Raw genomic sequence first — 57146 nt, 5'->3', positions numbered from 1 at the left:
TGTCGTTGTTCGTGCAGATGACACGATTTGGTTTACTGATCCGCTGTTCGGCATCAATGGTGAATGGGAGGGCAGCCGCGCGAAGCCGGATCAGCCGACGACCAACGTGTATCGGATCGATCGTAACGGGACATTGAGTGCCGTGATCACCGACTTGGTCAATCCCAATGGCCTCGCCTTCTCCCCTGATGAAAGCAAACTCTACGTAGTTGAGTGGCGGGGCACGCCCAACCGCAGCATCTGGAGCTTCGATGTCAGTCCGGATGGAAGCCTTAGCAACAAAACAAAGCTCATCGATGCTGCAGACCAAGGCGCGTTAGACGGGTTCAAGGTCGACCGGGACGGCAACCTCTGGTGCGGATGGGGCAGCAATGGGGCATTGGAGCCAGAGCCTGCTGTGGTTGGCGGGCGGCAGGTCTTTGGCCTGCGCGGCAAACCGGAGGATCTGGACGGTGTCATGGTCTTCAATCCTCAGGGCAAGCCTATCGGCTTCATCCGCCTGCCGGAGCGCTGCGCCAACCTGACCTTTGGTGGACCGAAGAACAACCGTCTTTACATGACGTCGAGTCACTCTCTCTACGCACTGTATGTCGAGTCACACGGCGCAGTATGAGGACTATCGTCCATCCGAGCAGGTCCGTGCAGTCGCTGGGACGGATGGGGCGCGCGCGGCTGAGCGTGATGGTAGCTGAAGCAGGGTGGCGTCTTTTGGCAGGACACCACCGTGTTGCCATGGGCATGCGTCAGAAGCCCACGCAGCCGGTAGCCCAGCGGGGATCGCGGTGGAAACGTCGACATACCCGCTGCTGCGCCTGGGTCCCGGTCCGTAATCCCTTATGATATCGCATTGAGCTTTACCGCGGAGGATGAGGCCATTCGTGGTCCGCACTCCTTCGCGGTTTCAGTCTCCGGTGACACGCCAGATGCTGTCGCCGACATCATCGGCCATCAGCAGCGCGCCATCCGGGCCTATGTGAACACCGACAGGGCGCCCATAAGACTCTTTCTCATCCGGCGACAGGAAGCCTGAGAGGATGTCGCGCGGTGGTCCGTCCGGATGTCCGTTGGCGAAGGGAATGAAGACCAGCTTGTAGCCGCTGAGGATGCTGCGGTTCCACGAACCGTGCTGCCCGATCGCCATCCCTTCGGGGAAGCCCGGCAGCGTGCCGGCCGGCAGCCAGCACAGGCCTAGCGAGGCGGTGTGACCGCCCAGCGCATAATCCGGGGTGATGGCGCGGGCGACCCGCGCCGCATCCTGCGGCACCCGATGGTCGATGACACGGTCCCAGTAGCAGTAAGGCCAGCCGTAGAAGCCGCCATCCCGCACCGAGGTCAGGTAATCCGGCGGCGTCTCGTCTCCCAGTCCGTCACGTTCATTGACCACGGTCCAGAGGGCGCCCGTGTGAGGCTCCCAGGCCATGCCCACCGCATTGCGCAGGCCGGTCGCAAAAATGCGGCGATGCCCGGTGGCCAGATCAACCTCATGGATGGCCGCCCGGCCTTCCTCCTCCTCCAGGCCGTTGTCAGCGATGTTGGTCATCGAGCCGACACCGACATAGAGCTTCGTCTGGTCGGGACTGACCAGCAGGCTGCGGGTCCAGTGGCCGCCGGGCTTGAAGTCGCAGATCTGGCGCCCCGGCGCCTGGATGCTGGTGGCGCCAGCCTCATAGGGAAAGGCGACCAGGCCGTCGGTATTGCCGACATAGAAGGTGTTGCCCACCAGCGCCATGCCGAAGGGTTGGTTGAGGTTCTCCAGGAAGGTCTCGCGGATCTCGGCTACGCCGTCGCCATCGGCATCCCGCAGCAGGGTGATGCGGTTAGCGCTGACACCCATGGCGGCCGCACGCTTCATGGTGCTGATCTGCGCATAGTCCCAGATGGACCTGGCCGGCCGGGCGACACTGCTGGACTCGGCGACCAGGACATCGCCGTTGGGCAGTACGCAGAGCCAGCGTGGATGGTCCAACCCCGTGGCGAAGGCATTCACCCTGAGCCCCGGTGCTGCGATCGGCGCCCGGCCGTCGTGCCATCCCCTGGCAGTCGGCATCTTGAGGGTGGGGATGGCGCCTTGTGGCTTCGCTGCCGGAATGGCCGGCGTCTTGCCCCAGGCCGGGATGGGTGTGCCATCGGTCATGCGCCGTATGGCCACTGTCCCGCTGCCGACCAGGGCCACGGGGACTGTCAGGAATTTCGTGTGCGGCGGAGCGGTTGAACATGCTCAGGCCATGGCGCGAGTGAAGCGCTCGCCGAACAGAACGGCGAACTGCGCCTTAGCCATGGACCATTCCCGCGGCGGCATGGTCCACTCCTTCTCCGCCCGGTGCAAGACCAGAAACAGCAGCTTCAGGGCGGCCTCATCCGTGGGGAAGTGCCCTCGGCTTCGAACTGCACGGCGCAGCTTCGCGTTCAGCGCCTCAATGGCATTGGTGGTGTAGAGGAACCGTCTGATTTCGACGCTGAATGCGTAGAACGGCACGACCTCGGTCCAGGCGCGGCGCCAGCTCTGGCCAATGGCGGGATATTTCTGGCCCCAGAATTCTGCTTCAAAGGCAGTCAGGGCCGCTTCGGCGGCGGCGGCATCCACGGCCTGGTAGATCGCCTTCAGCGCCGCGGCCACGGGCTTGCGGTCCTTGTAGGCGACGAAGTCCAGGCTCTGGCGCAGGAGGTGAACAATGCAAGTCTGCACCACGGCCTCCGGGAACACTGCCAGGATGGCCTCAGGGAAGCCCTTCAGCCCGTCTACCACCGCCAGCAGCAGGTCCTCGACACCGCGGCCGCGCAGCTCGTTCATCACCCGCAGCCAGAACTTCGCACCCTCATTCTGCTCCAGCCACAGGCCCAGGATCTCCTTGCCACCGTCGGCCCGGACGCCCAGCGCGATGTGCACCGCCTTGTTGCGGACAAGGCCCTCATCCCGGATCTTCACCCGCAGGGCATCGAAGAACACCACCGGGTAGACGGGCTCCAGCGGCCGGTTCTGCCAGGCGCTGATCTCGTCGAGCACGGCATCCGTGACAGCGCTGATCAGGTCGGGCGAGACCTCGATGCCGTAGAGTTCGCGCAGGTGGCCCACGATCTCCCGCGCGCTCATGCCGCGGGCGTACATCGAGATGACCTTGTCATCGAAGCCAGGGAAGCGCCGCTGGTACTTGGCGATCAGCTGCGGATCGAAGCTCGCCTGCCGGTCGCGTGGGATCTCCAGCGCCAGCTTGCCACTGTCAGTGACCACCGACTTCCGGCCATAGCCGTTGCGGCTGTTGCCTTCACCACCCTCTCCGGCCAAGTGGTGGTCCATCTCGGCGTTCAGCGCCCGCTCGGTGAACGCCTTCTTCAGCTCATCCAGCAGGCCGCCCTGCTCGAAGGCCGTTCTGGCGTCCGCACCGGCCAGCAACTGGTCCAGGATCGCATCCGGGATCCGCGGCTCTTTCCGTCGGGCCATAGGGGGTCTCCTTCTTCCCTACTATGCCCCGCCACACACGAAATTCCTGACAGTCCCGGGCCACGAGTTGTGCGAAGAAACCCGAAACGCTCAACAGGCTGCTCCTTGCGCGGACGTCCAGGTCAGCAGACCAGCCAGGATCCTGCAGATCAAGGCATCTCCTGAGCTGCTGAGCTCCTGGTGACAGAGCAGGACGCCAGTGCGCGCGAGATGCGGACGTGATCAACCGCTTTGGAGCGTCGGGGTCGGAGCGGGCCCCTCCCCTGCCCTGCACATCCTGTCCACCCGGTGATCCACAGCTCTGTCCCCGCAATCTGGGGACAAGTCCGTGGCTGGTCCGGCGGGCAGCAGGCTGTCAGCGCAGCGCCAGATCCTCCAGGTCATCGTCGAGCGGGTAGAAGCGGCTGGCCACGGCCTGCAGCTCACGGCTGGCATGGGACCAGTAGAGCAGCGTTACCTCGAAGCCGTCCTGCACCAGTTGCCGTACCATCGGTTCGTAGTCGCCGTCGCCGGCCACCAGGGTGATGCGGTCCCTGCCCGGCTGCCCCAGCCGGTAGGCGTCACGGCAGATGCGGGTGACCAGGCCGGTGTCGACCCGCTTTTCCTTACCACTGATGCTCCGCTCCACCACCTGCACCGCAAAGCCGGCCGCCCCGGCATGGCGCCACAGCCCCTCATTACCGTCAGTGATCGATCCGAACACGGCGGCCTGCACCGGATCCTCCAGCTCGCGCAGCAGCGCCATCAGGCGATGGAAGTCGATGCGATAGCTGAAGTGAGGTCGGCTCTGCTGGTTTACCTCGGCCAGGCTGCGGGCCCAGCCTCGCGCCACCGCGCTGACCTTCTGCGCCTCGATGAACAGGTTGCTGCAGTCGACATAGGCCAGATGCACCGCGTTACCTTTACTGGGCTGGTTTGGAGCACCCACTCCGGCGAGACTAGCCCGGCGAATGGGCGGCGAGAACGGGCGTGGGCTCTTGGCACCCAGGAGCAGGAGGGTTGTGGGCGTCGATGTCCTGGGACTGGTATGAGGCCCATGCCGCCGCGGTGGTGCCGCAATATAAAGCCGCCGATGCGGCCACCCATGCATGCATGATCAGCAAGTGCCAGAGTGGACAGCGGAGCGGTGAGCCTCCACGGCGTGGATCTAAGGTGCGCCCTGACGCGCACGCGGTGCAACGGAAGCAGAGACAGAATGCGCGTACCGCAGCATGCCGGACCCTCGGGGTACGCTCTGCTTTACTAAACCGTCAGACGGCCGGAAGGGCGAATGCCGACAGACCGGTTTCCCGACATATTGGATATCCGGAATATCGGCCATCCGACTATTCGGCTTTAGCATGGCGTTAACGTTTTAGATACGGCTCGGCCCGGCGCGAAGATCCGCAAATAAGGTGCAAAAACAGTCGGGAGGCCGGAAAGTCGGAGTGCCGAAATGTCGGTTATCCGACATGTCGGCACTCCGGAATATCGGTCTACCGATTATACGGCCTTCCGGGGCACCTTCCGGAGGTCCACGAAGTCAGCCGGCACAACCGGATAACCAGCGTCACGCAAGATCTCCAGCAGTATAGTAGTGGCGGAGGTATTCCTCCGCGCGGCCCTGGTCTTAAGCTCCAGAGCAACCGCTTCCGGCAGCGCGAATTCCATCCCCTGCCGCTTCGGCTTCGTAGCCCGTGCAGGCGGCACCGTTGGCACACTCGGCAGGACGCGGTCAGCGAGAGGCTGTAGGCGCTGCCGCAGTTCATCATCGTTCAGGTCAGGAATGGGTGTCGAGGGACGCTTAGCCATTATCAGTCCATCCCAGCAGCGCTGCCACTTCATCACCCAGCGCAGTTACATTGCCGGCCGCACCACCTTCCGGGTCGTCTTCCCATGGAGGAGTGCCTGTATAGGTCATCAATCGGAAGGCGGTCCGCTCCATCAGCTCCGTGGACAGCATCGGCAGCCCCCGCTCGGCGAATTGCTTCCGGCTATGTTCGACCACTCGCTGCCGCAGCACGGGCGTGCGGGAGAGAACAACCCGAGTGGTGATCTCCCGCCGTGTCAGGTCTGCCGCCTGCTCCACTACGGCGTGGGTCTTCATCGCCTCAACCACATCGAAGAGCGATGGCTGGGCCGGAATCAGGACTAGGTTTGCCTTGCCGCAAGCATAGAGCATGGCTTGGTTGGCGGTGCCCTCCAAGTCGATCACGATCAATCCGGCTCGCTTACTGGCCTCACCGACAGCCGCCAGCAGAGTCTCGCCGTTAGCCACCTCTGCACGAACACCTTTCGCCTTACCCCGACGAATCGCTTGGTAAAGTGTTTGGTTCGGGTCGGCGTCGATACACTCAACCAGCCGACCATCCGGCATGTCGGGATTCCGACTATCCGACATGTCGGCCAACCGCCGTGCCAATTCTGTTGCGAGGCAAAAGGCGAGCGTGGTCTTGCCTACGCCGCCCTTTGTGCTGGCTAAAGCCAGGATTTGAGGTGCCATAGGTCAAAGGTCGGATATTCCGGCTTGCCGGTCAACCGATATGTCGGATTACCGACATTCCGATAATTCGGGAGGTCGGAACTAATGAACTTCAATGGTTTAGGCGGGAAGGCTGTTGCGGGAGATGTTGATCTTAACCGCGCCTGAAGCCATGCTGAAACGTGGCCTCGAATCCCCGGGGCCAAAATGAGAAAGGGGCCGCCCCAGCAGAACCGCCAGAACAACCCCTCTTCGTGAAAACGGCCTGTCCCGCCTTGCCGGGCGGAACTGGAGTGTAGTGCTACTCCGAAGATAGGCCCCTGCGCTTTCAACCGCAAGATTCGCGGAACGGGAAACTGCGTCCTGTTGGCGGCCCAGGAGCATGGGCATGCCTATCTCACCACGCCCAGCGCGTACCGGGTCCGTGCGCGTTGCCGCCTGGCAACGCCAGCGCCTGGGTGATGCCGACCGGCGCCGCATCATGGAGGCCGCGCGTCGCCTGGAGCGGCACAGCCACCAGCCCGGGATGCACGGCGGCGCGCTGCGCCGCACCGGTATCCTCGTCCTCTGGACGCTGCTCTACCGCGGCCCCTCCCGCCATGGCGTCTGTGACCCCTCCCTAGCCCAGCTCGCCGCCTGGTCCGGCTGCGCCCGCTCCACCGTCCAGCTCGCCCTGCAGCGGATCGAGGCCGCCGGCATCATGGGCCATGTCCGCCGCGGCATCACGGTCGCCGGCCGCTGGTGCCAGTGGACCAGCGCCTACCTCTTCGCCAGCCCGGCGCAGTGGGCTCTCAGCGATACCGAAGCCCGGTCAGCCGAAGTCTCTTCAGTGAAAAAGAAAGCTCAGGAAGGGAGATGGGGAGGGGAGGGCAGCGCCCTGACGGCAGCCGAGCGGCAGGCGCTGGCGGCCAAATGGGGGCTGCTGGCGCCAGCCGAGGCCGCTCACAGCGCATGATGACCAGATCTGCAGGGCAGCGGCCAGCCCAGTGATGCTGGCAGAGTGGATCTCCGTGCCGCGCAAGCGCCAGCTGGCCAGCTATCTGGAGCTGCAGGGCCGGGTGAGGGGAGGCCATCGCCTGACGGTTCTGGCCTGCAGACAGGATCACACCATGCGACAGTGGCGCGGCGCGGCGACCTGGCAGCCGTCAGGTCACCGCCCGTCGTTATTGCCCGAGGAGCCAGCCAATCGCCTCGATGGGACTCTGCTGGGCGCCTTCGCGGTAGCCATCGGCGCGGCCCTGTTCATAGGCCCGGTGGCGCTCCGAAGCGGCGCGGCGTTCGCGCTGCTCCTGCCGCCAGGCGCGTTCCGCCCGCCGTTCCCGCTCGCGCCAACGGCGTTCCTCCTGGCGTTCCCAGCGCCGCTCATGCTTCCAGGGATCGGCCATAGCCGCGGAGAGCGGGGCAGACAGGAAGGCTCCGGTGAGGGCCAGCAGCAGCAGTCGGGGGGCTGTCATGAGAGGTCTCCCGGTCGGTCAGCGTTCTTGAGAACGCGGGGATCCGGGCGGGAAGGCGGCGCCGATAGGGCAGCTTTGCCCCAGCTGTGGCGAGGCGCCACTGCGGGAGGAAAGACACGATAAGGGCGGATGAGGGTACCTGTGGTCTTTGAAGTACAGAGTTACCGCAATTAGCTGATCGTCAGGCGCATAGCCGCACGTGTCGGCCAAATTTACGCCCGTCACTAATCAGCTCTGCCGATGATGCGGCAGCCTGGCCGGCCAGATCTGCGAACTGCCTGCCAGCCATGTTGGAGCGGTGCTGAAGCCCAAGCGTTCAGCAAAGTTTGCTCGGGGTGCGCGGGGCGTGGTGCTAAACCATTCCTGCAGCAACGACTGCAAAGGGAGAAACGTGGATGCTAGGCAGAGGAATCTTCGGCAGCCGCGAGGTGGCGCTGCCCAACGAGGTCGCCGTCTATATCACCGAGGATGACAGCGGCACCCTGGTGGGTGTGGTGCTGCCGCCCGGGGCCAAGGCCAATCCCGCAACGCCGGGCGACCTGCCAAGCAGCGCCGGTACGGTGCAGCGCAGCGCCGCGCTTGCGATCAATGATGGAATCCGGAAATCTCAGGCGCTGATGGCGCCGCTGGTCATCATTGACCCCTTTGGAGTTTGGGACGCCGATTGGGGGGAGTTGCGCCCACACTAAGGGCGGCCTTTCTTTGCAAGCAACGCCTCAGCCACCCCCGAGTGGGCGTGCGGCAGTCCCGTGCCAATACCCTCCATCACTTGTACCCACCCGGCCACACCGTCAGTCGATAAAGAGCTGGCCTCCTATCGGGAGAGCTATCGGGAAAGCCGGTTTTTCCGCGTCTAGCCATGCGACATGCGGCAAACGTCGCAATCAGTTGCTCAGGAACGATAATGATTCGGAATGGCGGAAGCTCTCCACACCATGCCAGTAGCGGCCCAGGCGCAGCCTCAGCATCACCCCGCGTCAGTCTGCCGCGAAGCAGTAGAACAGCCCGGCACCACCGGTGCTGCGTAGTCCCGGCAGATTGCAGCCGCGGGTCGCGTGGGAGGAATTCCAGGACTTCGCCGGCGCATCGTCCTGCAGTCCCAGCCGGTCATGGTGCCCGACGATGGCCGAACCCTCCGCCCCGCCGAGCGTCCAATTGCCGCAGGTCCGGTCCTGCTCCCCGGCGAAGGCGTTGCCATCAGGTTGAGACCCCGTGAGGATATCGTGGTTGTTCGGATTGTCGCCGCGGCCATTGACCACCTCGCCCTTCTCCGTCAGCGCCGTCTGCTTCGACAGGCGGTTGCCGTCGCTGTGCAGCGAGGCCACGTCCTGCGCGATCACCTCGCCCTTCGCGTTGCGCCAGGGGCCGCGCCCGATGCGGTCCCGTGCATTCACGGCCGGAGCACCACCGGCAGCGGAGGTGCTGAGATAGGCGTGCCAGGTGTGGTTGCCAGCGCCGGCCGCCTGCGCGAGTGACCGGCAATACGCGTCCGCCCCGGCGAGGCCACCCAGGTTGGCGCCCTGCCCCGGATTGCTGGAAGTGACAAAGAAGGTCATCTCGCTCGCCTGCTGACCATGGGCGGCTGGAGCGGCGAGAAGCACGGCGGCGGCAAACGCGATCGCGGTGGTCGGGTGCATGGCGCCTTCCTCATGTTCGGGAACCCGAGCAGGACGAGGCCGTGGTCGGTCCCGTGCAGGGCTCCGATTGGCCGGTGGCGCCGACCAGCGGCGGCACGGGTGTGCAGGACGCTATAGAGGTCCGGCCTGCCCTGCCATCATTTTCACCAGACCTCCTGGCGGATGACGCGCACTGGGTGCGAGGCAAAGAACCCGCGGGCCAAACTGACCCGCAAGTCGCCATGGGCGGCTTAGCGGCCGAGCAGCTGGCCGAGGACCGCAAGCGGGTTCTGCTGGGCACCTGGCTGATAGCCATCGGTGGGGCCCTGCTTATAAGCTTGGCACCGACCCCGTGGGGCGGCCAGAAAGGCGCTGGTGACAGCCAGCAGAAGAAGCCTGGTGGGCCGCATGGTGGGTCTGCCAGTCGGTTAGCGTTCCCTTTAGAGCCCGTTTGAGAATGCTGCGGGTGAGGTGTTCAGGCGTCCTCGCGTGCCCAGATGGGCTGGATGTGGACCAAGGAACATCGCGCACGGCAGGCTGGCTTTGAGCGGCGCCGCTACCCGACCGATCTGACGGATCAGGAATGGCGGGTTATTCGGCCTCTGCTGCCGCCCAGCAGCACCCGCGGCAGGCGGCCAGGCGTTGACCTGCGCGAGGTGCTGAACGCGATCCGCTACCTGGCACGGGCCGGGTGTGGCTGGCGCATGCTGCCGGTCCATTTCGGACCATGGCAGACGATCTATTGGTGGTTCCGGCGGCTCGCACGACGGTTCCTGTTCGCCACTCTGCACAACATCGCGCTGATGCTGGATCGTGAGCGGGTGGGGCGCGAGGCCAGCCCTTCCGCCGGGGTTCTGGACAGCCAGACGGTCAAGTCGCCCCAAGCACTGGGCGGCGGCGGCTTTGATGCCGCCAAGCGCCTCAAGGGCCGCAAGCGCCACATTGCGGTCGACACTGATGGCCGCCTGCTGATGGTCAACCTAACGACGGCCGACGTGCAGGATGCTTCCGGGGCGGAGCAGATCGTCAAGGCGATCCGCAAGCGCTGGCCCTGGTTGAAGCACCTCTTTGCCGACGGCGCCTATGACCGCGGCAAGCTGATGAGCGCTGCCGCCTTCCATGACTTCGTCATCGAGGTGGTGCGCAAGCTGACGGACCAGCAAGGCTTCCAGGTGCTGCCACGCCGCTGGGTGGTGGAGAGAACCTTTGGCTGGATGACCCGCTGGCGCCGCCTGGTCCGCGACTATGAACGCCGCTGCGACGTCTCCGAAGCCATGATCCACGTCAGCATGGGCGCGCTCCTCGTCCGGCGCATCGCTCACCCATGACCATTCTCAAACGGGCTCTTAGCTTGACTTTGGCCATCAGGCGGCGTGACAAAGGACGTAAGCCCAGGCGTGCTGGAGCGCTCGCCGGGGTTTTGCGCCGTGGCCGCTGTGCCGGGATGTGAGGAAACCTTGCTCGCACCAGATGTGACGTCGCACGGCGGCGAGGGTATCGCTGAAGGTCGGACGTTCCTTGTGATACCAAGCGCTGCTTGCCGCGGCATTGCGTTCTGAGGCTCTGAGCTGGGCAGCCAGGAGGGTGACGAGCGAGAATAGCCCAAGCAGGCATGGCGTCGTGCGGGCGATGGCGAGCTCCGACCACTGCCGCTGGGTCTCGACACCGAGATGCACCCTGGTTTCCTGAAAGGTCACCTCCAGCTGCCAGCGCTGGATGAACCAACACAGGATCTGCTCGGGCGTCCGATCAGGATCAGTGCACAGCAGGGCCTGCGGCTGGAACCGGCGATGAGGATCGCGGACCAGGATCCAGCGGATCGGCAGGATCGGCATTCCGCTATGACGCCATACGGCAGTGGCCGAGCAGATCTCGACGTTGCGTTCGCCCTCACCATACCAGCCTGGGATCACGACACGCTGCCAACGCGTATCGGCACCGACCAGCACCTCCGACAGGTTGGGCCGCCGCGCCCCTTTCGTGCGGGGCCGACCATTGGTTCCAGGTCGCCGTGGCGGCGCCGGATCATAGAGCGCGGCATCGAGCCGCAGGCGCGTGATCCCGATGATCCTGTGCCGGGTCAGGGCAGCCAGCAGTTCCAGGGCCGCAAAGCCGCTGTCGCCGACCACCACGATGTCGCGCCTTGGAAGCCAGCGACGGGCCTGCAGGATCAGTTGGCGAGCCCAGTCGGTGAGCTTCTTGTGCCGCCGGCCCCGCTCGCGACAGTACCGCTCGGAGGGCGCGAGCGTGGACAGGAAAGGCAGCGCCCAAACCCGGCCGGCCCAGGGAACAGGTGCCAAGAGCATCAGGCTGATCCAACGCAGGCCGGAAGCTTTCACGAAATGGCCGTGGCTGGAGCGCACCGGGTCGCGGTAGATGCCCATCGCTGCAATCCGCTTGCCGCGGCGGCGCTCAATCGTGTCGTCGATGCCCAGGACGACCGGCCCGTCCGGTGCGAAGGTCGTGATCAGGTGCGCCAGCAGGAGGCGTGACGCTGCCCGGGGGCTCCAGACCGCCCGGTTCAGCACCCGATGATAGTTCACGAAGCGCCGCTCCTGCGCGAGGCCGCTGATCTGCAACAGGCTGGTCACCGTACGTTTGCCTGGCGCCAGGATAGCCCCGATCAGCAGCACCTCGGCGTGTTGCCAGCTACGCTGGAAAAACAGCGGCGCAAAGCTCAGGATCACCGCGGCGAAGCGGGATGGTAGGTGAAGCATGGCGGCGTCTCTTGGCGGGGACACGCCAGCCTAGCCAGTCACCCGCCTCGCCGCCTACGCCTCCCTCAGATGGCCAAAGTCGAGCTTAGAAACGCCGCAATCAGAGCCGCAAGAGGATGCCTGCGTGGCAGCTTTGCTCCAACTGTGGCGGCGCACGCCGCTACAAGAGATTGAACACGATAACCAACGATTATCGTGCCGGTGCGATTCACTTAAAAAGTATGGAAGCGCCTAAGACGACCGGGGCTGTTGAAACATGCCCCATCGTTGGCCGGGTGCGTTTGAGGGCGGAATGACACCCAAGTATTCGTGGTCCCGTCCCATTGGGATGGTCAATCGGGAATGGACTGGATTTGAGAAATGCTGGCAGGCAGACACACATGGCATGCGCGCTGCCTTCCTTCTCGATCAAGTCCGCCAGTGCGGTGGGTAAGCAGCGTCATAGCCCCGCATTGTCTCCATGCGCGACAGCCAGGCGCCCAATGCTGGCAGACGCGCGCCGAGGTCTTCGAGGCCAAGCTCCATTTCGATGGCTTCCGAACGCACTGCGACCCGACGCAGCATCTGGATGTTCGGCAGTGCGACGATGTCCGTTGCGGTGATGTCGTCGCCCGCCAGATAAGGCGTGATCGACAGTGCCTGCTCCATCCAGCCAAGCGCATCATAGACGCGAGCGGCTGACGCGCGCATCGCTTCGGGATCGTCCTTCGCATAGCCGCGCAACAGCGGGCGGACGATCTCCACATCAAACAGATCGCGCGTGTAATTCTCGAACTCGCTCACGCGCTGCCAGACTCGGCCGTGCTCCTGTGCTGTCTGTCCGAGCAGCGGCACGGCGGGATACGCGCGATCCAGGAAAGCGATGATCGCCACGGATTCGTACAGCGCCGTGTCGCCAGTCTTCAGGACCGGAACCTTCCCGCGCGGGTTCAGCGCGAGGAATGCCGGCGCGCGATGTTCCTGCTTGCCCGCATCCAGCCGGCGCGAGACATACGGCACGCCTTTGTATTCGAGCGCCAACTGCACCCGCCACGCGTAGGGGCTGCCGCTTATCCAGAAGAGTTCGTGATCCATCGTTCGGCCTTCCACGCTCATAGTTGTAGCTCTGCACCGTTCCGTGCGTGCATGTGTGGATGTCGGCAGACGTGACCGGTACTCGTCGCCGGAGCTTCAACGTCAGGCCACAAAGCGGACGACGCCGCCATCCACGCGCCAGCTTGCCACTGTCAGTGACCACCGACTTCCGGCCATAGCCGTTGCGGCTGTTGCCTTCACCACCCTCTCCGGCCAAGTGGTGGTCCATCTCGGCGTTCAGCGCCCGCTCGGTGAACGCCTTCTTCAGCTCATCCAGCAGGCCGCCCTGCTCGAAGGCCGTTCTGGCGTCCGCACCGGCCAGCAACTGGTCCAGGATCGCATCCGGGATCCGCGGCTCTTTCCGTCGGGCCATAGGGGGTCTCCTTCTTCCCTACTATGCCCCGCCACACACATTCCTGACAGTCCCGAGCAAGCCCGCCGTGACCCGGCCGTGGAGCAGCAGTTCTCAATGCCGGACAGCTGGTCCCGGCAGCTCTTCGTCGCCCTCTGCCGCCGCTACGGGCTGAGGCCCTATCGCTACCCTCGCCAGAAGCGCACGACGGTAATGCTGCGCGCGCCCAAGGGCTTCCTCGATACGGTCCTCTGGCCCGAGTTTCTGGAACTGGAGCGGGCGCTGCGGGCGCATCTGCAGGGCGTGACCACGCGCATCATCCACGACGCGGTCCATGCCGATACCAGCGACGCGGAGGAGGTAAACCCCGCCTTGCCGGGCTCTGATGGCTACGCCGCTGCGGCGGTGTCCCGGCCCCAGGTCCAGGGGAGAAGGGCATCAAGCCCGTTCGAGCGCACGTCGCCGCGGACCATCCGCTGCAGCACGTCGGTCAGCCAGGCCTCGGGCTCAACGTCATTCATCAGGGCCGTCCGGATCAGCGTCGTCGCGATGGCCCAGTTCGCGCCGCCTGCCTCACTGCCTGCGAACAGCGCCGCCTTGCGGGTGACGGCCACGGGCCTGATCTGCCGCTCCACCGTGTTTGTATCCATCTCCAGCCTGCCGTCCTCAAGGAACCGCACGAGACCGCCCCAGTGGCGCAGGCCGTAGCGGATGTCCCCGGCGAGCTTGGAGCCCTGGCTGAGGCGATCCAGCTGCGCCCGCAGCCAGATCTCGAGGGCGGCGACCAGCGGCGCGCTCCTCTCGCGACGGATGGCGCGGCGCTGCTCCGCCGAGCGGCCCCGGATCTCGCGCTCGATCCGGTAGAGCTCCCCGATACGCAGCAAGGCCTCGGCGGCGATGGGCGACTTCGTGCCCGCATGGACCTCAAAGAACCGTCGGCGCAGGTGCGCCCAACAGAAGGCCAGCGTCACCGAGCCGTCGCGGCGCTCCCGCCGCATGGCCTTGAACCCGTCATAGCCGTCGACCTGCAGCACGCCTCGGAACCGGCCGAGATGAGCAGCGGGTCGCGCTCCCTTGCGGTCCGGCGCGTAGGCATAAGCGACCGCAGGAGGAGCCCGCCCCAGCCAGGGGCGGTCGTCGACGGCATAGGCCCAGAGGGCCCCCTTGCGGGTTCGCCCGCGACCGCGCTCCAGGGTGGGAAGTGGCGTGTCGTCGGCGAACACCCGTCCCTGTTTCCTGACATGCTCCAGGACCCGCTCGTAGAGAGGCCGGAGCCACCAACAAGCTGCCCCGACCCAGTCGCAGAGGGTCGAGCGGTCGAGCCTCACCCCGCTGCGGCGGAGGATTGCCACCTGGCGGTACAGCGGCAGGCCGTCGCCGTATTTCGAGACGAGCACATGCGCCAGCAGCGCCTCGGTCGGCAGACCGCGCGTCACCGCGTGCTCCGGGGCAGGCGCCTGATGAACACCGCCCACGCAGCCACGACAGGCCAGGCGCGGGCGGACGGTCACCAGCACCCGCAGCCTCGCGGGCACGACGTCGAGCCGCTCTGACCGGTCCTCGCCGATGACGCGCATGTCGCTGCCGCAGCAAGAACAGGTCCGGCTGGCGGGTTCCAGCACGCGCTCCACTCTCTCGAGGTGCGGCGGCAAGGCGCCGCGGTTCCGGCGCGCCGATGGGCGTCCGCGAGGGCCATCCTCCCCCGGCGCATCGTTCGCGGGCGGCGGGGGTGGCACGTCGCGGCCAAGTGCAAGGACAAGCTGGCCGGGATCGATGCGCTCGGCACTCTGGCCGAAGCGTGCGCGGTTGAGCGCGTGGAGCATGCCCTCGAGTGCCGCGATCCTCGCCTCGGCGGCAGCCAGCGCAGCGCGCAGGAGAACCACCTCCGCGTCCGCCCCGTTCGTGTCATCGGCTGCTGTCACGCAGGAATCGTCGCAGGCCGCGCCGCGTCGGTGCAAGCGAAAGCTGCTACGTCGCGCTCGGCCGCACACCCGCTGTGGGTTGCGCCAGTCCAGGCCCTCGAGCAGCATCGAAGTCTGCGCCACCGACAACGCAATCCTGCCGGTGTTCGTCACCGGCCACTGGAAGCGGCTCCGTTCCAAGCGCTTCTGGAAAAGGCACAGGCCTTGACCGTCATGCCAGAGGCATTTCACCAGATGGCCCCGGCGCCCACGGAAGAGATAGACCGCACCCGAGAACGGATCCTCGCCGAAGGTGGTCTGCACGAGAGCGGCAAGCCCGTCCATGCCACGCCGCATGTCCGTCACCCCGCAGGCGAGGAAGATGCGTGTGCCCGGCGCGGGACCGATCATCGCCTCTCCAGTGCCGCAAGGACGCGCCGAAGCGCCGCCTCGTCTACCCCGGCATCAACACGGACGACGACACCACCTGGAAGCGCGATCTCGATCCGTCCGTCACCAGGCAGCGAGGCGGCCTCAGCAATGACGGCAGGCGCATTCTCGCAGGGGGCTTCCTCCGCTGCGATCGCAGGGAGCCCTGGCGTGATCGGCGCCGGGGTGACCGCCATCAGCAGCTCGCGTCGCCATGTATAAAGCAGTCCCGTGCCGATCCCCCAGCGCCGTGCCACATCGACCGCGGTGACTGTGGGGTCCATCGCCTCGGCGACGATCCGCAGCTTTTGCTCGGGGCTCCAGCGGCGGCGCCGTTCACCGCGGGTCACCACTTCCACGAATTCCGTACGGGCACTCATACGATCACTCATAGGAGTGCTCGCCTCCGTGCTCCCGACCAGATCCCCGTCCACTGCCTGCCCTCTCTCCAGAAGGCTCAATCCTCCTCCCCAGAGCTGTGCACCTCAACCATGGGGGTCAGACGACGCTTACGGAGATGGAACGCGAGTTGATAAAGGAGCGAACGATAGCTGGTCTGGCGGCAGCACGGGCGAAGGGCAGCACGGGAGGGGGCCGCAAGTCGGTCATGACGCCCGACATGCTCGACACCGCACGCAAGCTGCTAAAAGCCGGCGACAAGCCCGCCAAGGTCGCGAAGCTGCTGCAAGTCGGCCGGTCGACCTTCTACCGCCACTTTCCTGCGGCTGAACGTGAACCCGGCTGACCCCGCATCAGAATATCGTCGCGTAATAGGCTTGCTCGAACCGCCCTCGGCTGATCCGGGCCATGTGGTCGACCCCCGCCAACACTGTGGGCGGGCGGCGTGTTCGGGACGGTCGTGCGTCGGGGCGGGCCAACAGCACAAGGTTAGCGATGGCCGCGCCCAACAGGAACTCTTCCTCGGCACCGCGCAGGCCGCGTAAGTGCAGGCGGGTCAGACCCCGCTTAGCCTTGGCATCTGCGAACACACGCTCGGCGCTCCGACGCAGCCGCATCGACCGCTTGAATAGCGGCGTCTGCATCTCGACGCGCACCAGCTCGCACACGTCCTCATATTCGCTGTGCGTGACCGACCGATTGCTACCTGCGGTGCATTTCCGTTTGAGGTGACAGTCGCGGCAATCGGCAGGGCTGGCGCTATACCGGAGGAAGCCAGCCCGGCGATCGGCACCGCGAAAGGGCAGTGTTTTGCCAGCAGGGCATACATAGCGATCCTGCTCCCGCTCGTAGCGGAAGGCTTCGCGGGGGAACTTGCCTTTGGTCTGCTCGGAGCGTTCCAGCACCGGGATATGCAGGATAGTGCCGCGATCGGTGACGAACGCCAAGAACGCGGCGCTGCCATAGGCGGTGTCGGCCGCGACGCGCTTGGGACGATAGCCGAACCGATCGTCGGCCCGCGCAAGCATCGTCCGGCCCGCATCGACCTCCGCCGCGAAGCGGGCGGGGCTTGGGTAAGGCCAGTCTCCAAGTCTGCCTCACCGCCATCGCCTACAATCTCAAGCGAACAGCGAGCATGCTCGGAACGGCTGCGGCCTGAGATGACCATGTAGGGCTCATCATCAGACCAAACAGCCACCCCTTTCCGGCGGGAAGAAGTAGCAGCCGCACGTTCAGCCAATCGACGGTGAACGACCCTTCCGCGCACAGGTCTCATTAGCTCTCAGAGGCGGCGAATCAGGCTCTTGATCCAGCTCATCGCCGTCTCAATCGCCCAGGCGATTTGATGCTCAGTAAATTCCGGTGGTGCTTGGCTGCCCGCTCCGTGACCAAGCGGGTTCCGCACGTGCCTGAAGAACAGCTTGAGAAAATCAGCTTCCCAAGGCTCGATGAACCTCCCGTTCCTCTGGCTCACCAGGTTGTCGATGTAGTTGGCCGCGCCCTTCTCGGTGCCCGAGGTCCAGCCCTGCGGCATTGTCACGTTGTTTGATGGCCAGACGAGTTTGACCGCAGGGCGGAGCTTGCGCGACGTCACGCCGCCATCTGGACACACGTTTCCTGCCGCCAGATCCGGAAGGCCCTCTCGCGCGAACGGTGCTACTGTTCGGCGGTCATCAGGTGTCGCCGTGGACGGAAGTGGCCATAGATCATCGCGTGTGCCGAGAGGAACCGCTGGGCTTGCCCAGGTGACTTGAAGCGCTGCATCTGGCGTTCTCGCCGTCGCGTCGGCCTGTGGGAGTTCTCGGCACGATTGTTGAGGTAGCGGCTGGTCCGATGCGGCACACCGGGCAGGACCTCACGCTGCGCGACGCCGTAGCTGCGGAGCCCATCCGTGATGATCTTGCGCGGCTTGTATTTGAGGCCGACCAGCAGGCGCTTGAAGAAGCGCTTGGCGGCCGTGGCGTTCCGCCGCTCCTGGACCAGGATGTCGAGCACGACACCGTGCTGGTCCACCGCGCGCCAGAGGTAGAACAACTCGCCATTGATCCTCAGGTACACCTCATCCATGTGCCAGGTGTCGCCCGGCCTCGGCCGCCGCTTGCGCAGCCTTGCCGCGAACTTCGTGCCGAAGCGGAGGCACCAGCGCCTGATGCTCTCGTAGCTGACCACCACGCCCCGCTCGGCCAGAATAAGCTCGATATCGCGCAGGCTCAGGCTGAACACGTGGTAGAGCCAGACGGCATGGTGGATGACCGCGGCGGGGAAGCGGTAGCCGGGGTAGGTGGCGGGCTCGGTTGACATCCGGCCAGCCTGGCTCAGCCCCCTCATTCCGGCTAGCGCTCAACGACGTGACAATGCCCACACGCAGCATATATTGGACGTCAGTTTTGGCAAGCCAAAATTGGCTTGCCAAAACTGACGTCTTATCCAGATGCTCTCCTCAGGAGGGTGGCAGGTTCGAAACTCCTCTCTTACGCTTGAGCCTTGGCGCCAGGCCACAGACGGCAACGTAACTCTCCATGATGGCGCGACGAGCCGCTGCCTTGGCACTGGCCGGCACAATCAACGAGTCATGAGACCTGTGCGCGGGTAGTGGTTGAAGGTGCCCAGACGGGCTGAGTTTGGCTAATGGGCCATCACTCGAGCTGCTTCCCTCTGCGCTTGCTACGCTCTGTCGCAGGCAGGTTCCTCAGGAAGCCCCGTTCAAGCCGCCAGGCGCACTCGCTGCTCAACTGCTTGCCGGCCTCATGATGGTGGCAGTTCGTTTCAGGTTGTAGGCCATGGCGGTGAGGCAGACCTGCAGAGCCGCTTTGGCCAATCCTCGCCAGCGCATGCGGCGTAACCCATAGCTGCGCTTCCAGGTACCGAAGACCTTCTCAATGCGGCAGCGGACGCGATGGATGCTGTTGTTCCAGTCCCGTAGCCTGCGCACTGCCGTCCGGTCATCCTCGTGGGCCCAAATGCTGCTCTGCGCCACATGCGGCACTCCGCCCCTGATGCGGACTGCCGCGGCGAAGAGCTGGCCCCGATAGGCGCTGTCGGCAAAGACAGTGCCGGGCTTGTCCGGAAGCGCTCCTTCGCCGGAGCGCCCATCATGGGCATTTCCAGGTGTGACCGAGACCCGCTCCACGATGGCGGTATCGCCGTCCGCACCAACATGCGCCTTGTAGCCATGGATCGCGCGGCGTCGCTGATGACCGGACCAACGGGCTTCCTCATCTTGCTCACTGGCGGAGGTGATCACCGTGGCATCGACCAGCGTGCCCGTCTTTACCTTCACGGCCTTGGCCTTGAGCTGCTCCGTCACCTCAGCGAATAGCACCTGGTCCAGTTCACAAGCCACCAACTGCCTCCGAAGCCGGACAAAGGCGGTGCGCTCCGGTGTCGGCTCTTGCGCAGCAAAGCCGCAGAAGCGGCGGAAGGAGGCAAGGTCATCCAGCGCCTCGGCCAGCTTCACGTCCGATAGATCATACCAGACCGCGATCAGCATCGCCTTGAACAGGGCGAGCGGCGGCCAAGCGGGTTCGCCTTTAGCCGCGGCATGGATCTCACCGAGCACCGTCGCAATGGGATGCCAGTCAATCAGGCTTTCCAACTCATCCAGTGACGAGTGACTGCCACGTAAAGGGATAAAACCGAAGCCTTCCTGGCCGATCTGGCGCTGCGCCATCTACCGATCTCCGGGCTGAACGGAGAAACCAGCGAATCACGAAGCACGGCTACCTTCAACCACTACCCGCGCACAGGTCTCCTAGGAGGCGATGCAGGCGATCGCCCGGCAGGACGCGGCGGCGGAGGTGCCCTTCTGATGCTCGACTTCAACAGCCGCAGCCAGACCTCCGCGCACGTGAACACCGCGATCGACGCCGCGCTGGTAACGGCGAACCAGGCAGCGCCGCCGCGCAACTATCTCGGCGGCTCCCGCCTGGGCCACGTCTGCGAACGCGCGCTGCAGTTCGAGTTCGTGAATGCGCCGAAGGACGAGGGCGCAGATTTCGACGGGCGGCTGCTGCGCATCTTCGGGATCGGCCACGCGCTGAAGGACGTGGCCGTCGGCCTGGCGGGTACCAGCAGGTTCGCCGCCATCCCCACCACCGCCTTCGATCCGCCCCACCGTGCGGCGTCTCGGGCGGTCCCCGCGCTTTCGGCTCCGGATCCCCATCTCAATGGCCGGGACTGTGCCCCACCATGTTGGCGCTACGCCACAGCCGTCCGGCCATCCACCAGCTTGAGGGCGGGCATGCGTGGCCAAGGCGTGGCACTGACCGCGGAAACGACCTGTCCTGGACGCGTCGACTAAACCGCAAGCAGCACGGATCAACGGACTGCCGGAGGACGCCCGGACGATCTCCTGCAGGCCGCCATCGCTGCGAGCCGGGACGCCCGGTGGGGTGGCACAATCAGGCACGCCCGAGCGGGTTTAGTGAAAAAATAGGCTATTAATTTTCACAGATCGTGGGTTAGGCTCACTCGTGCAATTTCGGCGGTAGGGTGCGCGATTGGACAAGGGTCACCTCCAGGTCAGAGAAGTCGGTAAGTCCTTCGGTGCTGTCCGGGCGTTGGCCGGTGTCTCGCTCGACATCCAGCCCGGCGAGTTCATCTCCTTCCTTGGGCCATCCGGCTGCGGCAAGACCACCCTGTTGCGGCTGATTGCCGGCTTCGAAACGCCAGATGTCGGCGGCATCGCGCTCGACGGACGGCCGCTTCAGGGCTTGCCGCCAAACCATCGCGACATTGGCCTCGTCTTCCAGAACCTCGCGCTCTTCCCTCATCTCTCGGTCGCTGAAAACATCGGCTTTGGCCTTTCGCTGCGCCGACGCCCGGCTGCCGAGATCGAGCGCGAGGTGCGGTCAGCGCTAGAACTCGTGGATCTGCCCGACTACGGAGCGCGCCGGATCCAGCAGCTTTCGGGTGGGCAGCGGCAACGCGTCGCATTGGCGCGTGCGCTGGTATTGCGCCCGGGATTGCTGCTGCTCGACGAGCCGCTGTCGGCCCTGGACCTGAAGTTGCGCCGGCAGTTGCAGGGCGAACTGAAGAGCGTGCAGCGGCGCACGGGGACCACCTTCATCTTCGTTACTCACGACCAGGAGGAGGCACTTTCCATGGCGGATCGCGTCGCCGTGTTCCAAAGTGGTCAATTGGCGCAGGTCGGCACACCGCAGGAGGTCTATCAGCGTCCCGCCAACCGCTTCGTCGCCGAGTTCGTGGGGGAGGCCAACATGCTCGGCCCGGACGAACTCGCACGGCTTGGCGTGTCGCTGCCCGCCAACCGATTGCTCGTCGTGCGGCCAGAGGAGGTCAGTGTCGGCGCTGCAGCGCTGGAGCGCCCGGTGCGCTTGGAGGGCAGCATCGACGCGATGGATTTCATCGGGCCCCATGCGCGCTTCCGCGTTGCCCCGCACGGCGGCGGTCCGGCCTTGATCGCCGTGCTGCCTGGTTCCGCCGCTGGCAATCTGGGGCTCGGCAGCAAGGCGACATTGGGATTTGATCCGGCGACATGCGCCACGGTGGCGGCGTGAGCAGGGGCACGCGCATCCTGCTTGGCCTGCCGATGGCGCTGCTCGTCATCGCCTTCGCTGCCAGCATCGCGGCGCTGCTCTGGTCCAGCCTTGCCGCCGATGGCATGACGCTCATCGTCGCCCAGCTCGCCGATCCCATGATGCAGCGCATCCTCTGGCGGACGGTCTGGATCGCCGTGGCGACGACGCTGCTGTGCCTGCTTCTCGGCTACCCGCTTGCATTGTTCCTTGCACGCTCGCCTCGCCGCGACCTCTGGCTGATGCTGGTCATCTCGCCCTGGCTGGTAAGCATCGTGGTGCGGACCTTTGGCTGGATGGTGCTGCTGGGCAACCGCGGCGTACTCAACGAGGCGCTGCGCAACCTCGGCCTGATCGACATGCCGATCCGCATCCTGTTCACGCCGACCGCGGTTCTGATTGGCCTGACACATGTGCTGCTGCCTTTCATGGTCATCGCGCTGCTCTCCTCCCTGCTGCGCCAGGACATTCGGCTGGAGGAGGCGGCGCGGGTGCTCGGCGCGACCGGCTGGCAATCCTTCCGGCGCGTGACCTTGCCATTGTCGTTGCCCGGCGTGCTCGGCGGCTGCTCGCTGGTATTGCTGATCTCGACCGGTGCGATCGTGACGCCGCTGCTGCTTGGCGGGTTGCGTGACCGCATGCTCGGTACGCAGATCTACACCGAGATCTTCCAGATCTTCGATTTCGCCCGTGCGTCGGCGATGGCGACTATTCTGCTCGTCGTCTCCCTGCTGCTGGTGATGCCGCTGCAGATGTGGGAGGGGCGGCTTCGCCGCCGGGGGAGCCTGTGACAAATACTCCGGCGCCGGTGAGCGTCCTTGGCGTGCTGCTGCTGATCCTGCTGCCGGCACCGCTGGTGGTGGTCATCGGCGCATCCTTTCATCCCACGGCGGTGCTGCGCTTTCCGCCCGATGGCTTCTCGCTGCGGTGGTATGAAGAGTTTCTTGGCTCGGCGATCTGGATACGGGCACTCGGCATCTCGGCTCTCATCGCCGTTGCTGCCGCGATCCTCACCACGCTGGCGGCGCTCGGCGCGGCGCTGGCGCTGGAACGCGCGCCGGAGCGCCTGCGCAGTGTGGCCGAGACGATGATCCTGCTGCCATTGCTGTTTCCGCATGCCGCGATCGGCATCGCCTTCCTGGGCTGGCTGATCGCCGTCCAGATGAACGGCACCGGCGCCGGCATCCTGATCGCGCATCTCATGCTGTGCGCCCCCTTCGCCTACCGGCCCATCGCGGTGGCACTGCGCCAGATTGACCCCTCACTGGCGGAGGCGGCGCGCGTGCTTGGGGCCGATGAGCGCGCGGCGTTCAGTCGCGTGAGGCTTCCCCTGCTGCGGCCGGGACTTTCCGCCTCCCTGCTGTTCTCCTTCATCGTCTCCTTCGACGAGGTAACGGTCACGATGTTCCTCATCGGGCCGGAGGTGACGACGCTCCCGGTGGCCATCTACGGCCACCTGCACGACAGCGCCGACCCGGTGGTGGCTGCCATCTCAAGCCTGCTCATCGTGTTCACGTCCGCCCTCGTGCTGCTTGCGCAGCGGAGCTTCGGATTGAAGATCTTCGTGGACGTGGAAGAGGACTCGCGCCGCGCATGACGCTGCGAAGTCCGCTGCCTGCTCTCTGCGCCCACGCCAGCTAAGGAGGATCATCAATGTCTGTCCCGATCGGACGCCGCGCCATTCTCGCCTTGCCGGCCACCCTGGCCATGCCGCATCTCGCGACGGCGCAGGCCGCCGGGAGGGTCATCATGGCCTCCTGGGGTGGCCGCGGCGCACAGACATACCGCGACGTCTATGGTGCGCCTTTCACCCGGGAGACTGGCATTCCCGTGACGGTGGCCGAAGTTTCCGATCCTGCGGCCGCTGTCGCCGCGGCGCAGGGCCGGCCCCAGCACAACGTCATCGTCGCGGCGTCCTACCAGGCTGCCAACCTGGCGAACCGCGGTCTCATCCAGGAATTGACGCCGGACGACATCCCGAATGTCCGCCACATTCCCGAGGAGTATTGGGTGCGAGACCGGCAGGGCAAGCTGATCGGGATGCCAACGAGCTTCCTCTACTACGGCATTGCCTACAACAAGGAGCTGGCACGCGCCTCCGACTTGCAGTCCTGGCACGCGCTCAAGGACCGCAAGTGGCGTGGGCAGCTTTCCATCACCCGCCCGGTCTTCCTGGGCCCTTATGACCTGACGCTCTTCGCTAAGCTGAACGGCAGCGACGAGAACGACATCCGTCCAGGCGTGCCGATGCTGGAGGCAATCGCGCGCAATGCCGGCGCGGTCTACACCTCGATGGCGTCGCTGCAGACCCAGCTCTCGCGCGGCGAGGTGGCGGCGGCACCGTTCTATTCCTCGCAGGTCCAGCTCCTGAGGCGTGCGGGTGAGCGCCAGGTCGATATCATCCTGCCGGAGGAAGGCGGGCTGAACCTTTCTTACGTGTTCGCCATTCCGAAGAACGCTCCCGACCAGGAAGCAGCGCGACGGTTCCTCAACCGCGCTACGGATCATCAGGCCGCCATCGGTGTTTTCCGGGAAGCCGGTTCGCTGCCGCTGAATCCGGAAGTCGTCATCCCAGCCGAGCTGGAGCAGGAGCTTGGCCTGACCATGGCGGAAGTCAGGCGGCGAAACTATGCGCCGAACTGGTACACGATCGCCGCCAATCTCGACGAACGTGTCCGCCTCGCCGAGCAGATCGTAGACCGGGCTCGCTGACATGTACCAGATTACCGAACGCGACATCCCCCTGCTGCGCGAATATCGCGACGTACCATCGCGTCATCATTCGCTGCCGCTGCATAGGCTGCTGACGCGCCTGCGCACGGAGGGCCTTGAGGGCAAGACCTTCATTCTCACTGTCCAGCCGGGCAAAGAATGGGCGATCGGCCAGCTCGGCAATCGGCGCGACGATCCCATCACCTTCCATGACGAGCGCCGCTTCGACACCTTCAAGGCAGCCCAGTGGGCGCTTCTGCGGCTGCGGTGGGAGAAGCATGCGGGCATTCCCTGGCCGGAGGACCTTGACTGATGAATGGATACGCTAGCCCAGTGATCTGCGACTACGATCTCCTGGGCTACCCCGATCCGCTCTGTGTTCGGGCGGGCGAAACCGTGCGCATCCACGTTTCCTCAGAAGACGGTGGAACGCGCTATCGGGCCGACCTGGTGCGGGTGATCTGCGGCGATGAGACGCCGGGTGGCGTCGGGCTGAAGGAGGAACTGGTGCCGGGTGTGCTCGGCACCTTGCACCAGGGGCGGCGCAAGTCGCTGCACATCGGCTCCTACTCGCTGCTGCCAACGCCGCCCGCTGCTGCCGAGACGGCCGAGTTCACCGCGTCCTGCCGCTTCTTTCCGACCACGCCGGAACTCGGCCGGCGGCAGGTGCTGATGGCACGCGGCGCGGGACAGGATGGCTGGTCGCTGGCCATTGACGCTGAGGGGCGGTTGGAAGGACGTGTGGGCCAGACGACACTGCGCAGCCCGACAAGGCTGCTCGCCCGCTACTGGTTCCAGGCGACGCTGTCCTGGTCGGGCGGCAAGGCGCGGCTGACGCTGCGCGCTCTCCAGCGTTTCCCCGCGGGGCAGTGTGACGGCGACTGGAATGCCGCGGCGGCGGCGCCTGCGGTGGCAGGCCTTCCGCTGACCCTGGCGGCCGAGGCGTCGGAAGACGCCGCTGCGCTGCCGCGCGGCGTCGCCACCAGCCACTACAACGGCAAGATTGAAGCGCCTTGCCTCTTCACTGGCGAGCTGGCGCCGGACGCGCGTGCCAGGTTGTTCGCGACCGGCCTGCCGCCGCGCGATGAGTCGAGCCTGCTCGGCGCCTGGGATCTGGCGGAGGACATCTCCGGCAGCCGTGTCATCGATACCGGTCCGCATGCCCTACATGGTGTTCTGGTCAACCTGCCGACCCGCGGCGTGACCTCGGCCGATTTCGACGGCACCGTACAGGCCTGGACGGTGCGCCCGGCGCATTTCGCGGCGGTGCATTTCCATGATGACGATTTCGAGGATGCGCGCTGGGAGCCCGACTTCGAGATCCGGATCCCGGATGACCTGCCGAGCGGCGCCTACGCCGCGCGGCTGACGCCGGAGGGCAAGGGGCCGGTGGAACATGTGGTGTTCTTCGTCGCCCCGCCGCGTGGCGAGGGGCGCAACCCGGTCGCCTTTCTTGCCTCGACCGCGACCTACATGGCCTATGCGACGCCGCACTACAGCACCGACATGGCCGAGATGGAGCCCAAGCGCGGAACCTGGATGACGATCGGTGCGCCGGAAGTCTTCGTGCATGAGCGCCGCGAGTTGGGACTCTCCCCCTACGATACCCATTCGGACGGTTCCGGCGTCTGCTACTCCTCGCGGCTGCGGCCCCTCTTCGCCATGCGAATCCGCCAGCGCCTGTGGGCGTTCAACGCGGACACGCACATTCTGGAATGGCTGCACGCCGAAGGCATCGGCTACGACCTGATCACCGATGACCACCTTCACGCGGAAGGGCCGAGCGTGCTCGCGCCGTATCGCTGCGTGCTCACCGGCACCCATCCGGAATACTGGACCACCCGCATGCTGGACTCGCTCGAGGCCTGGCAGGCGAAAGGGGGGCGGCTGATCTATCTCGGCGGCAATGGCTTCTACTGGCGCGTGGCCTACCACCCGGAGAAGCCGTGGCTGATCGAGGTGCGCCGCGCCGAGAGCGGGGCGCGCTATTGGGAAACCGAGCCTGGCGAGGCCTATCACTCCTTTACCGGCGAATATGGCGGCTTGTGGCGCCGGCTCGGGCGGGCGCCGCAGCGAGTGGCGGCTGCCGGCACGATTGCCACAGGATTCGATTTCTCGAGCTACTATCGCCTGACACCGGAAGCGCGCGATCCGCGCGCCGCCTGGATCTTTGAGGGCGTGGAGGGGGAGATTGTCGGCAATCACGGCCTCATCGGCGGTGGCGCGGCGGGAGAGGAAATCGACTGCGCCGATGTGAAGCTCGGAACGCCGCCGCATGCGCTCGTGGTCGGGCGCAGCGAAGGCCACACACGCTACATGCTGCTGGCGCCGGAGGCGATGACGTCCTCGATCGCCAACCATAGTGGCGAGGAGAACCCTGAGGTGCGGGCCGAACTGGTGTTCCATGAGGGGCCGGCCGGCGGGGCGGTCTTCGCCGTCGGTTCGATCGCCTGGGCGCATTCCTTGCCGACGAATGGGCACGACAACGACGTCGCGCAGATTACACGGAACGTCGTGCTGCGCTTCGCGGATCCGACGCCCTTCCCCATGCCACCAGCGCCTTAGGGCCGCGCCGATCGGATGGAATCGCGGAGTGGCTCCATCCGATCGAGCATGATCTACTCCAGCTCACATATTTTCCGGGGCACGTTCCGATGGACTGATTCCAGCCGATCGGAGCATGCTCCAGCGGCATCATGCCCCGCCGGATGGCGGCAGGGGCATGGTCGTCACAGGCCGAGCGAGTCCCGGATCCGGCCATAGAGGATCCGCGCCGCGGCCGCGCTGCGCCACAGGCCGTGGAAGGGTATCTCCTTCAGGTCGGTGACGGGCATGTTCAGTTCGGCGACCGATGCGCCGAAGCAGCGCCGCGCAAGCTCGCCGCCCATCGCACTGGCCATCGCAACCCCACGTCCATTGTAGCCCAGGCAGATCAGCACGTTCTCGGCCGGCTCATGCAGATGCGGATAGTGGTCCGTCGTCACGGCGAGCTGGCCGTTCCAGGTGAATTCCCAGCGAACACCCTTCAGTGCGGGCCAAAGGCGCTCCGTGTAGCGCACCAGCCAGCTGAGCTCGCCCGGGTCCGAAATGTCGCGCATGGGGCTGCGGCCGCCCATCAGGAGGCGACCGTTCTCGTCGATCCGATAATAGACGGTGATCTGCCCGTTCTCATACAGGCTCGCGCCATTCGGCAGGATGCTGGCAGCTAGGTCGGGCGGGAGCGGCTCGGTCGCGACGATGGCGCTGAACACCGGCACGACGCTGCGGCGCAGCCGCGGCCAGATGTCGTCCGTGTAGGCATTGGTGGCAATGACCAGCTTCTCCGCGCGCAGTGTGCCACCTGGCGTGCGCACGGCCCACTCGCTGGCCTGACGCTGTATCGACAAGGCCGCGGTTCCGGCATGGATGGTGGCGCCCGCTCGCTGAGCGGCCTCCGCCAGGCCCCGCGCATAGCCGAGCGGGTTGACGGAGCCGCCACGATGGTCGCGGACGGCGCAAATGTACCGGTCGGTGCCGGTCACGGCGCGCATCGCGTTACGTTCCAGCAGTTCCACCGGCATTCCGCGACGCAGGCACTGCTCGGCGGTGCTGCGCACGACAGCGGCGTTCTTTTCCGCATAGGCTGCCCGCAGCGTACCGCCCTGACGGGCCTCGCAGCGTATCTGGTGCCGGCGCACCAGATCGAAGACGACGTTCGGCGCATTGGAGGAGAATGCGACCATGCGCTTCCCGAGATCCGCTCCGAAGTCCTGCTCCACTTGGTCCGGATCGTATTTCAGGCCCGGATTGACCTGCCCGCCATTGCGACCCGAGGCACCCCAGCCGGGCTCGTTGGCTTCGATCAGCACCACATCGGCGCCCCCTTCAGCCAGGTGGAGCGCGGCGGACAGCCCGGTGAAGCCGCCGCCGATCACCGCGACAGAGGCCTTCCGATCGCCTTCCAGAGGCGGCGCTGCTACAGTGGGGCGAGCGGTAGCGGCGTAGAGGCTGCGCGGCAGCGTGCGGGGTACCTGACGCGCGGTGGTCTCACGTTGCATTTGCCCTAACTCTCCTGCCACAGCTGATGGCGAAAATGTACCGCAGTTTTTTCACTATCGCCAATGCCGCGCCGGATGCAATGTTGGCTGGACCGCGTCGGTTCCGTGAGGCGCGAGAGGAGCAAGACTTTGGCGAAGACGCAGCCTCAGCATGCCGCGGAGAGCAAGCAGGATCTCGGCCCTGGCATCGGTCCCAAGTTGCGCATGCGGCGCAACATCCGCAGGATTTCGCTGCAGGAGGTGGCAGACGCTGCCGGAGTCTCCATCGGCTTCCTGAGCGAGGTTGAGCGCGGCCTTGCTACGCCGACACTCCGGTCCCTACGCGCCATATGCGGTGCGCTGGAGATGCCTGTGGGCTGGCTGTTCGAAGGGACCGGAGGCGTTGAAGAAGGCGTCGTGGTCCGAAAGGACAACCGGCGACGGATGGAACTCGGACCCGGCGGCCTGACAAAGGAGCTGTTGTCTCCGGACGCGGTTTCGGCGCTGCAGATGATGCGGATCGTCATCGAGCCGAAGGGCACCTCCGGCAAGAATGAGGCAACGCTTCAGGCCGGAGCGAAATGCGGCACCGTACTTGCCGGGCGGCTCGGCATTGAGATTGACGGTCGCGAGTATGCGCTGGATCCGGGCGATTCCTTCGCCTTTTCGGCCTCGGCCGCACTGCGCTTCTGGTGCATCGGAGATGAGCCGACAGAGCTGATCTGGGTGGTTGCACCAGCGATGTATTGAAGGCGCAACCGGGAAAAGAAAGGAATGCGTAGCGTCATCGCTCGAGAGTTTGTCCGGGCGAAGCGGTCGTCAGAGATCGCAATCCTCAGCAAGGTGCTGACGGTGCCAACCCGCTGTTTGAGTTCGGCGCCCTGCGCTGGGTTGGCGACGGGACACCTCGAAGTACCCGGTGCGGTGCAGCCTCCGCGAGCAGGATCGCCGCCTCAGGCTGTGACGTTCCCCTGCTGACCCGGCTGGGTCACCGGCTTTGGGCGGCGGGTGCTGCTCTTCGTGGGCGCTGTGGGGTTATGCGGGCACAGCTCGGGTGCTGAGCCAGGCGAGGCGGGTGAAGTTATAGGCGAGATTGGCCATGCCGATCTTCACCTGCGCGCGGGCCAGGCCAATGGTGCGGACGAACAGCGCCATGCGATGCTTCTGCGCGGCGAAAACATGCTCGATGCCGGAGCGGATCCGGGCGCGTGATGCATTGGCCTTCGCTTGTTGTTCGGAGAGTTGGCGTCGTGGTGGTCTGCGGAACTGGATCCTCTCAGACAGTCCGCGTCGCTCCAGCACTTCCAGGTTGCGCCTGGTGCGGTAGGCGGTGTCGGCCCAGACGCGACTGGCGGTATTCTCGGTATCCAGAAGGGTTGGAAAGCTGCGGCTGTCATGCTGAGCGGCATCGGTGAGCATCCAGCGGCGGATCAGCCCGTGACGCCGGTCGATGCCGATATGGCTCTTGTAGCCGAAGACCGGCACCGCGATCTGAATGGCCCGGCGCGGTGCGCCTTCTGATTTGGGCCTGGCTCTGCCGCGCTTGAGCGTCCACCGGGCATCCCGATCCTTCTGTGCCCGCTTGGTCTTCGACCAATGCTCCGGCGTGCCGCCCTCGCGGATGGTGGCTTTCTCCTCCACCGTGAGCTTCTGGCGCGGTGCCGCGATCAGGGTGGCATCGATGATCTGCCCACCCATGGCGAGAAATCCCTTGGCCGCCAGCACCTCATCAAAGCGGCGGAACAGCCCCTCGATGGCACCGGCCTGCTTGAGCTGTTCGCGATAGAGCCAGATCGTCTTGGCGTCCGGCACCGCCTGGTGCAGAGCAAGGCCCGCAAAGCGCATGAAGGACAGCCGGTCCCGCAATTGGAATTCAGCCTGTTCGTCAGAGAGGCTGTAGAGCGCCTGCAGCACCAGGATGCGGAACATCAGCACGGCGTCATAGGGCGGGCGCCCACCGCGGCTGCGGTCCGCCCGCGCCAGCGCCGCATCCAGCACCGGGCGGAAGATCTCGAAGTCGACCACGGCTGCAAGGCGCTCCAGCGGGTCGCCGGCTGCGGAGAGCGCCGCATACCGCTCATCGACATCGAAGAACTCCGGCTGACTCGCCATCGCCACTGCCCCCGCTGATTGACCTCAGTGAATCAGCTTCGCGCCTCAGCCGCGAGGTTTTTCGAAGTGTCCAGTCTGCTCCTGCCTGCCCTTCCCGCCGTCCCTGGCGGCCGGTTCTAGGGCCTCTCTCCTGACGGCTGGCTAGCCGACCCTGCGGTGGCCTGTGACGAGGGTTAGCGGGATGGCCGGACTCAACTTGGCTGTGGTGGCCTGGGATCCGGGGTTCCGGCTGGCCCGGCCTCTCCTCGCCTGTGGTGGCCTGTGGCGCGGGGTTCTTTAACCGTATTTTGGTTTAACCATTTGATATCACACGGGAATGCGGGTTAGACATTGGGTCCCTACCATTGGTAGGTTGGAACCGGGGGCGGCGCAGAGCCCCGGTGGAAAACTATGCCGGATTTTGCCCTATAGGGCGATTTTTCGGCCTGTGAGCGGAGATAAGGCCCTCCCGACCTCCCAGGAGACCTTTGACCCCTGAAAAACGGCCTGTGAGCGCGATTAACGGGACTTCGGGCGACCGCCGGATCTCAACTCCCGTCAGAGGGCCTAAAATCGGGGCTAAAGGCGGTGCCCACTGACTTTTGGGCAGGTGCGCGGCCTGATAGCCGTTAAGGGTCGATTTTAGGCCCTTATTTCGGGATTAAAGCTGAACGGACGATTTTAGGCCGCTATTTCGGGGTTTCCCGCCGCTTCGGACCCAGGCTGTGCCCACTGTGCCCATCGAAATACGATGAATCTAAAGAGGGCTATGGGAAAAACACGATATGACAGTAATGCCTACCCATCGAGTTTTTCCTATGTGTCATATACAATCTAATGGGGACAGTGGGTCAGTGGGCGCCACATAGTCAAAACATCGACTTACAGGTGCCCACTGGCCGCTAATCTCAGTGGGCACGCGGCCTCCTGAGTGGGCACCGGAGGAGGGCAAATGAGAAGCCCCCGGAAGTGAGTTCCGAGGGCTGCGGTAGCCAGTAGAAACAACGAGGAGGCGGGCAGGCTATAGGCCCTCCAGATCCTCCGGCGATGGCGGCAGCACCACGTCGTAATCATGGCAGACCCAATAACGTTGGCTGTTCCTGACTTTCTTCCGCACCCACCCTAGCTTCGTCATCGCCCTGGCCGCCCTCGACTGCGAGCGGGGGTCGATTGCCGCTGGCGCCATGCCGACGGCCTTTGACAGCACCTCCTGAGTGGTGGTCCGCGTGATCGGGTCTTTCCGCACCTCATTGCCGTGCTCGTCGATCAGCGTTCCGGCCGACCCTTCCAGCCAGTCGCGGATCAGGTCGATCCACCCGTCATCCTCCTCCTCCCGCTTCTCCTGCTCCGGCTTGGCGTAGATCCGCTGCCACTCGCTGCTCGGCCAATAGGGCTCTTTTTCAAAGTTAAGGCGGAACTCGGCCTCCGCGAAAAGCTGGTCGCGGTCCCGGCGCAGCGCGTCAGTGTCGATCTCGTCTCCTACCTTGACAGGCCAGAAGCGGCGGGCGCCCGTGGGATCGCGGAGGTAGCCGGCGCCGTCCGGGTTACAGCTTCCGATGAAGATGCAGGAGCGCGGCTCGCGGACGCGGACGCGACCATACTTCGGGACATACTCCTCGGTCTGCCGCGTCAGGAACGACTTGACCTCCTCGACCTGCGGCTTGCGGATCGAGGCCATCTCGGCGTGCTCGATGATCCACTTTCCATGCAGCGACATGGACAGGCGGACCTCATCCTTCTCCAGCGGCGGCACGCTGTCAGAGAACCACCGGCCGCCCAGGATGGCGATGGCGGTCGACTTCCTGGCGCCCTGGTCGCCTTCCAGCACCAGCATGTTGTCGAGCTTGCAGCCGGGGTTGAAAGCCCGCGCCACGGCCCCCAGGAGCGTCATGCGCCCCACGTCGCGGACGAACTGCGTGTCCTCCGCCTTGCAGTAGTCGATCAGCCATGTGTCGAGGCGCCACTTACCGTCCCAGACGAGCCCTTTGAGGTATTTGACCAGCGGGTTGAAGTGGTTTTTCAGGGCCGCCAGCCGGACGGCCCGGAAAGTGTCCTCCTGCGACACCAGAATCTTCACCCGCTGGAGATAGATGCGTGCTCGCGTCGTGTCGTCATCGGACCAGGGCTGCGGCTCATCGAAATCATCCTCCAGGCTGCCTTCACCGTGGATGGGAATCGGCCGCATCAGAACAATCGAGCGCGCTAACTCGTCATAGGCGAGGACACCACGCCAGACCGGATCTTCCGAGAGCACGACAACTGCATTCGTCACGACGGCGGAGATGCGGCCGTCCTGGTCGACCTCCAGTTGCCCGAGCCACCCGTCGCCGGATGTGGACGGCCGCAGCGCCTTCTCGGCCTTGGCAGGCGTGGGCCGCATCCCCGTGATGCGCTTTACCGCGCTGCTATAGGCGCCGATCAGGTCAGTCTGATCGAGGAGAGAGAACCGCTTCTCACGGATCTCCGCGACCAGCGCGGCCATCTCGCCCTTGGTCGTGGCCTTCTCGAAACCGGCTTTCAGCCTGTCAACATCGAGAGAATCGCCGATCGTCTCTAGATGCTTGGCCTCCTCGTCATCCTCGTCCGCTTCGACGAGGAAATCGGGGTCTTTCAGATCCTCCAGCAGCAGCCACTCTTCTTCGACAAGCCGCGTGATCCAGTGGAGGCGGTCCTTGTCTTTGCAATGAGCGTGCAGGCAGTGATAGGTGAAGCCCTTGACGCCGCCACGCGCCTCCGACGCATTGGAGACGAAGGTCGCGGTATCCTTCTTCGCCGAGGAATGGTCGCCGTCGTCCACGCAGACGAGGTGCTGCCTACCCTCGTTTTTCGCATGAATGAAGCTCGCTTTGCCGCGATGCCGGAGCGCATCGACGATCTCGAACCGGGCGCCATACTTCTTCGACCAGAGCGTCAGGTCGAAATCGCCATAGAACACCTTCTCGCCCTTGCGGACGGCCTTGACCACCAGATCGTCGGCCGAGATGCCCTCCTCCTCCTCCAGCGCATCCAGGTCCAGCGGCTCGCCGTCGAGGATCGCCGTCTGCGGCGCAGGCCCGTCAGCCGGGCACCTGGGCGCGTAGAACAGGCGGCTGGTGTCCGTGGTGGAGGCGTCGTGCCGGAACCCCAGCGCGGCCGAAGTGAGTTCCACTCCTGCCTTCCAGGCGGCATTCGCGGCCTCCTGGGAGGGGTAGTCGGCGGCGCGCCAGGGCTTCCGCAGGGGCAGGACCACGCGGAACTTCGGCATCTGGTCGTGGTGGATGACCTGCCGGCCGTCCTCGACATGCAGCAGGAACCCGGTATCGGCCACCGCCGGCACCACGCCATGCTCCCGCAGGTATCTCTTCGGATCTTCCCCGCCGTTCTCCTCGGCCCACTTCTTCCAGGTCGATTCCTTGACGCTGCTGTATTCCGTCTTGTGCGAATAGGAGGACGAGATCACGGCCCGCAGGCCGCGCGCCTGGATCTGCGCGACAATCTCCTCCAGCGGGACGCCGGTATCGCTGTCGAGCATCATGAAGTCGATCTGCTCGGTTTCGTCCTTCTTGCGACGCTCGCCACGGAAGATGGCAGGGACAATGCAACTGCCCTCCTTCTTGCCGACCTTGTGGGTCGTCAGGAACTCGGTCAGTTGCTCCCAGGCCATCTCCCTGCGGTTAGACTTCGGCCACTTGCTCTCCGTCGCGCTCTTGCCGAGAGTGAAGCAGTAGGTTCGCTGATCCGACATCCTGGCAACCGGCGTGGACTGTTGTGGAGAGATCAGCAGCTGACTATGGCGTGCAGAAATGAATTGATGCACAGTCATGCAATTCCCTTATTGGCAGATGAAGGAGCAGGTGATGTGGCATTAGAACAACAGTTGCCCGATTCTTCCAGCATGATGAGAAAGTGCCGCCTGATTCTGGTAAATCCTCTGATCCTAACAGAGAAGAATTCATCAAACGCGTGGCGCGTTGGAGAGCAGCATGGGCAAGAGGCCCGCGCACATCATGCATCCAGCAGATATTTTCCTGAGATGGCTGCCACCACCGGCGCGCCGACAACAGATCGTGCAATGTCACCGCCCTCTGTTGAGAAGATGACATGCGGGACGTGCTGCGGCGTTTCGGTGAAAAGAATCCGCTGGGATGCCCGGTAGCGAGCGCGTTCGTGAGGCACAGGCGCGTGTCCTTGCAGAACTTGCGCTCTTCGCAGCGAGGAGGGCAGGCAGGCTGGGATCCAGACGCCGCCTGGCGGATGGCTGAGAAAAGGTGCCGCGCTGCTCTGGCAATACAGCCAACCAGGTAGAGCCGGTCGCGGCCGGGATCCCTCCCGCCTCCCGCTCAGCTGGATAGACCAGCGCCGCGCCATAGCAATGGCCAGACTTGGAATGTCGGCGATCATGATGCCTGAGATGGACGTGGGGCGCCGGCACTGTCGCGGCGGAACGCCGAACTCACTTCCGAGCGGTCTTCCTGCCACGTGGAGAGGCTGCCCGGTTCCTCCAGCATTATCCCCCTGACAATGCCCGGAAATGCTGCAACGCCTTCGTCGTGAAGCCAAACTGCGTGCCGGGCGGGCATCATATCACGGCGCTACAAGACCATCTGGACGCGGCCCGCTCGGAAATGATTTCTGAGCCGCGGCAACGGCCGGCCCGCGCTCACCATACTCAGGAGCGGCAGCTGACGGGCTGCCTGTGTCAGAGGATCCTTCTCAGCGGCGCCTCAGCGGCACCTCGGAAGTCACTTCGCAACTCGCCTCCTGCTGGTGCGGCCACGGCCTGTGAGCGCCTGATCGTGGACCGACAGGCGTTGGGCATGGCCGGCCGCTTACCCCGTTGCAGCCAGCACAGTGGTGATTACTGCGCCAATACCCCGCCGAGGCTGGCGCGGAGTGCCTGGGCGACCTGCCGCTGGTCTGGCTCCGGCAGACGCCCGATCCGCTCCGCATCGCCAGCTTCGATGGTGGCGATCTTGGCGGGGCGCACGACAGAAGGAGCCGGCAGCCCAGCCTCGGTCAGGTCCGAGACCATCACATCCCCGGGCCAGCCACGGTTCTCGGCACTGGTCACCATCAGCACCCAGAGCAGCGCTGGCGTGCCGGAGGCTTCTGGCGCCGCGATCACCAGGGCCGGGCGGCGCTGCTGCACGGGGCGGTTGGTGTAGGGAAAGGGGACCTTCACCAGGTCCCAGACCTCAAAGCCCGGCATAGGCCTTGGCGTCGGCCGGGCTTTCCCATTCGGCAAAGGTGCGGAACGGATCGTCGGCGGCGCGCTCCGGCTGGACGCGGGTCAGCACGACCCGCCCCTGCTCGATCGTATAGGCGATCTCATCCCCCTCCCGCAGACGCAAGGCCGCCCGGACCGGCTGGGGGATCGTCGTCTGGGCTTTGCTGGTGAGCCGGCTGGTGATCATGGGCCCAAAGTAAGGATTTTCCTTACCCAAGACAAGGACTGACCCCATCCGGCACTCGTCCTGAGGCCCGCGCGGCACGACCCCGTCTGGTATTCCTCAGCCGCGGACCGAGTAGCGTTCGAGGGCGGTGATCCGCTGCATCAGTGGCTCCAGCTCCCGGCCAAAGATTTCCTGGCAAAGGAAGGCGCATTCCGCCGCGCGCTCGGCCTCCGCCACCTCGATGAACCAGGCGCGCGTCGCGCCCGTCCCCTCGCCATTCCAGCGGTAGCCGCGGGCCTTCAGACGGTCCTTGTGGTGGAAGGGCGCATCCGTGGCCCAGATCCGCCAGCGCGGCTGCCGCGCCCCCTCCAGCAGCCGCGCCAAGCCAGGCACGCCCGAGGCGGGCAAGGGGCGGGCCAGGATCTCCAGCGTCGCCTCGCAGTCATGCCGCGCCCGGTGCCCCTCAAAGAACAGCCCGTGCCGCATGGCGAGGTAACTCAGTTTGCTGCCCTCGAACCCCTCCGCCGCCCAGTCGATCCCCCGCTGCGAGCAGGCCCAGGGTTTTTCGGCAAAAGCCGGGCAGAAGGCCTCGGCAAAGCGGCGGTCGAAGCCGGCATTGTGGGCGATGATCAGCGCCGCGGGCGCGATGAAGGCAGCCACCTCCGCGGGGTCGATCTGCTGCCCCGCGACCTGCTCATCCGTCAGCCCTGTCAGGGCCGTGACCGCCGGCGGGATGGGGCGGGTGGGCTGGCGCAGCCGGCTGAAGGGCTCCCCCACTGCATAGACGGTGCCGTCCAGCCCATAGGTGAAGGGCAGCATCGCCATCTCGATGATCTCGTCCTGCGCAGCATCGAGCCCGGTGGTCTCCAGATCGAGCAGCAGACCGAGCCGGGTGGGCGTGCCCAGAGGCGGCGTCACCGCTGGCCGCGGCGCGATCCGCCGCAGCACGCGATAGTGGCCGCTGGCCGCCAGTTGCGCCGCCATCGCCTCCAGTTGGGTGAGGTCGGGCGGATCTGCGGCACGGGTTAGCATGCCGCTTCCATGGCGCCCTCGGTGCTCCGGCGCCAGAAGACCAAAGCGAGAACGCGAGCTTAGCAGCAGAGCCGCTCGCAGGGCACGCCGTCGCCATCGCCATCCAGCCGCCGCAGCCCGCACTGCTGCAGATAGAAGCGCGTCTTGGCACAGCTACGCATCATTGCCCACGGCATGAGTTCCGCTACGCTGACGTCATGATGACCTCACCCTTCGATGTCGACGCGGCTCTTCCATCAACCTGCCAGATGGCACGCTGATGGCAAAGAAAGTCACCGCGCCGGCTGGCGATCTGGATCTTGTGCCAGGGCAGATCTACCGCCGCACCACACTGCACAAGCACTTCGGCGGCCAGCAGCAAGGTGGCATCTCAACGCCGTCGCAGCACCCGGTCATCCTGCTCTTTACCGGAGCGACAGGTGTGCAGCATGGCTATGAAGATGGCTGGTCGGACGGCGTCTTCTGCTACTTCGGTGAGGGCCAGGTCGGCGATATGCCCTGGTTGCGCGGCAATGTTGCCATTCGTGATCACATCGACCAAGGCCGCGATCTGCACCTGTTCAAGATCCTCACATCGCCACGGTCTCAGGTGGAATATGTCGGGCCATTCTTTGCCGCGAGTTGGGAGTATCGGCAGGCGCCAGATCGAAACGGTGCGATGCGGCGCGGCATCGTCTTCCACCTCGTGCCGGCCGCAACGCCGGTGCCTCTGAACACAGGGGCATCTGCAACACAGTTGTCAGCGCTTCGCAAAGCAGCCCAGCAAGCCGGAACAGAGGCGCCGCGACAGCATGTTGGCCAGGCCATTGCGACGTATTTTCGTCGTGCTGCTGCCGTTCGAGACTATGCTCGCGCACGCGCCAATGGCGTGTGTGAATGCTGCGACCAACCGGCTCCATTCACCTCTGCCTCCGGAGAACCGTTTCTGGAAGTGCACCACCTCCATCGGTTATCCGATGGTGGGCCGGACAAGCTCGACGCCGTCGCCGCCATCTGCCCGAACTGCCACCGTGAGATGCATTATGGCCAGCAGGCGGTGACGCGGAATGCTTTTCTGATGGGGCGTATCAAAACCATAGAAGGATCATCGTAAGCTACCTCCAGCGATGGTGTGTTACCCTGTGACCTGCGCCCTTAAAAACGGACCACGGCGTGGCCGTGCCGCATCAGACGTTCCAGCGCGTAGGGAGAAAGTCTCATTGGAAAGCTCCCAAAGGGAAGTGCAGCAAAACCTGCTCTGCATCGCGCGTCCGCTATCCGCTCAGGGCTGGGCTGGGCTGAATTATAGCGCCAACGCGCCCCGAGGCGTTATCGAGGAATATCTCGCCGTCGCACACATGGGTGCGCAGCACCGGTAGCGAGCGGTGCCGGATGGTGCGCATGATTAGCCGCTCCTCAACCCCGTGCTGGGCGGTATGGTGGCGGCGGTGACGCGGCGCTGGGCCGTGCCCCACGTGCGGCGGATGCCGCGCGGCACGTCACTGATCGCCGGATGCTAGGTGTCGAGGTGATGGCCGTGCAGGCGGTGCAGGGTGGAGATCGCGGTAAGGCGGCGGCCGAGGGTGGCGACCGCCAGCCGCTCGGCGCATGCGTCAGCCAGAGGCCGACCACCTGCGGCCGCGCGGGTAGCGGCACGGCACCATGCCCTTTGCACCATGCGGTGAAGCCGGCCCAGTCCCGGTCATAGGCGCGCCGGGTGCTCGAGGCGGTCCTGGGACGGGCGAAGTCCGCCGCGCGCCCTGCCAGCGAGCCTCGGGGAGCGGGGCCGGCAGGACCAGCAAGGGCATCGGGCGAGGCCATGGTGCAGTCTGAGTAGCGGAAAGCGTTCGAATCCTGGCGACTAGATTTTCTGTCCCCTGCAAGAATGCAAACCCGTTTCGGGGTTGACGCGCATACATGCTACATATAATCAGCTTTCTAGCAGGAGATTATGACATGCTTGAAGATGCGCCCGTTAAGCGACTGTCGGCCGTGATCGGCCGCCTCCGTAGTGATCTCGGGGTGACACAGGCCGAGGTCGCCAAGGCCGCAGGCCTTGATCAGAGCCGCGTCTCGCGCATCGAGAAGGGCGACATCTCCAATGCGGTCGACACTGACCGGGTCCTCGATGCTCTCCAAAAGCTTGGCTCGACGGACGTTGCGGCTTACCGGGATTTTGCCTCGCGGGAGTGGCTGCACATCGAGCCGCCGACCTTCTGGAATCCGCAACGTGTTGTTCTCGAAGAAACCGAGGACATGCTGTGCGCAGTTGAGGATTTTCTGAGCGACGAGGATCGGCCATGGCCGCTGCGCCGCGCGATTGAAGGACATAAGGCCACGCTTCTGCGCGGCGCCGCCTACCTCCTCAAGCTCAAGCATAACCTTGCCTTCATTGGCGACATCGGCGTCGGCAAGTCCACTGCGCTCGCCTTTGCATTTGACCTGCTGGTGCCGACCTCGCCTTCCACCAAAGCGATGGACCGGACAGTGCTGGAAACCGGCGCCGGCGGAACCACCATTTGTGAAGTCCATATCCGTCGTGGCCCGGAATTCGGCTTGTCAGTCCTCCCGCTCTCCGATGCGGAACTCCGCAGCCTTGTGGCCGACTTCTGCGCCGCCAAGCAGATTGCCCTGAAAAGCGATGATAGGGCTCTGCGCGAAGCGGCGGCGGTCAGCCGTGAGACCGAGCGCGCCATTCGCAACATGGCCGGCCTGACCCGGAAGACCATCCGCGAGGATGGCAAGATCACCTATCAGGACCCTGTTCAGGACCTCGTGGAGGCCTGTGCTACCGAGGATGAGCTTCGCACCCGCGTGCTGGAGCTGATGCGCCTTGGTGAACGGACGCGTCGCGACCTCTGGTATGAATCCTCGTCACTGCTCCAGCCGATGGAGTGGCTTGCCAAAACATTCAGGGAGGTGAACAACGGGCGTCTGCCGGACGTAAGCCTGCCCAAATCTATCGACCTCGTTATTCCAGCCTTCGGCAAGGATTTCGGCGAACTGGACATCACCGTCATCGATACCAAAGGTGTGGACGATGTCGCTGTCCGGGAAGACCTTGATCTGCGGCTGCGGGACCCGCGAACGGCGGTGGTCTTCTGCTCCAAGTTCAACGACGCGCCCGGCGTCAGCAGCAAGACGCTCCTCCAGCACATGCGCCAGACCTTCTCTGAGCCTCTAAGCGCCGGCAAGGTTGCGGTCATGGCCCTGCCTCGCCCGGATGAGGCACTGGCCATGAAGGACGACATGGGCGAAACGGCCATGTCGGACGAGGAAGGTTATGCCTTCAAAGAGATGCAGGTGCAGAGTGATCTGCAAGCCTCCGACCTGCCGGAGATTCCGGTGCTGTTCTTCAACGCCCAGTCCGATCCTGCAGAGAGCATCCGCAAGAGTCTCCTTGGACAGTTGAACCAGATGCGCGAGGCGGCAGCCGAGCGCCTGTCTGATCTCTGCGCCGCAGTGAATGAGATTCTGGAGAATCACGAAGCGCAGACGATGATCTTCGCGGTCGAGGAGGTTGCGAAGCGCATGCGTGACTTTCTTGGTGCCCACTCAAAGCTGGGAGCACGGGAAAGGCTCGCCTACCGGGATGTCCTGACGACGGTGCAGGGTGTGCGACATGCCTCCACCCTCTGGGCCGCCACGCGACGGAGCGGCACCTACACAGGCCTGAACATCATGCATCAGGTGGGTATGGGGGCCGCCCGTGACGCGGTTCTGCGCAGCAACCGCTGGTTTGCATCACTGGAAGATACGCTTGCGGCGTTGAAGCAGGACAAGGACCTCGTCATTGCGACCCGCACCATCGATCAGATCGGCCAGCGTGCAGCGACCTCCCGCAAGGCATTTCTGGAAGCTGTCCAGCGCGCCGGCACAGAGGTGTACCACGGCCCTCTCAAGGATTCGGACGTCTGGCAGAAGTGTGCGGAGCAGTGGGGTATGGGTCCGGGCTTCAAGGGCCGTGTAGCCGGTGAATTGGAGAAGTGGTTCGAGAGCCGGGCTGACCTCAAGGAGCAGCTTGAGGAGATGGTGAACAGCCTGTGGGAGAGAACAGTGTTGGCTCCCCTCATGCGCCTCGCCGACGAAACCACACCGGAGCCTGAGGTCGCAATGCTGGAGAACGTTGTTGAGTTTCGGCGGACCGCCTGACCGGGAGTGCAGCGCTCCGGCAATGGGGCGCGCAGACGTCTTGAAGATGCAACCATGACAATGACGCTCTTCTATAGTTGACGGAACGATCCGAATATCAGGCCTCTGACGCTGAGTTTGATTTCGACGGTGGGCAGCTACATCGAGCCGCCAACTTGTCCGGCCAGCACGCGCAAAAAGCCTCGGCTGGAGATCCAGCCGAGGCTCGAGGCCCATAACAGCGCAGGCGCTGCGATGGCTATAGGAAAGGCGGCCAGATGGCCGCCCCGCCTTTAGGCCTGGCGCAGATTGCCGGCCGAGAGCTTGCCCTGCTGGCCGCTCTGGACGTCGTAGGAGAGCTTGTCGCCCTCACGCACGTCCATGCCGGCGCGCTGCACGTCGGAGATGTGCAGGAAGACGTCCTTGGAGCCGTCCTCGGGCTGGATGAAGCCGAAGCCCTTGGTCGTGTTGAACCACTTAACGGTGCCGATAGCCATGAGAGTATTCCGATCAAAACGGAATGCCGCCGAGCGATATTGCGCGGCGGATCATCTTCAATTTGAAACGGAAACAAGCTCAGAGCCCAAATAAATGGGCAGGAGAAGCACACCGGAACAACGAAACTGACAAAACCTATATAGATGTCCCCATTTTATTTTGCAAGTTTTTTTCTGGGCCTATTCTTGATCGATGCCCAACCATAGTGGTTTTGCTTAATCAATGTCGCGGTTGCACACGCAGATCGGTCGCTCTGCAAGCGGGATGAGCTATGAGATCGTCGGTCTGCCCTCCATAGCGAGGTGCACGCCGGCGGCGTGGCCTGACTGGCTCACGGGCCTGCCTCTGACCGGCCTTGCGCGATGCTCTCTGTCTCAGTCCGGATCGCCACCAGGTTCAGCCAGTTCTCGCGCTCCCGGCCCGGCCGCAGATCGGGCGAGGTCCAGAGATCCGCAATCCGCACCGGCAGCGGCTGCAGTGTGGCGCGGAGGCTCGCCTCACTGTGGTCGACAAACAGGCGCCCGTCGCGCCAGTGCTCGCCCGCACCCTGCTTGAAGGATAGATACCACGCGCCCCCTGGCCGCAGGGCCGCCACCAGCCGGGCCGCCACATCGGCAAAGGCCGCGGCCGGCACATGCAGCAGCGAGGCACAGCACCAGAGGCCGTCGAAGGCTGCCTGCCAGGCGACCGCCTCAAAGGGCATGTGGTGGAGGGTGGCGCGACGGCCAACCCGCGCCCGGCTTAGCTGGACCATCGCCGCCGAGGCATCAAAACCCACCACCGCATAGCCCCGCTCAGCAAAGGCCAGACAGTCGCGGCCAGTGCCGCAGCCGGCATCCAGGATGCGCCCGCCCGGCGGCAGATGCCGCAGAAAGCGCTCATAGAGCGGCGTCAGGTCGAGCGCAGCATTCTGCGCCGCAAAAGCGGCCGCGTGCTGGTCATAATAGGCCAGCGTTGCCGTGACCGGATCAGGCATCCCCATACTGCTCCCGTGGCTGCCAGTGATGGATCAGCGCCTCCAACGCCATCTGCAGCCGGCCGCGCAGAAAGCCCGCGCGAGCCTCGGCATCCAGCCCGGTCTGCAGCAGGATGGTCTCGCGCAGCGGATGATGGCTGTCGACCAGCCAGTTGTTGCGCTGATGCAGGCGCTGCACCAGGGCAGGCACCGGCACGGCCGCGAACTTGCCGCCTTCGCCGCGATTGCAGCGGCGGCAGGCCAGGACGAGGTTCCAGACGCTGTCGGCATCCGGCATGGCGCCGCGCTCCTTCAGCACCCAGGGAAAGAAATGGTCGACATCGGCCTCGGCCAGCGGCGTCTCCGCCCGGCAGTAGAAGCAATGACCGCGCTGATAGCCGTTCAGCGCGGCGCGCACCCGGGTCAGACTGGTGCGCCGGATCCGCTGGCCCTGCTCGACGAAGAGCAGATCGCGGGCAGCATCGGCCTGCACCTCGATGCCGGCGCGCGGCAGCTCCAGCTGCCAGGCGGTTTCCACCAGCCGCCAGCGCGCCTCCGCTTCCTCGGCGAGACTGCCACCTTGTAGCGAGCCGGCCAGGCGCCGCAGATCATCGGTCAGGCGGATGGCACCCGCGCCCCGGCTGCCGTTTCGCTCATCCACGAAGAAGCGCAGCGGAACCGGCCCGCGGCCCACCACATGGAATGCATCCAGCACATTGGTAAAGCCGAGCCGGGCCGTGGTGCCGATCAGCCTGTCCTCAGGCAGCTCGCCCCGGTTGAACGCGCGGCAGGCCTCCAGAAACTGGCTGGAGCGGGAGGTGGTCTGTCGGTCCACCCGGGCCAGATGCTCGCAGAGATGACGGGCAAAGGGCACCGCCAGCTCCTCCAGGGGCACACGCTCATCGGCGCGCTCCGCCAGATCCAGCAGCGTCTTGGCCAGGGCGAACTTGTAAGAGGCGACATTCCGCCCGAAGAGCACCACCGCGCGCCAGTTGGCATCCAGGGTCGGCGCGGTGGCCAGGAAATCCGTCACGCGGAGGCCTCCGGGGTCAACGTTGCAGCCGGGTGGACGCCATACTGCGCGACAGGAGCCGGGGCGGTGGTGCGGATCGCCGTGCGTTCCAGCGGCACCCAGGCGCTCCAGGCCAGACCGCACCACGCCGCTGCCATGACGCTCAACGCCACACCCGCCGCATCCTGAGGATCCTCCTGCTGGAGCACAGACTTAGCGGCAGAGCCGCTCACAGGGCACCCCGTCGCCATCGCCGTCCAGCCGCCGCAGCCCGCACTGCTGCAGATAAAACCGCGCCTCGGCACAGTCACGCATCTCACCGCAATAGCGCTTGGCGCCACAGCTGAGGCCGGCGCTGCTTTGTGCTGGGGCCGCGCTCCCTCCCCGGTTGTTGGTGGGTGCCGCGGTGCGCGGGCTGCCCTGCCGGCGCCAATCCCAGGGCGGTACCTGCTCCTGCGGCGGCAGGCTCCAGAGGCCGCGCTTGGCCTGCCGGGCCTCCGCCTCCAGCCGTGGCAGGGCAGGGTCGCGGTTGTATTGCCGGTAGACCCAGGCGGCGCCGCGGCGCACCAGTTCGGCATTGACGTCCACCGGCCCCGCCCAGACCCGGCCGACCTTGCGGCCATAGCGGTCGGTGTCCTCCACCACCACGCGCACCTCTTTGCGGAAGGCGAGCGCCGAGAGCTCCTGCTGGGCGCGGGTGCCATAGGGCTGGCGGCTTTCAGGGGCATCGATGCCGTAGAGGCGGACCTTCACCTGCTGCCGCTCCGGTGTCAGCAGGGTCAGGGTGTCGCCATCGGCGATGCCGACAACGCGGCCAAAGAGCTCGGCGGCGAGCGTGGGCTGGGAGAGCAGCAGGCTGGCGAGCAGCAGCAGGCGGGAGAGGCAGGACATCGGCGCTGCATAGCGCCGGCGTGGCGGCTTGTATGGAACCTCACGGAGCCGTGAAATTTTCGTTGATGTGGCCTTCCGACCAGCGAAGAATGGCGCCAGGAGCGCCAGGGAGAGGCACGGTCATGTGGTCGAGACTGGGCATGCTGATCGGCCGGCCCATCGAGCCAAGGCCCGCCAATCCCACCTATCGCGCCATCATGCAGGCGCAGGCCCGGCGCGGCTTTGCCGAGGGTGCCCGTGCTTTGCCGCACCCCCCGGACCTGCTGGCCTCCGGCCAGCCACGCTCCCGGAGTTCGAAGAGCCGGATCGGCCGCGGCGCTGAGCAGCCGGAGGGGGCCTCCCTCCCCTTCCCAGACGGCACCGGACCGCACGGCCATCGTCGCCGGATGCGCGAGAAGCTACTGACCCGTGGTCCCGGTGCGCTGGCGGATTACGAGATCCTGGAGATGCTGCTGTTCTTCGCCTTCCCGCAGAGCGATACCAAGCCACTGGCCAAACGGCTGATCAACCGCCATGGCTCCTTCGCCGCGGTGCTGGCCGCGCCGTCCGAAGAGCTGCTGGCGCAGGCGGATCTGGGCGCGCAGAGCGTCGCCGCCCTGAAGCTGGTGCAGGACACGGCGCTCCGCCTGGCACAGGCCGAGGTGGTGGAACGGCCGGTGCTGAACAGCTGGGACCGGTTGATGGGCTACCTGGACACAGCGCTGGTGCGGGAGACGGGCGAGCAGCACCGCATGCTCTTCCTCGACAGCAGGAACCGGCTGATCGCGGACGAGACGCAGGCGCCTGACAGCACCACCCCGGTTTCTCCGCGCGCGGTGATCCGGCGGGCGCTGGAGCTGCATGCGACGGCGCTGATCCTGGTGCACCACCAGCCCAACGCGGCGCCGGCACCCTCACGCGCCGAGATCGAGAGGACGCGGCAGATCAAGGCAGCCGGCGCCGTGCTGTCGGTCGTCGTGCATGACCATCTCATCCTCGGCTCCCGGCGGCGGCTCTCCTTCCGGCGGGAAGGCCTGCTATAGGGGGTCGTGGAGCGAGATGGACTGGTACCGGGATAGGGCCGCTGCAAGGTGTGGCTATCTAGGATGGCAGCGCTCGGCTGCGCCTTTCGTCGCGCAGCATCGCACAGATCCTCCGCCGGTGCCTCAAAGCACCCCGCTTTCAGCCAGCGCTGTGTCTGCTGGTACACCGCTACCCAAGGCAGCAAATCGTTAGGGGTTCTTAGCTCGACTTTGGCCATCTGAGGGAGGCGTAGGCGGCGAGGCGGGTGACTGGCTAGGCTGGCGTGTCCCCGCCAAGAGACGCCGCCATGCTTCACCTACCATCCCGCTTCGCCGCGGTGATCCTGAGCTTTGCGCCGCTGTTTTTCCAGCGTAGCTGGCAACACGCCGAGGTGCTGCTGATCGGGGCTATCCTGGCGCCAGGCAAACGTACGGTGACCAGCCTGTTGCAGATCAGCGGCCTCGCGCAGGAGCGGCGCTTCGTGAACTATCATCGGGTGCTGAACCGGGCGGTCTGGAGCCCCCGGGCAGCGTCACGCCTCCTGCTGGCGCACCTGATCACGACCTTCGCACCGGACGGGCCGGTCGTCCTGGGCATCGACGACACGATTGAGCGCCGCCGCGGCAAGCGGATTGCAGCGATGGGCATCTACCGCGACCCGGTGCGCTCCAGCCACGGCCATTTCGTGAAAGCTTCCGGCCTGCGTTGGATCAGCCTGATGCTCTTGGCACCTGTTCCCTGGGCCGGCCGGGTTTGGGCGCTGCCTTTCCTGTCCACGCTCGCGCCCTCCGAGCGGTACTGTCGCGAGCGGGGCCGGCGGCACAAGAAGCTCACCGACTGGGCTCGCCAACTGATCCTGCAGGCCCGTCGCTGGCTTCCAAGGCGCGACATCGTGGTGGTCGGCGACAGCGGCTTTGCGGCCCTGGAACTGCTGGCTGCCCTGACCCGGCACAGGATCATCGGGATCACGCGCCTGCGGCTCGATGCCGCGCTCTATGATCCGGCGCCGCCACGGCGACCTGGAACCAATGGTCGGCCCCGCACGAAAGGGGCGCGGCGGCCCAACCTGTCGGAGGTGCTGGTCGGTGCCGATACGCGTTGGCAGCGTGTCGTGATCCCAGGCTGGTATGGTGAGGGCGAACGCAACGTCGAGATCTGCTCGGCCACTGCCGTATGGCGTCATAGCGGAATGCCGATCCTGCCGATCCGCTGGATCCTGGTCCGCGATCCTCATCGCCGGTTCCAGCCGCAGGCCCTGCTGTGCACTGATCCTGATCGGACGCCCGAGCAGATCCTGTGTTGGTTCATCCAGCGCTGGCAGCTGGAGGTGACCTTTCAGGAAACCAGGGTGCATCTCGGTGTCGAGACCCAGCGGCAGTGGTCGGAGCTCGCCATCGCCCGCACGACGCCATGCCTGCTTGGGCTATTCTCGCTCGTCACCCTCCTGGCTGCCCAGCTCAGAGCCTCAGAACGCAATGCCGCGGCAAGCAGCGCTTGGTATCACAAGGAACGTCCGACCTTCAGCGATACCCTCGCCGCCGTGCGACGTCACATCTGGTGCGAGCAAGGTTTCCTCACATCCCGGCACAGCGGCCACGGCGCAAAACCCCGGCGAGCGCTCCAGCACGCCTGGGCTTACGTCCTTTGTCACGCCGCCTGATGGCCAAAGTCAAGCTTAGATCCAACTCGCAACATGACACTGATGGCTTAAAACATCTAGCTGCAGATCCGCCGCAATTGTTCGAGGTTGACGGTATCCAGCGCATCGGGGCGCGGCAACCGCGCCAGGAGCGCCAGCGCCTCAGCGGCGTTCGCAATGCACTGCCGTACGGCATCGCAACCCTCGATGATCAAGCCATAGCTTGGGCAGAGCCGATCGATCTCAAGCCCACCGAGCAGATCCTCCAGTTCGCGGATCACTGGTACGGTATCAATGCCTTTCACCCAATCGAACTTCGTTCCTATGAAGTTGGCGATGCTCTCGGGGGTGATCTCCGCCGGGGAGGGAGTCACTGCGCGCGGCGGGCCGTCGGTAGGGCTGGTCAGCAGGCCCCAGGAATCGGAAGTAAAGAGAGTCTTTGTATGATGTTCATAGAACCAGCTCGTAGACAGTACGCGCAGGGGCGCGCGCAGAACCTCGATGCGGAACCGACCCGCTTCGATGATGTTGCCAGGTCGGAGGAAGAAGAACCGTGACTGGATCTGCGAGGTGACCAGCGCCGTCGAATAGGATTCCTCCATGGAGGAGAAGTAATCGAGCGGATTCAGGTCCCCGGCCGTGGCGACGCGGTCGACAGCAAATTCGCGCGTCAGTAGCGGCAGGTTCAGCGTGCAGTCATGCTCGCGACGGGCGAGCAGGAGCTGCCGGTCCATGGTTCCCTCGGCGAGTGTGGAGAGGCCGGCCCGAATCGCATCGATCTGCCCGGTGCTGGCGGTGTCGATCAGCACCAGGGACTTCGTCTCCAGGTCGCGCAGCACATAGCACTGCATCGGCAGCCAGCCCTTCGAATCGGCCGGCATCCAGCCTGGCCGGCGATCAAGGCTGATCGAACTGCCAAGCGCGTAAAGCAGACCCGGCACCAGCTCCGCGCCGGAGGATGGATCAAAGGTGCAGGAAAGGGTAGCTGAACTGGCCAACTTGCTGTCCATATGCCGAGTCTCCGTGCTCACCCGGGGTTAAACCGGCAGCTTCATCATCATCATGCCCTGCTTGATCAGCGGGTTCATAGCCGGGAGCGTATCGACCACGCCGCCATGCGCGGGCGCGATGAGATGCGGCCGCAGGACATCCAGCAGGCTGTCCATGCTGCCGAAGGTCTCCCGCGTATCGGCGTACTTCGTCCAGTACAGCGCCCGCTCGTTCAGGAACTGCAACGCCTCAAGGTCAGGGACGGGCCGTTCGCTGCTAAGGACATCCGTCTCGCCCTTGTCGTGGTAGTGCATATACCCATAGGCGTCGGCGACGAAAAGCGTGCGGTCCCGCGTCTCGAATCCCCAGAGTGTGTTGTTCATGTCTCTCCAGACGGCTGGCACAAAGACGAATTTCGTGTCGCCCAGGTCCAGGAAGTCTCCGGGGGCGACCGTATGGAAGCGGTGCGCCTCGTCCGGGAAGTAGTGAAACAGGTCGCTGACCATACCGTAGACCTGCACGTCGGGGAATTTGCGCATCCAGTTTGGGAGGAGCCCGATATGCGGGAACTCGATGTGCGTCAGGAAGATAAAGTCGAGGCTTCTGCCGTCGAGAAACCTGTCGATGTCACGCTCCAAGTCATCCCAGTGGGAGGGATGGCCGGTATCGACCATGATGATCTTCTCGGAACCCTTGAGGGCATAGACCGAGATATGGCTCCGCACTTCCCGATCTTTGTAGATGAAGCTCAGCGATCCTCCTGTCCAAAGCAAGTTGCCTCGCAAAGCGCGGGGCAGGGATCCGCTGGGTTTAGAAGTAACCGGGCGCATCGTTTTGGACATCCTCTGGCATCGGGGACATGGGCACTCCGCTCCGTCGTCAGACCGCGGCGCGATGGTGCCCGGACACGTTCCGGTTCTCGTTGCAGGACCCGAAACTGTGCCGCATGAAATGGGCGAAGCACCTATCGTATTGACGGTCGATACAAATTATCTGAAATTGACAATACTTTTTGAAGAGAAGACATGTCAAAGCCAAATAGGAAGTAAGGGGGAAGCTCCCATGGTCGATGCAGATGTCGATCCGCGCCTCGACATCAGGGCCTGGAACGCGCCTTCCGCGTGCTGGAGGCATTCGGGCGCCAGCCGCATCCCATGTCACTGTCCCAACGTGCAGAGGTCCCTGGACTGGATAAGAGCAGCGCCCAGGGGGTCAGCTATACGCTGACCCGCCTGGGCTGTATCGAGCGGGATGATGGCGTCCGCTATTTCATTCCTGCAAATTAATTTCTGGACCGGCACTTCGACTTCCTGCGCATCAATCCGTTGGCGGACTGCGCCACGTCCACGCATCGGACTGTGCCACACGGTACAGGAGCGCGTTGACCTCAGCCTGCTGGACAACCTGTCGATCATCTATGCCATCCGGTTGCAGAGTGAACGGGAGAGCTTCTTCGCTACCCTCGTCGGCCGGCGCATTTTATTGGCCAGTTCGTCGGAGGGCGGGCCATGATGGCGCTCATGCCCGACGAGGAGGTGGAGAGCATTCTCGCGCGGAGCGGGCCCCGGCCGCCGACGCCGAAGACAATCACCGACCTGCCGACCTTGCGGGCAAAAGAGGCCACAGCGCGGCAGGATGGCTGCGCGCTGGCACTGGAAGAAGGGCTGCTGGACGAAATCGTGCTTGCCGCCGTCGTACATGACCGGCAGCGTAGGCCGATAGCGGTGATCCATATCGCCGCTTACCACAGAGGCCGCGCGCGGCCTCTCTCAGTAAGAGCGGCGAGAACGTCATCCAGGCAGGCTGAGGCCAGGGCCTTCGGCAGACGGACGCCGTGCATCCCGGGCGGGAACTGGCCGCGCGAGGGTGGAGGAGACGAGCGACTTCAGTACGCGGCGGCACGGGATGCGGGTGGCCGATCGCGCAGTGCGGCCTTGTCTGACGCCCTCGGCGCCCTGCCGCGGTGGCGGTTCTGTGTCTGCTGCTCGATGGAGAACGAGAGAATGATCACACGAAGGGCTCTGGGCTTCGCGGCCGCCGTGGCTGCGGCATCGCCAGCGTTTGCGCAGACGGGCGGCTGGCCGTCGAGACCGGTCCGCGTCATCGTTCCCTATGGCGCGGGGGGAGCGACGGACACGCTCTGCCGCCTGTTCTGCGCCCGCCTCTCGGCCGTTCTGAGCCAGCCCTTCCCGGTGGAAAACCGGCCGGGCGGAAACGCCGTGCTGGGCGCGGAGGCGGTCCTCCGCGCGCGTGACGGGCACACGATGCTCTTTGCCGGACCGGGCGTGTTCTCTGCCACGCCGAAGATGCAATCCGTCTCCTACGATCCCCTGCGCGACTTCATGGGTGTCAATATCGTCGGCAGCAACGGCATCCTGCTGGTGGTCAACAAGGAGTTCCCACCCTCCACGCTGCCGGAGCTGGTGGCATGGGCACGGGCCAATCCTGGGCGGTTGAACACGGCATCCTCCAGCCTCGGCACCTCCAGCCACCTGGCGCCATTTACCCTGGCGACAGCTGCGGGGATCGAGCTGACGATCGTTCCCTATCCTGGCGTACCGCAAATCGTTGCTGACTTAGTGAGTGGCCGAGTGCATGCGCATTTCGGTTCGCCGGCGGACATGCTGCAGCTTGTTCAGTCCGGCGCGGTGAAGGCGATAGCGCTCACCGGCGCGCATCGGGTTCCACAGCTTCCGGACGTGCCGACCATCGCCGAGACCTTTCCCGGCGCCATCTTCACCACCTGGAACGGCATGTTCGCCCCGGCCGGCACGCCGCCGCAGGTCGTCTCCCTGCTGTCGGGCCACATGCTGACCATCTCCAGGGAGCCGGAGGTGCTTCGCCGCCTCGCCGATCTTGGGATCGAGCCCGACGCGCGGACGCCGGAGGAAGTGGACGCCACGATCAGGCAAGAGGGCAAGGAATACGAGCGGTTGCTGCGTGCCGCTGGCGTGTTGCGGGCCGGCTAACGCGGCTCCGGCAAAGCAGGAATTGCAGGCCAATCAGTGCGACCCGCGGGGGGGAGTTCCCAGCGGAGCTCGACAAAGGGCGTGCTGCCATGACCGCCTGGGTTGCCGGCGGTGATCTGGGAGATTCTGGGATGGGAAGGCCTGCGAAGGTTTATGCTGAGCTGTCGGCGCAGCTAGGGTCACGACCTATAAGCTTTGGTTCCGAGCATGGATCGGCTACGAAGAGGTGCTGAGGCTAACAGGTTCCTCCGTCAGCTTTGATGCTGCAGCGGGCAATTCTAGCAGCGCCAGCAACTCCTGCTGGATCTCGGTCCAGTCTCGGTTCAAATCGACGGTCTGGATCCGTACTGAGTGCCCGTCCAGCGTGTAGTGGAGCCGCAGATCCGGACCGCTGATCCGCGGATAGAGCAGCATGCCTTCTGCCATGCGAGCAGGCTGCGCTGCGATATCGATATGCCGGAGATAGGTCAGTAGCTGATAGAGGTGTCCGGAGCGCACCCGTTCGGGCCCACCCCAGTGGCGCACTAGAGTCTGCTGATAGAACTTGGCATCAATGACAATGGTTCGTGTAGGCGACCGTAAGGTGACGTCGGTACGCATGAGCGGCAGGTATCTGGCATGGGCAGGATCGTCGCATAGAGCATTCCAATCGAGATGCTCCGCGCCGACGTGAAAGACGCTTTGCTCGGCGCGATAGAAGTTGCGGATGAAGGCCTCGAACACCGCCGACATCTTCACCTCATCCTGCAGGATATCAGCAAAGCGAGTTCGGCCTGCACCCTCTCCAGGCAGGAGGTTGTCGTATACCAGCCGGCAGATCTGCAGCAGCAGGTCATAATGGCGGTTGTTGCGCGACAACTGCACCGGCCGGAACAGTGCTCTCGAAAGCGGCCGGTCTGACACCTCGGCAAGCCGCCGATGCAGGAGCCGCAGCTCATGTGCCAAACCATCCTGCAGGCTTTCCGCGGCGGCCAGGGTCCGCAGCGTAGCCTTCAGGACTTGGTTGTGTGGCACATCGGCGCTGAGTTCGTCATAGGCGCACACGGCCCGCCCGCGCAGCATTGTGGCCCGCTTGATGGTCTCCGCCAGGAGAAAACGTCCGCGCGGCGCTGCGGTCTCGTCCGTCTCCAGCCGGTAGCCGCGGTCAGGCCCACGCCGGAGGAGGCGCCGGACACCATTGATCAGCACCTGTGCCAGCAGGTTCATGAGATCCGGACTGTCCGTAGCCGCGACTTCGACCGCCTTCCCCTCCGGAAAGCGGTCCCAGGCATAGAGGAACAGGTAGTAGAGGTTGCGGATCGGGATGGCGCTGGCCATCGCAGGACGCCCGTCAGGCCAGCAGCTTGCTGCGCCAGGCCTCCGCCTGAGCGGGATCGTCGAACCAGTATTCTTCCAGCAGAGGTGCGACCTCGGTCTCGATCACCCGCTGATACCAAGCGGCTTCGGCGTCAGGGCTCAGGCTCCCTCCCTCCCCCTCCGGTAGTCGCGGCGGGCTGGAGAAGAAGCTGTGGCCGATGCAAAAGCCAGGACCGAGATTGGTGCGGTCGTCCCGAATGGCCGCATTCAGCGTGCCCATCCGGCTACAAATCCGCTCCTGCAGGGCGGTGGAGACCCCTCGCTCGGTCAGATGCGTCCGGAAGCTGCCTTCGCCAAAGCCAGGCTCCAGGGTGACAAAAGCAAAGCGGCGGCGCAGGGCATAATCGACCACCGCCAGGCTGCGGTCGGCCGTGTTCATCATGCCCAGCAGAAAGACGTTGGGGGGCACGTAAAAGCGTTCATCGGCCTTCTCGGCATAGGCTAGCTTGACCGCCCATTCGGGGGCGCGCTTATCCGGCTCGATCAGCAACATCAACTCGCCCAGGATCTTTGACAGATTGCCGCGGTTGATCTCGTCGATGATGAAGACATAGGTCTGATCGGGGTCGGTCAGTGCGCGTCGGCAGAATTCCAGAAAAACACCCTCTTTCAGAACAAAGCCACCGCCGTTTGGGCGGAAACCCTGCACGAAATCCTCATAAGCATAGGCCTGGTGAAACTGGACGGTGCGGACGCGGCTCGGATCTTCATAGCCCATCAGCGCATAAGCCATGCGCCGCGCAACAAAGCTTTTGCCAACTCCTGGCGCGCCTTGCAGGATAAGGTTGCGCTTGTGGCGCCAGACTTCGAGTGCATGCGTAAAGGTTGCACGCGGCATAAAGAGACCCTGTAGCGCGTCATCCACTGTGAAGGGCTTTCGCTCCTCCACCGGCACGGGCCGTTTGGGATCCACTGCGCCGAGACAGGCCTGTAGAGCCGCAAGCTCCTCAGAGGCCGGGCTTAGGCGAGTGAGGGTCTTCATTGGCAGGGCGTAAGGCGCGGTCCATTCACCGCGCTGCAGCCAGCGCACCGTCCGCACGCTCTGCATGCTGGGACGTGAGGGGTCAAACACATAACCTCCCGTGACGATGCCGTGGCCGACGATGGTGCTGCGGCCGCGCTTGGCAAAGACCAGGTCGTCTGGGCGCATCTCATGAGCAAAGTCGTAGCAAGCACGGATGTCGTTGAAAGGATTGTCCGCACGGGCATAAGTGTGTTTGAGCGCTTCGGCCATCTGCTCGAAGCTGGTGTAGCGGCTGAGGTCGCCCATCTCATCCCAACCGATTGCTATCAGGCCCTGCTCATAGAGCTCGTCCCAATGTGACGCGCCCTGTCCCGGCGACCAGAGCCAGGCGTTCTGCGCGGTCTCTACGGCTGACAAGGCTTCTTCGTCCTCCGTAACAGGGGTCATGACCTGCAGCAGCTTGGCCGAAGCCTCGAGCACTGCGCTCAGATCCGAGGCGATCTCACTATCGGAGGGCACAGCGCCGGCTGGATAGAATTTATGGGCAATGAGGCTGCTCTCGTAATCGGCGGCGAGCCCAGCCGTGGTGCGCAGCGCCGGGGCCCCCTCGAACACGAAGCCAGCGCTGCTCAGCTCCGGCACCAGTTGCCGCGCCTGCTGAGCCCGTTGCTGTAGCTCTCGCCGGCCAGCCGCTTGGCCCAGGGTCCGGATGAGATCCGTGACCCCTTGGTTGAGGGCAAGGTACACCCCGGAGAGGTCCTGCGGGAAAAGGAAGACGCCGTAGATCCCACTTTGGGTCGAGGGGATCTGCTGCCGGTCTAGCAGGGCGATCCAGGGCACCGCTGCCCAGTTGCCTTTGCCAAGGCTCCAGGTGACCTGGACCTGGGGATGGGCTTGCAGCGCTGGCAGCGCCGCCAGGGCCTCCTTGAGGCGCTCCATCAGGTCCCAGAGTTCCGGGTTCCGCGCGAAAGGTGCGACGCGCACGATGGCAAAACGCTGCAAGAAGGTCTCCAGCGCCGGCCGGATAACCTCCTCCGGCTCGAGAGCCGTCTCAGACGGATCCTCAGTCGACAGCGCCAGAGGGGTACTCACGTCGGGCTCGCTCGGCACAATGGCGGCCATGAGCGGAGCAAACAGCGCGGCGGTCTCCCGGACGATGTGCTCGAGCCCGGCCTCGCCCAGGGCATCCAGTTCCTCTGCGCTGATATAGCGGCTGATAGCGCCGCTGGCCCATTGGCGCCCCTCGGCCGAGCCTAGGAAGGTCAGCCAGGCATCAAGTGAAGGGAAGTCGGCGATACGCGGCGGCAGCCGGGTCTTGCGCCGGAAATACCAGGTGCCCGGGGCGGCGTTGAGGCGGGCGGCCAGTTCGGCCGCCGCGGGAGATCCGGGGGGCGGCAGGGCCTGGAAGATCTGCGGCGCGGCGGCACGGACGGCATCCTTGATTGCCTTGGTCGAGAAGTCGCTCGGGTGGATGGTGGCGGCGAACCCGACTTCGATCCCCGTGGAGGAGACGATCGTAAAGACCTGCGGCATGCCGACGAAGGCGCCCAGGTTGCGGCGGTTATAAGCACCGAACCAAAGGTCTTTGGGCAGGCTGCCCCGCACACCGCCTGAAACCGAGTAGCCACTGGTCAGCTTGGCGTCGAACTGCTGGGAGCCTCCTAGCGCCTCCACTGCCACCCCAGCCAGATGCTGCAGGGCCGCGTGGATGCGGTGGTAAGCTTGAAGTTCCTCTGGAGAGAGATCTTTGTAGCGCGCTGTCGCCCGGCTCTGGCGCAGCAGTTCAATGTCGTGCCGGCTAATCCAGTCCACTACAAAGGCTCCTCAAGCACGAGAATAATATCATAAGCTTTCGCCTGCTGCTCGGAGAGCCCACGCTGCGGCGCCCTAAGGAACTGGATGTGCTCGCTCAGATCGCGCCGCTCCAGAACTTCCAGGTTGCGCTTGATGCGGTAAGCGGTGTCCGCCGCAGACGCGGCTGGCCGTGTTCTCGGATCCAGCAGATCTGGAAACTTGCGGCTGTCATGCTGAGCGGCATCCGTGACCGCCCAGCGGCGGAACAGCCCGTCGATGGCATCCGCCCGCTTGAGCTGCTCGCGGTAGAGCCAGGTCGTCTTGGCATCCGGCACTGGCTGGTACAGGCCGGGATCCACGAAGTGCATGAAGGAAAGCCTGTCCAGCCATGGAATTCCGTCTGCTCGTCGGAGAGGCTGTAGAGCGCCTGTAGCGCCAGGATGCGGAACTGGCCCGTGCTGCCGAGACCACAGGGCAAGTCTGCTCAACCTTTCGGGAAGCCGTACAAGGCCGCCGGATTGTCGACGAGCACCTGCTTGCGCGCGGCCTCGTCCGGCACCCACTCGGTCAGCAGGTCGAACAGCGCCGCGTCATCGGGCTTCTCGGCCGGCTCGGTGACATGCGGCCAGTCACTCGCCCAGACGCACCGCTCCGGCACGCCCGTCGCATAGCCCTGCGCAACGGGGACCGTATCAGACCAGCGACCGGCTGGCCCAACCTTGGTGTCCATGTAGGCGCCGGAGAGCTTCACCCAGGTTTTGCCGCGATCCAACAGCCGGCGGACCGTCTTGTAACCGGCATGCTCCACCCCCTCGTCCATCGGGATGCGGCCCAGGTGGTCAAAGACGATCGGCGCCGGCAAGCGCAGGAACAGCGCCTCGTGCTCGGCGATCTGGTCGCCCAGCATATGGATCTGCGTGTGCCACCCCAAGGCCTGCACGCGTGCCGAAAGCGGCTCCAGCATGTCGACGGTCGTCACCCCGGCCTGAACTAGGTTGAAGCGGATGCCGCGCACCCCGGCCTCATGCATCTCGCGCAGCTGCGCGTCCGTCACGCTGGGATCCACCACCGCGACCATGCGCGCCCGCTCCGGGCCCAGCTCCCGCATGGCCTGCAGGTGAAGGCGGTTGTCGGTGCCGTAGGTGGAGGGCGTGACCAGCACGGAGCGCTGGGTGCCGAGCCTGCGTGCCAGCGCCCGGTAGTCCTCCGGCGAGGCATCTGGCGGCCGCAGCTGGGTGCGTGGATCGGCTGGAAAACGGGCATCGTAGACGTGGTGGTGGCAATCCGTGGCCAGCGGCGGCGCCGGCGTGCGGGGGGGCTCCGTGCCGGCGGAGAACTTCACAGGTCCTGCCGTGCCCCGCACCATGCCGGGCGCTGACGCAGTGGACTGGGCGCCGGCGGGAGTGCTCGGCCATGTTGACCCCATGGCCGCCAATCCGGCGCCGGCCAGCAGGGCACGGCGAGAGTGTGTCAGGTGCATGCGTTTTCTCCCATCCCGCCTGTTCCGGTCGGCGCTCTGAAGAGCATGGCTGGAGTCTGCGCCAAGGTCGACAGCCCGGGGACAGCGGGAGGTTAGCCACGGTTACACACAACGGTGAGCTGATGGATGAGGACGGGAGCGTGTCAAAGGCCTGACCGGCTCGTTAAGGCGGCCCACCCAGACGGCACCAAGGGTGCGGCCATAGCGGCCGGTATCTTCCACCACCACGCGCACCGGCTTGCGGAAAGCGAGCGCCGAGAGTTCCTGCTGCGCCCAGGCGCCTTGGGCGGGCTACCCGGACTGACGACTCCGGTTACACGATAAGCCCGGGGCCGCGTGCTCATCAGGTTGGTGACCTAGCAATTGCCGCACCCGGCAGCTGTGCGCCCTTCTAAGATGTTCAAGAACGCAGCCTGCCTTCTGAAAAGCTGACATATGCTGACCCCGATGGCCGAAGCAGGTGGTCAGAAAAATCTTTGAGCATTGGGGGAGTGCCGCTCAGGAATGTGCTTTGCGGACTTCCACAATCACCGCATCGATTTGCGCCGCAATCATGGCGCGCTGACGCAGGTCCGAGACGCCATGGCCTGGAGGCGGAGCAGTCGTCTCCAGCACCTTGATGAAGGACGCCCGCAATGTCTCCAGGCGCTCCGCATCGTCTGGCGTCTCACGCAGAGCCTCTTGAATGGCGGTTCTCAGCGCCTGGCGCAGCTCTGCGGTGAGGAGGGAGAGCATAGTGAGCGCCCCTGATGTTAACGTGGCAGTGCCATAGCCAAAGGGAAACCACTGCAGCACGCAATCCCGCAGGTGGTTCAGGCAGCCAATAAATTGCAAAAATGTAATTTAATCTGGTGTGTTTCGCCTAAAGGTTGATTTACAGAGCT

General features: G+C 64.9%; 49 protein-coding genes and 7 pseudogenes (1 of these 56 running past the window's edge). 19 read left to right on the top strand and 37 right to left on the bottom strand.

What is annotated here, in order from left to right; genetic code table 11:
* Positions 1-613 carry the 3' portion of an SMP-30/gluconolactonase/LRE family protein gene (locus IAI58_RS22545; RefSeq protein WP_207451038.1) on the top strand. The gene continues 479 nt to the left of window position 1, outside the view, so the window shows 613 of its 1092 coding nt (coding positions 480-1092); its start codon lies off the left edge, out of view; it ends in the stop codon at positions 611-613.
* 288 nt (positions 614-901) lie between these two features.
* Here IAI58_RS22545 and IAI58_RS22540 read toward each other — a convergent pair whose 3' ends face one another.
* The 4 genes from IAI58_RS22540 to IAI58_RS22525 form a co-directional block, all read right to left on the bottom strand.
* Entirely contained in the window at positions 902-2185 is a 1284-nt protein-coding gene (locus IAI58_RS22540; RefSeq protein ID WP_237182988.1) for a PQQ-dependent sugar dehydrogenase, read from the bottom strand.
* A gap of 33 nt (positions 2186-2218) precedes the next feature.
* Positions 2219-3439: an IS256 family transposase gene (locus IAI58_RS22535; protein WP_207451421.1), complete on the bottom strand. Its 1221-nt coding sequence runs from the start codon at positions 3437-3439 to the stop codon at positions 2219-2221.
* Between the two features lie 355 nt (positions 3440-3794).
* Positions 3795-4331, bottom strand: a complete 537-nt coding sequence (locus IAI58_RS22530; protein WP_207451039.1) for an NYN domain-containing protein — start codon at positions 4329-4331, stop codon at positions 3795-3797.
* 891 nt (positions 4332-5222) lie between these two features.
* The gene (locus IAI58_RS22525; RefSeq protein WP_207451042.1) at positions 5223-5921 is read right to left on the bottom strand and encodes a ParA family protein; all 699 of its coding nucleotides are present in this window, start codon (positions 5919-5921) and stop codon (positions 5223-5225) included.
* Positions 5922-6288: 367 nt separating this feature from the next.
* On the opposite strand from IAI58_RS22525, the gene IAI58_RS22520 reads away from it, so the two are divergent.
* Positions 6289-6855, top strand: coding sequence for a helix-turn-helix domain-containing protein (locus tag IAI58_RS22520; protein WP_207451044.1), 567 nt, complete (start codon positions 6289-6291; stop codon positions 6853-6855).
* A 208-nt stretch (positions 6856-7063) separates the two neighbouring features.
* Here the strand turns inward: IAI58_RS22520 and IAI58_RS22515 are convergent, their stop codons facing one another.
* Positions 7064-7354: a hypothetical protein gene (locus IAI58_RS22515; protein WP_207451046.1), complete on the bottom strand. Its 291-nt coding sequence runs from the start codon at positions 7352-7354 to the stop codon at positions 7064-7066.
* Between the two features lie 395 nt (positions 7355-7749).
* On the opposite strand from IAI58_RS22515, the gene IAI58_RS22510 reads away from it, so the two are divergent.
* Positions 7750-8043, top strand: a complete 294-nt coding sequence (locus IAI58_RS22510) for a hypothetical protein (protein WP_207451541.1) — start codon at positions 7750-7752, stop codon at positions 8041-8043.
* Between the two features lie 288 nt (positions 8044-8331).
* Here the strand turns inward: IAI58_RS22510 and IAI58_RS22505 are convergent, their stop codons facing one another.
* The gene (locus IAI58_RS22505; protein WP_207451542.1) at positions 8332-8991 is read right to left on the bottom strand and encodes a hypothetical protein; all 660 of its coding nucleotides are present in this window, start codon (positions 8989-8991) and stop codon (positions 8332-8334) included.
* A 485-nt stretch (positions 8992-9476) separates the two neighbouring features.
* Between IAI58_RS22505 and IAI58_RS22500 the strand changes: the two genes are divergently transcribed.
* Positions 9477-10298: an IS5 family transposase gene (locus tag IAI58_RS22500; RefSeq protein WP_208776004.1), complete on the top strand. Its 822-nt coding sequence runs from the start codon at positions 9477-9479 to the stop codon at positions 10296-10298.
* A gap of 36 nt (positions 10299-10334) precedes the next feature.
* Here the strand turns inward: IAI58_RS22500 and IAI58_RS22495 are convergent, their stop codons facing one another.
* The 6 genes and pseudogenes from IAI58_RS22495 to tnpA form a co-directional block, all read right to left on the bottom strand.
* Positions 10335-11687: an IS701 family transposase gene (locus tag IAI58_RS22495; RefSeq protein WP_207451553.1), complete on the bottom strand. Its 1353-nt coding sequence runs from the start codon at positions 11685-11687 to the stop codon at positions 10335-10337.
* Between the two features lie 408 nt (positions 11688-12095).
* Positions 12096-12761: a glutathione S-transferase family protein gene (locus tag IAI58_RS22490; protein WP_207450782.1), complete on the bottom strand. Its 666-nt coding sequence runs from the start codon at positions 12759-12761 to the stop codon at positions 12096-12098.
* Positions 12762-12900: 139 nt separating this feature from the next.
* Positions 12901-13134, bottom strand: a pseudogene (locus IAI58_RS22485) (transposase); the annotation flags it as partial.
* A gap of 368 nt (positions 13135-13502) precedes the next feature.
* Positions 13503-15035, bottom strand: coding sequence for an IS66 family transposase (gene tnpC / locus IAI58_RS22480; protein ID WP_408906225.1), 1533 nt, complete (start codon positions 15033-15035; stop codon positions 13503-13505).
* A gap of 84 nt (positions 15036-15119) precedes the next feature.
* Positions 15120-15425, bottom strand: a pseudogene (gene tnpB / locus IAI58_RS23360) (IS66 family insertion sequence element accessory protein TnpB); the annotation flags it as partial.
* Positions 15422-15823: an IS66-like element accessory protein TnpA gene (gene tnpA / locus IAI58_RS22475; protein ID WP_207451415.1), complete on the bottom strand. Its 402-nt coding sequence runs from the start codon at positions 15821-15823 to the stop codon at positions 15422-15424. The gene tnpA and the pseudogene tnpB, both read right to left, overlap by 4 nt.
* A 137-nt stretch (positions 15824-15960) precedes the next feature.
* On the opposite strand from tnpA, the gene IAI58_RS22470 reads away from it, so the two are divergent.
* Positions 15961-16188, top strand: coding sequence for a helix-turn-helix domain-containing protein (locus IAI58_RS22470; protein ID WP_272877199.1), 228 nt, complete (start codon positions 15961-15963; stop codon positions 16186-16188).
* A gap of 7 nt (positions 16189-16195) precedes the next feature.
* Here the strand turns inward: IAI58_RS22470 and IAI58_RS22465 are convergent.
* From IAI58_RS22465 to IAI58_RS22450, 4 genes and pseudogenes are all read right to left on the bottom strand, one after another.
* Positions 16196-16882 (bottom strand): annotated as a pseudogene (locus IAI58_RS22465) (transposase); the annotation flags it as partial.
* Positions 16883-17124: 242 nt separating this feature from the next.
* Positions 17125-17436 carry a hypothetical protein gene (locus IAI58_RS22460; RefSeq protein ID WP_207450795.1) on the bottom strand — a complete coding sequence of 104 codons (312 nt, stop codon included), beginning with the start codon at positions 17434-17436 and terminating at the stop codon, positions 17125-17127.
* 65 nt (positions 17437-17501) lie between these two features.
* Positions 17502-18143: pseudogene (locus IAI58_RS22455) on the bottom strand (IS6 family transposase); the annotation flags it as partial.
* Between the two features lie 427 nt (positions 18144-18570).
* Positions 18571-19512 (bottom strand): IS5 family transposase, encoded by a 942-nt coding sequence (locus IAI58_RS22450; protein ID WP_207450797.1) that lies wholly within the window; start codon positions 19510-19512, stop codon positions 18571-18573.
* Positions 19513-19650: 138 nt separating this feature from the next.
* Between IAI58_RS22450 and IAI58_RS23425 the strand changes: the two genes are divergently transcribed.
* The 7 genes from IAI58_RS23425 to IAI58_RS22415 all read left to right on the top strand — a co-directional run bounded on the left by IAI58_RS23425 (position 19651) and on the right by IAI58_RS22415 (position 26656).
* The gene (locus tag IAI58_RS23425; protein ID WP_207450799.1) at positions 19651-20142 is read left to right on the top strand and encodes a hypothetical protein; all 492 of its coding nucleotides are present in this window, start codon (positions 19651-19653) and stop codon (positions 20140-20142) included.
* Positions 20143-20341: 199 nt separating this feature from the next.
* Entirely contained in the window at positions 20342-21361 is a 1020-nt protein-coding gene (locus IAI58_RS22440; RefSeq protein ID WP_207450801.1) for an ABC transporter ATP-binding protein, read from the top strand.
* 32 nt (positions 21362-21393) lie between these two features.
* Positions 21394-22170 (top strand): ABC transporter permease, encoded by a 777-nt coding sequence (locus IAI58_RS22435; protein ID WP_208776346.1) that lies wholly within the window; start codon positions 21394-21396, stop codon positions 22168-22170.
* 32 nt (positions 22171-22202) lie between these two features.
* Positions 22203-22976, top strand: coding sequence for an ABC transporter permease (locus IAI58_RS22430; protein WP_237182987.1), 774 nt, complete (start codon positions 22203-22205; stop codon positions 22974-22976).
* A gap of 56 nt (positions 22977-23032) precedes the next feature.
* The gene (locus IAI58_RS22425) at positions 23033-24091 is read left to right on the top strand and encodes an ABC transporter substrate-binding protein (protein ID WP_207450807.1); all 1059 of its coding nucleotides are present in this window, start codon (positions 23033-23035) and stop codon (positions 24089-24091) included.
* A gap of 1 nt (position 24092) precedes the next feature.
* Positions 24093-24404 carry a N,N-dimethylformamidase alpha subunit family protein gene (locus tag IAI58_RS22420; protein WP_207450809.1) on the top strand — a complete coding sequence of 104 codons (312 nt, stop codon included), beginning with the start codon at positions 24093-24095 and terminating at the stop codon, positions 24402-24404.
* 20 nt (positions 24405-24424) lie between these two features.
* The gene (locus IAI58_RS22415) at positions 24425-26656 is read left to right on the top strand and encodes a N,N-dimethylformamidase beta subunit family domain-containing protein (RefSeq protein WP_207450811.1); all 2232 of its coding nucleotides are present in this window, start codon (positions 24425-24427) and stop codon (positions 26654-26656) included.
* A gap of 164 nt (positions 26657-26820) precedes the next feature.
* Here the strand turns inward: IAI58_RS22415 and IAI58_RS22410 are convergent, their stop codons facing one another.
* Positions 26821-28128 carry an NAD(P)/FAD-dependent oxidoreductase gene (locus IAI58_RS22410; protein ID WP_207450813.1) on the bottom strand — a complete coding sequence of 436 codons (1308 nt, stop codon included), beginning with the start codon at positions 28126-28128 and terminating at the stop codon, positions 26821-26823.
* Between the two features lie 129 nt (positions 28129-28257).
* Here IAI58_RS22410 and IAI58_RS22405 point away from each other — a divergent pair, with 129 nt between their 5' ends.
* A complete protein-coding gene (locus IAI58_RS22405; RefSeq protein ID WP_207450815.1) occupies positions 28258-28857 on the top strand; it encodes a helix-turn-helix domain-containing protein in 600 nt (199 codons plus the stop codon).
* A 285-nt stretch (positions 28858-29142) separates the two neighbouring features.
* On the opposite strand, the gene IAI58_RS22400 is transcribed toward IAI58_RS22405, so the two are convergent.
* From IAI58_RS22400 to IAI58_RS22370, 7 genes are all read right to left on the bottom strand, one after another.
* Positions 29143-30219: a transposase gene (locus tag IAI58_RS22400; protein WP_207450817.1), complete on the bottom strand. Its 1077-nt coding sequence runs from the start codon at positions 30217-30219 to the stop codon at positions 29143-29145.
* Between the two features lie 1000 nt (positions 30220-31219).
* Positions 31220-34000: a virulence-associated E family protein gene (locus IAI58_RS22395; protein WP_208776344.1), complete on the bottom strand. Its 2781-nt coding sequence runs from the start codon at positions 33998-34000 to the stop codon at positions 31220-31222.
* A 182-nt stretch (positions 34001-34182) separates the two neighbouring features.
* Complete coding sequence (locus IAI58_RS22390; protein WP_208776343.1) at positions 34183-34353, bottom strand: hypothetical protein; 171 nt, start codon at positions 34351-34353, stop codon at positions 34183-34185.
* A gap of 682 nt (positions 34354-35035) precedes the next feature.
* Entirely contained in the window at positions 35036-35386 is a 351-nt protein-coding gene (locus IAI58_RS22385) for a type II toxin-antitoxin system PemK/MazF family toxin (protein WP_207451561.1), read from the bottom strand.
* On the bottom strand, positions 35373-35591 hold the full coding sequence (locus tag IAI58_RS22380; RefSeq protein WP_207451571.1) for a type II toxin-antitoxin system PrlF family antitoxin: 219 nt from the start codon (positions 35589-35591) through the stop codon (positions 35373-35375). The genes IAI58_RS22385 and IAI58_RS22380 overlap by 14 nt, the downstream gene beginning before the upstream one ends.
* A 96-nt stretch (positions 35592-35687) precedes the next feature.
* On the bottom strand, positions 35688-36602 hold the full coding sequence (locus IAI58_RS22375; RefSeq protein WP_207451563.1) for a 3'-5' exonuclease: 915 nt from the start codon (positions 36600-36602) through the stop codon (positions 35688-35690).
* Between the two features lie 59 nt (positions 36603-36661).
* A complete protein-coding gene (locus IAI58_RS22370; RefSeq protein WP_207451269.1) occupies positions 36662-36766 on the bottom strand; it encodes an excalibur calcium-binding domain-containing protein in 105 nt (34 codons plus the stop codon).
* Between the two features lie 95 nt (positions 36767-36861).
* Between IAI58_RS22370 and IAI58_RS22365 the strand changes: the two genes are divergently transcribed.
* Positions 36862-37695: an HNH endonuclease gene (locus IAI58_RS22365; protein ID WP_207451271.1), complete on the top strand. Its 834-nt coding sequence runs from the start codon at positions 36862-36864 to the stop codon at positions 37693-37695.
* Positions 37696-38537: 842 nt separating this feature from the next.
* Positions 38538-40733 carry a helix-turn-helix domain-containing protein gene (locus tag IAI58_RS22360; RefSeq protein WP_208776341.1) on the top strand — a complete coding sequence of 732 codons (2196 nt, stop codon included), beginning with the start codon at positions 38538-38540 and terminating at the stop codon, positions 40731-40733.
* A gap of 272 nt (positions 40734-41005) precedes the next feature.
* On the opposite strand, the gene IAI58_RS22355 is transcribed toward IAI58_RS22360, so the two are convergent.
* From IAI58_RS22355 to IAI58_RS22340, 4 genes are all read right to left on the bottom strand, one after another.
* Positions 41006-41209, bottom strand: a complete 204-nt coding sequence (locus tag IAI58_RS22355) for a cold-shock protein (protein ID WP_207451275.1) — start codon at positions 41207-41209, stop codon at positions 41006-41008.
* A 332-nt stretch (positions 41210-41541) separates the two neighbouring features.
* Positions 41542-42186, bottom strand: coding sequence for a class I SAM-dependent methyltransferase (locus IAI58_RS22350; RefSeq protein WP_207451277.1), 645 nt, complete (start codon positions 42184-42186; stop codon positions 41542-41544).
* The gene (locus tag IAI58_RS22345) at positions 42179-43198 is read right to left on the bottom strand and encodes an HNH endonuclease (RefSeq protein ID WP_207451279.1); all 1020 of its coding nucleotides are present in this window, start codon (positions 43196-43198) and stop codon (positions 42179-42181) included. The genes IAI58_RS22350 and IAI58_RS22345 overlap by 8 nt, the downstream gene beginning before the upstream one ends.
* Before the next feature lie 192 nt (positions 43199-43390).
* Entirely contained in the window at positions 43391-44068 is a 678-nt protein-coding gene (locus tag IAI58_RS22340) for a thermonuclease family protein (RefSeq protein ID WP_207451284.1), read from the bottom strand.
* A gap of 122 nt (positions 44069-44190) precedes the next feature.
* On the opposite strand from IAI58_RS22340, the gene IAI58_RS22335 reads away from it, so the two are divergent.
* A complete protein-coding gene (locus IAI58_RS22335) occupies positions 44191-45090 on the top strand; it encodes a JAB domain-containing protein (RefSeq protein WP_237182710.1) in 900 nt (299 codons plus the stop codon).
* A 29-nt stretch (positions 45091-45119) separates the two neighbouring features.
* Here IAI58_RS22335 and IAI58_RS23195 read toward each other — a convergent pair.
* Positions 45120-45284: pseudogene (locus tag IAI58_RS23195) on the bottom strand (transposase); the annotation flags it as partial.
* A 93-nt stretch (positions 45285-45377) separates the two neighbouring features.
* Here IAI58_RS23195 and IAI58_RS22330 point away from each other — a divergent pair.
* A complete protein-coding gene (locus IAI58_RS22330) occupies positions 45378-46730 on the top strand; it encodes an IS701 family transposase (RefSeq protein WP_207451553.1) in 1353 nt (450 codons plus the stop codon).
* 56 nt (positions 46731-46786) lie between these two features.
* Here IAI58_RS22330 and IAI58_RS22325 read toward each other — a convergent pair whose 3' ends face one another.
* Entirely contained in the window at positions 46787-47719 is a 933-nt protein-coding gene (locus IAI58_RS22325) for a hypothetical protein (protein ID WP_208776340.1), read from the bottom strand.
* Between the two features lie 27 nt (positions 47720-47746).
* Positions 47747-48529 (bottom strand): MBL fold metallo-hydrolase, encoded by a 783-nt coding sequence (locus IAI58_RS22320; protein WP_207451523.1) that lies wholly within the window; start codon positions 48527-48529, stop codon positions 47747-47749.
* 273 nt (positions 48530-48802) lie between these two features.
* Between IAI58_RS22320 and IAI58_RS23595 the strand changes: the two genes are divergently transcribed.
* Positions 48803-48985: a helix-turn-helix domain-containing protein gene (locus tag IAI58_RS23595; protein WP_408906227.1), complete on the top strand. Its 183-nt coding sequence runs from the start codon at positions 48803-48805 to the stop codon at positions 48983-48985.
* A gap of 222 nt (positions 48986-49207) precedes the next feature.
* Complete coding sequence (locus tag IAI58_RS22310) at positions 49208-50668, top strand: tripartite tricarboxylate transporter substrate-binding protein (protein ID WP_208776339.1); 1461 nt, start codon at positions 49208-49210, stop codon at positions 50666-50668.
* A gap of 216 nt (positions 50669-50884) precedes the next feature.
* On the opposite strand, the gene IAI58_RS22305 is transcribed toward IAI58_RS22310, so the two are convergent.
* The 6 genes and pseudogenes from IAI58_RS22305 to IAI58_RS22285 all read right to left on the bottom strand — a co-directional run bounded on the left by IAI58_RS22305 (position 50885) and on the right by IAI58_RS22285 (position 56997).
* Positions 50885-51985 carry a 5-methylcytosine restriction system specificity protein McrC gene (locus tag IAI58_RS22305; RefSeq protein ID WP_207451026.1) on the bottom strand — a complete coding sequence of 367 codons (1101 nt, stop codon included), beginning with the start codon at positions 51983-51985 and terminating at the stop codon, positions 50885-50887.
* Positions 51986-51998: 13 nt separating this feature from the next.
* Positions 51999-54800, bottom strand: a complete 2802-nt coding sequence (locus IAI58_RS22300; protein WP_207451028.1) for an MrcB family domain-containing protein — start codon at positions 54798-54800, stop codon at positions 51999-52001.
* A 236-nt stretch (positions 54801-55036) separates the two neighbouring features.
* Positions 55037-55230 (bottom strand): annotated as a pseudogene (locus IAI58_RS23590) (transposase); the annotation flags it as partial.
* 36 nt (positions 55231-55266) lie between these two features.
* Positions 55267-56148, bottom strand: a complete 882-nt coding sequence (locus tag IAI58_RS22290; RefSeq protein WP_207451048.1) for an amidohydrolase family protein — start codon at positions 56146-56148, stop codon at positions 55267-55269.
* A 216-nt stretch (positions 56149-56364) separates the two neighbouring features.
* Positions 56365-56532: pseudogene (locus IAI58_RS23585) on the bottom strand (hypothetical protein); the annotation flags it as partial.
* Positions 56533-56760: 228 nt separating this feature from the next.
* Positions 56761-56997, bottom strand: coding sequence for a hypothetical protein (locus IAI58_RS22285; RefSeq protein WP_207451032.1), 237 nt, complete (start codon positions 56995-56997; stop codon positions 56761-56763).
* Positions 56998-57146 lie beyond the last annotated feature (149 nt).

Origin of the sequence: Roseomonas marmotae (assembly GCF_017654485.1) — a bacterium.
Classification (GTDB): Bacteria; Pseudomonadota; Alphaproteobacteria; order Acetobacterales; family Acetobacteraceae; genus Pseudoroseomonas; species Pseudoroseomonas marmotae.
The sequence above is the reverse complement of the archived record's forward strand: the minus strand, read 5'-3'. Positions and strand labels throughout refer to the sequence as shown.

What these genes read in the sequence shown, in the direction of transcription:
- IAI58_RS22395 (WP_208776344.1), bottom strand. Translation starts at nt 34,000, where the DNA reads ATGACTGTGCATCAATTCATTTCTGCACGCCATAGTCAGCTGCTGATC.
- IAI58_RS22365 (WP_207451271.1), top strand. Translation starts at nt 36,862, where the DNA reads ATGGCAAAGAAAGTCACCGCGCCGGCTGGCGATCTGGATCTTGTGCCA.
- IAI58_RS22305 (WP_207451026.1), bottom strand. Translation starts at nt 51,985, where the DNA reads ATGGCCAGCGCCATCCCGATCCGCAACCTCTACTACCTGTTCCTCTAT.
- IAI58_RS22510 (WP_207451541.1), top strand. Translation starts at nt 7,750, where the DNA reads ATGCTAGGCAGAGGAATCTTCGGCAGCCGCGAGGTGGCGCTGCCCAAC.
- IAI58_RS22450 (WP_207450797.1), bottom strand. Translation starts at nt 19,512, where the DNA reads ATGGCGCAGCGCCAGATCGGCCAGGAAGGCTTCGGTTTTATCCCTTTA.
- IAI58_RS22335 (WP_237182710.1), top strand. Translation starts at nt 44,191, where the DNA reads ATGTGGTCGAGACTGGGCATGCTGATCGGCCGGCCCATCGAGCCAAGG.
- IAI58_RS23425 (WP_207450799.1), top strand. Translation starts at nt 19,651, where the DNA reads ATGCTCGACTTCAACAGCCGCAGCCAGACCTCCGCGCACGTGAACACC.
- IAI58_RS22400 (WP_207450817.1), bottom strand. Translation starts at nt 30,219, where the DNA reads ATGGCGAGTCAGCCGGAGTTCTTCGATGTCGATGAGCGGTATGCGGCG.
- IAI58_RS22500 (WP_208776004.1), top strand. Translation starts at nt 9,477, where the DNA reads ATGTGGACCAAGGAACATCGCGCACGGCAGGCTGGCTTTGAGCGGCGC.
- IAI58_RS22370 (WP_207451269.1), bottom strand. Translation starts at nt 36,766, where the DNA reads ATGATGCGTAGCTGTGCCAAGACGCGCTTCTATCTGCAGCAGTGCGGG.
- IAI58_RS22385 (WP_207451561.1), bottom strand. Translation starts at nt 35,386, where the DNA reads ATGCCGGGCTTTGAGGTCTGGGACCTGGTGAAGGTCCCCTTTCCCTAC.
- IAI58_RS22410 (WP_207450813.1), bottom strand. Translation starts at nt 28,128, where the DNA reads ATGCAACGTGAGACCACCGCGCGTCAGGTACCCCGCACGCTGCCGCGC.
- IAI58_RS22535 (WP_207451421.1), bottom strand. Translation starts at nt 3,439, where the DNA reads ATGGCCCGACGGAAAGAGCCGCGGATCCCGGATGCGATCCTGGACCAG.
- IAI58_RS22520 (WP_207451044.1), top strand. Translation starts at nt 6,289, where the DNA reads ATGCCTATCTCACCACGCCCAGCGCGTACCGGGTCCGTGCGCGTTGCC.
- IAI58_RS22360 (WP_208776341.1), top strand. Translation starts at nt 38,538, where the DNA reads ATGCTTGAAGATGCGCCCGTTAAGCGACTGTCGGCCGTGATCGGCCGC.
- IAI58_RS22350 (WP_207451277.1), bottom strand. Translation starts at nt 42,186, where the DNA reads ATGCCTGATCCGGTCACGGCAACGCTGGCCTATTATGACCAGCACGCG.
- IAI58_RS22525 (WP_207451042.1), bottom strand. Translation starts at nt 5,921, where the DNA reads ATGGCACCTCAAATCCTGGCTTTAGCCAGCACAAAGGGCGGCGTAGGC.
- IAI58_RS22425 (WP_207450807.1), top strand. Translation starts at nt 23,033, where the DNA reads ATGTCTGTCCCGATCGGACGCCGCGCCATTCTCGCCTTGCCGGCCACC.
- IAI58_RS22470 (WP_272877199.1), top strand. Translation starts at nt 15,961, where the DNA reads ATGGAACGCGAGTTGATAAAGGAGCGAACGATAGCTGGTCTGGCGGCA.
- IAI58_RS22380 (WP_207451571.1), bottom strand. Translation starts at nt 35,591, where the DNA reads ATGATCACCAGCCGGCTCACCAGCAAAGCCCAGACGACGATCCCCCAG.
- IAI58_RS22290 (WP_207451048.1), bottom strand. Translation starts at nt 56,148, where the DNA reads ATGGTGCGGGGCACGGCAGGACCTGTGAAGTTCTCCGCCGGCACGGAG.
- tnpA (WP_207451415.1), bottom strand. Translation starts at nt 15,823, where the DNA reads ATGAGTGCCCGTACGGAATTCGTGGAAGTGGTGACCCGCGGTGAACGG.
- IAI58_RS22505 (WP_207451542.1), bottom strand. Translation starts at nt 8,991, where the DNA reads ATGCACCCGACCACCGCGATCGCGTTTGCCGCCGCCGTGCTTCTCGCC.
- IAI58_RS22435 (WP_208776346.1), top strand. Translation starts at nt 21,394, where the DNA reads ATGGCGCTGCTCGTCATCGCCTTCGCTGCCAGCATCGCGGCGCTGCTC.
- IAI58_RS22285 (WP_207451032.1), bottom strand. Translation starts at nt 56,997, where the DNA reads ATGCTCTCCCTCCTCACCGCAGAGCTGCGCCAGGCGCTGAGAACCGCC.
- IAI58_RS22495 (WP_207451553.1), bottom strand. Translation starts at nt 11,687, where the DNA reads ATGCTTCACCTACCATCCCGCTTCGCCGCGGTGATCCTGAGCTTTGCG.
- IAI58_RS22330 (WP_207451553.1), top strand. Translation starts at nt 45,378, where the DNA reads ATGCTTCACCTACCATCCCGCTTCGCCGCGGTGATCCTGAGCTTTGCG.
- IAI58_RS22375 (WP_207451563.1), bottom strand. Translation starts at nt 36,602, where the DNA reads ATGCTAACCCGTGCCGCAGATCCGCCCGACCTCACCCAACTGGAGGCG.
- IAI58_RS22325 (WP_208776340.1), bottom strand. Translation starts at nt 47,719, where the DNA reads ATGGACAGCAAGTTGGCCAGTTCAGCTACCCTTTCCTGCACCTTTGAT.
- IAI58_RS22355 (WP_207451275.1), bottom strand. Translation starts at nt 41,209, where the DNA reads ATGGCTATCGGCACCGTTAAGTGGTTCAACACGACCAAGGGCTTCGGC.
- IAI58_RS22420 (WP_207450809.1), top strand. Translation starts at nt 24,093, where the DNA reads ATGTACCAGATTACCGAACGCGACATCCCCCTGCTGCGCGAATATCGC.
- IAI58_RS22310 (WP_208776339.1), top strand. Translation starts at nt 49,208, where the DNA reads ATGATGGCGCTCATGCCCGACGAGGAGGTGGAGAGCATTCTCGCGCGG.
- IAI58_RS22320 (WP_207451523.1), bottom strand. Translation starts at nt 48,529, where the DNA reads ATGCGCCCGGTTACTTCTAAACCCAGCGGATCCCTGCCCCGCGCTTTG.
- IAI58_RS22340 (WP_207451284.1), bottom strand. Translation starts at nt 44,068, where the DNA reads ATGTCCTGCCTCTCCCGCCTGCTGCTGCTCGCCAGCCTGCTGCTCTCC.
- IAI58_RS22490 (WP_207450782.1), bottom strand. Translation starts at nt 12,761, where the DNA reads ATGGATCACGAACTCTTCTGGATAAGCGGCAGCCCCTACGCGTGGCGG.
- IAI58_RS22515 (WP_207451046.1), bottom strand. Translation starts at nt 7,354, where the DNA reads ATGACAGCCCCCCGACTGCTGCTGCTGGCCCTCACCGGAGCCTTCCTG.